At 40.7% G+C, this 41836-nt stretch carries 40 protein-coding genes, 1 other RNA gene and 1 pseudogene; 9 read left to right on the plus strand and 33 right to left on the minus strand.

Translation table 11 applies throughout. From position 1 onward, the window contains the following. Nucleotides 1-295: 295 nt before the first annotated feature. The 3 genes from hpf to NOL38_RS07885 form a co-directional block, all read right to left on the minus strand. The gene (hpf, locus tag NOL38_RS07875) at nucleotides 296-838 is read right to left on the minus strand and encodes a ribosome hibernation-promoting factor, HPF/YfiA family (protein WP_004194117.1); all 543 of its coding nucleotides are present in this window, start codon (nucleotides 836-838) and stop codon (nucleotides 296-298) included. 76 nt (nucleotides 839-914) lie between these two features. Next, entirely contained in the window at nucleotides 915-1580 is a 666-nt protein-coding gene (locus NOL38_RS07880; protein WP_277941875.1) for a ComFC family protein, read from the minus strand. Beyond that, on the minus strand, nucleotides 1573-2865 hold the full coding sequence (locus NOL38_RS07885) for an ATP-dependent helicase ComFA (protein WP_277941876.1): 1293 nt from the start codon (nucleotides 2863-2865) through the stop codon (nucleotides 1573-1575). Before NOL38_RS07885 ends, NOL38_RS07880 begins: the two co-directional genes overlap by 8 nt. A gap of 56 nt (nucleotides 2866-2921) precedes the next feature. Between NOL38_RS07885 and NOL38_RS07890 the strand changes: the two genes are divergently transcribed. Beyond that, a complete protein-coding gene (locus tag NOL38_RS07890; RefSeq protein ID WP_015646510.1) occupies nucleotides 2922-3554 on the plus strand; it encodes a YigZ family protein in 633 nt (210 codons plus the stop codon). Between the two features lie 89 nt (nucleotides 3555-3643). Then, nucleotides 3644-4570, plus strand: a complete 927-nt coding sequence (gene cysK / locus NOL38_RS07895; protein WP_002937015.1) for a cysteine synthase A — start codon at nucleotides 3644-3646, stop codon at nucleotides 4568-4570. Nucleotides 4571-4595: 25 nt separating this feature from the next. On the opposite strand, the gene NOL38_RS07900 is transcribed toward cysK, so the two are convergent. From NOL38_RS07900 to NOL38_RS07960, 14 genes and pseudogenes are all read right to left on the minus strand, one after another. Further along, complete coding sequence (locus tag NOL38_RS07900; protein WP_002937017.1) at nucleotides 4596-4967, minus strand: S1 RNA-binding domain-containing protein; 372 nt, start codon at nucleotides 4965-4967, stop codon at nucleotides 4596-4598. Between the two features lies 1 nt (nucleotide 4968). Continuing rightward, nucleotides 4969-6369 carry a bifunctional Cof-type HAD-IIB family hydrolase/peptidylprolyl isomerase gene (locus NOL38_RS07905; protein ID WP_172090496.1) on the minus strand — a complete coding sequence of 467 codons (1401 nt, stop codon included), beginning with the start codon at nucleotides 6367-6369 and terminating at the stop codon, nucleotides 4969-4971. A 49-nt stretch (nucleotides 6370-6418) separates the two neighbouring features. Continuing rightward, nucleotides 6419-7060 (minus strand): response regulator transcription factor, encoded by a 642-nt coding sequence (locus NOL38_RS07910; protein WP_024410659.1) that lies wholly within the window; start codon nucleotides 7058-7060, stop codon nucleotides 6419-6421. After that, nucleotides 7032-8048: an envelope stress sensor histidine kinase LiaS gene (locus NOL38_RS07915; protein WP_277941877.1), complete on the minus strand. Its 1017-nt coding sequence runs from the start codon at nucleotides 8046-8048 to the stop codon at nucleotides 7032-7034. Before NOL38_RS07915 ends, NOL38_RS07910 begins: the two co-directional genes overlap by 29 nt. Next, complete coding sequence (liaF, locus tag NOL38_RS07920; RefSeq protein ID WP_169050679.1) at nucleotides 8045-8749, minus strand: cell wall-active antibiotics response protein LiaF; 705 nt, start codon at nucleotides 8747-8749, stop codon at nucleotides 8045-8047. The genes NOL38_RS07915 and liaF overlap by 4 nt, the downstream gene beginning before the upstream one ends. 279 nt (nucleotides 8750-9028) lie before the next feature. Beyond that, the gene (locus NOL38_RS10530) at nucleotides 9029-9514 is read right to left on the minus strand and encodes a PASTA domain-containing protein (protein WP_425244235.1); all 486 of its coding nucleotides are present in this window, start codon (nucleotides 9512-9514) and stop codon (nucleotides 9029-9031) included. After that, a pseudogene (gene pknB, locus NOL38_RS07925) lies at nucleotides 9506-11035 on the minus strand (Stk1 family PASTA domain-containing Ser/Thr kinase); the annotation flags it as partial. The gene NOL38_RS10530 and the pseudogene pknB, both read right to left, overlap by 9 nt. Next, nucleotides 11035-11772: a Stp1/IreP family PP2C-type Ser/Thr phosphatase gene (locus tag NOL38_RS07930; protein WP_004194145.1), complete on the minus strand. Its 738-nt coding sequence runs from the start codon at nucleotides 11770-11772 to the stop codon at nucleotides 11035-11037. The gene NOL38_RS07930 and the pseudogene pknB, both read right to left, overlap by 1 nt. A gap of 37 nt (nucleotides 11773-11809) precedes the next feature. Beyond that, the gene (gene rsmB / locus NOL38_RS07935) at nucleotides 11810-13123 is read right to left on the minus strand and encodes a 16S rRNA (cytosine(967)-C(5))-methyltransferase RsmB (RefSeq protein WP_172090494.1); all 1314 of its coding nucleotides are present in this window, start codon (nucleotides 13121-13123) and stop codon (nucleotides 11810-11812) included. Next, nucleotides 13110-14048, minus strand: a complete 939-nt coding sequence (gene fmt, locus NOL38_RS07940; RefSeq protein ID WP_172090493.1) for a methionyl-tRNA formyltransferase — start codon at nucleotides 14046-14048, stop codon at nucleotides 13110-13112. The genes rsmB and fmt overlap by 14 nt, the downstream gene beginning before the upstream one ends. Before the next feature lie 140 nt (nucleotides 14049-14188). Beyond that, nucleotides 14189-16579: a primosomal protein N' gene (locus NOL38_RS07945; protein ID WP_277941879.1), complete on the minus strand. Its 2391-nt coding sequence runs from the start codon at nucleotides 16577-16579 to the stop codon at nucleotides 14189-14191. 191 nt (nucleotides 16580-16770) lie between these two features. Then, nucleotides 16771-17085 (minus strand): DNA-directed RNA polymerase subunit omega, encoded by a 315-nt coding sequence (gene rpoZ, locus NOL38_RS07950; protein ID WP_004195201.1) that lies wholly within the window; start codon nucleotides 17083-17085, stop codon nucleotides 16771-16773. A gap of 32 nt (nucleotides 17086-17117) precedes the next feature. Next, nucleotides 17118-17738, minus strand: a complete 621-nt coding sequence (gene gmk / locus NOL38_RS07955; protein WP_043025413.1) for a guanylate kinase — start codon at nucleotides 17736-17738, stop codon at nucleotides 17118-17120. A 147-nt stretch (nucleotides 17739-17885) separates the two neighbouring features. Beyond that, nucleotides 17886-19499 (minus strand): ribonuclease Y, encoded by a 1614-nt coding sequence (locus NOL38_RS07960; protein WP_011921986.1) that lies wholly within the window; start codon nucleotides 19497-19499, stop codon nucleotides 17886-17888. 129 nt (nucleotides 19500-19628) lie between these two features. On the opposite strand from NOL38_RS07960, the gene NOL38_RS07965 reads away from it, so the two are divergent. Further along, complete coding sequence (locus NOL38_RS07965; RefSeq protein ID WP_004194159.1) at nucleotides 19629-20111, plus strand: S-ribosylhomocysteine lyase; 483 nt, start codon at nucleotides 19629-19631, stop codon at nucleotides 20109-20111. A gap of 218 nt (nucleotides 20112-20329) precedes the next feature. Here NOL38_RS07965 and NOL38_RS07970 read toward each other — a convergent pair whose 3' ends face one another. From NOL38_RS07970 to NOL38_RS07990, 5 genes are all read right to left on the minus strand, one after another. Next, nucleotides 20330-21784: a cell division site-positioning protein MapZ family protein gene (locus tag NOL38_RS07970; protein WP_141599547.1), complete on the minus strand. Its 1455-nt coding sequence runs from the start codon at nucleotides 21782-21784 to the stop codon at nucleotides 20330-20332. A 9-nt stretch (nucleotides 21785-21793) separates the two neighbouring features. Beyond that, a complete protein-coding gene (locus NOL38_RS07975) occupies nucleotides 21794-22960 on the minus strand; it encodes a THUMP domain-containing class I SAM-dependent RNA methyltransferase (RefSeq protein WP_014637521.1) in 1167 nt (388 codons plus the stop codon). 53 nt (nucleotides 22961-23013) lie between these two features. Next, an RNA gene (gene rnpB / locus NOL38_RS07980) (RNase P RNA component class B) lies at nucleotides 23014-23378 on the minus strand. A 137-nt stretch (nucleotides 23379-23515) separates the two neighbouring features. Next, on the minus strand, nucleotides 23516-23851 hold the full coding sequence (gpsB, locus tag NOL38_RS07985) for a cell division regulator GpsB (protein WP_004194167.1): 336 nt from the start codon (nucleotides 23849-23851) through the stop codon (nucleotides 23516-23518). Nucleotides 23852-23921: 70 nt separating this feature from the next. Continuing rightward, a complete protein-coding gene (locus tag NOL38_RS07990) occupies nucleotides 23922-24461 on the minus strand; it encodes an SLOG family protein (RefSeq protein WP_004194171.1) in 540 nt (179 codons plus the stop codon). Nucleotides 24462-24526: 65 nt separating this feature from the next. On the opposite strand from NOL38_RS07990, the gene recU reads away from it, so the two are divergent. Genes recU through rsmG form a run of 3 tightly spaced genes read left to right on the plus strand, consistent with a single transcriptional unit; the run spans nucleotide 24527 to nucleotide 28086 of the window. Beyond that, on the plus strand, nucleotides 24527-25144 hold the full coding sequence (gene recU / locus NOL38_RS07995) for a Holliday junction resolvase RecU (protein ID WP_004194173.1): 618 nt from the start codon (nucleotides 24527-24529) through the stop codon (nucleotides 25142-25144). After that, entirely contained in the window at nucleotides 25125-27314 is a 2190-nt protein-coding gene (pbp1a, locus tag NOL38_RS08000) for a penicillin-binding protein PBP1A (protein ID WP_014637519.1), read from the plus strand. Before recU ends, pbp1a begins: the two co-directional genes overlap by 20 nt. Nucleotides 27315-27372: 58 nt before the next feature. After that, on the plus strand, nucleotides 27373-28086 hold the full coding sequence (gene rsmG / locus NOL38_RS08005; protein WP_014637518.1) for a 16S rRNA (guanine(527)-N(7))-methyltransferase RsmG: 714 nt from the start codon (nucleotides 27373-27375) through the stop codon (nucleotides 28084-28086). A gap of 190 nt (nucleotides 28087-28276) precedes the next feature. Here the strand turns inward: rsmG and NOL38_RS08010 are convergent, their stop codons facing one another. The 9 genes from NOL38_RS08010 to NOL38_RS08050 form a co-directional block, all read right to left on the minus strand. Further along, nucleotides 28277-28480: a cold-shock protein gene (locus NOL38_RS08010; protein WP_014637517.1), complete on the minus strand. Its 204-nt coding sequence runs from the start codon at nucleotides 28478-28480 to the stop codon at nucleotides 28277-28279. Between the two features lie 159 nt (nucleotides 28481-28639). After that, nucleotides 28640-29473, minus strand: coding sequence for an energy-coupling factor transporter transmembrane component T family protein (locus NOL38_RS08015; protein ID WP_024398636.1), 834 nt, complete (start codon nucleotides 29471-29473; stop codon nucleotides 28640-28642). Continuing rightward, nucleotides 29470-31143, minus strand: coding sequence for an ABC transporter ATP-binding protein (locus NOL38_RS08020; protein WP_277941880.1), 1674 nt, complete (start codon nucleotides 31141-31143; stop codon nucleotides 29470-29472). Before NOL38_RS08020 ends, NOL38_RS08015 begins: the two co-directional genes overlap by 4 nt. Before the next feature lie 111 nt (nucleotides 31144-31254). Next, a complete protein-coding gene (locus tag NOL38_RS08025; protein WP_277941881.1) occupies nucleotides 31255-31509 on the minus strand; it encodes a VOC family protein in 255 nt (84 codons plus the stop codon). A gap of 318 nt (nucleotides 31510-31827) precedes the next feature. Next, nucleotides 31828-32811, minus strand: coding sequence for an oxygen-dependent tRNA uridine(34) hydroxylase TrhO (gene trhO / locus NOL38_RS08030; RefSeq protein ID WP_023369456.1), 984 nt, complete (start codon nucleotides 32809-32811; stop codon nucleotides 31828-31830). Nucleotides 32812-33022: 211 nt separating this feature from the next. Continuing rightward, nucleotides 33023-33943, minus strand: a complete 921-nt coding sequence (locus tag NOL38_RS08035; RefSeq protein ID WP_277941882.1) for a hypothetical protein — start codon at nucleotides 33941-33943, stop codon at nucleotides 33023-33025. Between the two features lie 107 nt (nucleotides 33944-34050). After that, the gene (locus NOL38_RS08040) at nucleotides 34051-34599 is read right to left on the minus strand and encodes an ECF-type riboflavin transporter substrate-binding protein (protein ID WP_277941883.1); all 549 of its coding nucleotides are present in this window, start codon (nucleotides 34597-34599) and stop codon (nucleotides 34051-34053) included. 20 nt (nucleotides 34600-34619) lie between these two features. Next, nucleotides 34620-35468 carry an SAM hydrolase/SAM-dependent halogenase family protein gene (locus NOL38_RS08045; protein ID WP_277941884.1) on the minus strand — a complete coding sequence of 283 codons (849 nt, stop codon included), beginning with the start codon at nucleotides 35466-35468 and terminating at the stop codon, nucleotides 34620-34622. A gap of 418 nt (nucleotides 35469-35886) precedes the next feature. After that, a complete protein-coding gene (locus tag NOL38_RS08050) occupies nucleotides 35887-36603 on the minus strand; it encodes a YebC/PmpR family DNA-binding transcriptional regulator (RefSeq protein ID WP_004194195.1) in 717 nt (238 codons plus the stop codon). A gap of 160 nt (nucleotides 36604-36763) precedes the next feature. Here NOL38_RS08050 and NOL38_RS08055 point away from each other — a divergent pair, with 160 nt between their 5' ends. Together NOL38_RS08055 and NOL38_RS08060 are read left to right on the plus strand one after the other, a co-directional pair. After that, nucleotides 36764-37075, plus strand: coding sequence for a PadR family transcriptional regulator (locus tag NOL38_RS08055; protein WP_004194196.1), 312 nt, complete (start codon nucleotides 36764-36766; stop codon nucleotides 37073-37075). A gap of 10 nt (nucleotides 37076-37085) precedes the next feature. After that, nucleotides 37086-37712, plus strand: coding sequence for a DUF2812 domain-containing protein (locus NOL38_RS08060; RefSeq protein ID WP_044678533.1), 627 nt, complete (start codon nucleotides 37086-37088; stop codon nucleotides 37710-37712). Nucleotides 37713-37782: 70 nt separating this feature from the next. Here NOL38_RS08060 and NOL38_RS08065 read toward each other — a convergent pair whose 3' ends face one another. Beyond that, complete coding sequence (locus NOL38_RS08065) at nucleotides 37783-39951, minus strand: PTS transporter subunit IIBC (RefSeq protein ID WP_277941885.1); 2169 nt, start codon at nucleotides 39949-39951, stop codon at nucleotides 37783-37785. Between the two features lie 33 nt (nucleotides 39952-39984). Continuing rightward, the gene (locus NOL38_RS08070; RefSeq protein ID WP_277941886.1) at nucleotides 39985-40776 is read right to left on the minus strand and encodes an endonuclease/exonuclease/phosphatase family protein; all 792 of its coding nucleotides are present in this window, start codon (nucleotides 40774-40776) and stop codon (nucleotides 39985-39987) included. Nucleotides 40777-40975: 199 nt separating this feature from the next. On the opposite strand from NOL38_RS08070, the gene NOL38_RS08075 reads away from it, so the two are divergent. Next, nucleotides 40976-41683, plus strand: a complete 708-nt coding sequence (locus NOL38_RS08075; RefSeq protein WP_015646488.1) for a UTRA domain-containing protein — start codon at nucleotides 40976-40978, stop codon at nucleotides 41681-41683. Nucleotides 41684-41836 lie beyond the last annotated feature (153 nt).

Genomic DNA, 41836 nt, shown 5'->3' on the forward strand with positions numbered 1-41836 from the left:
TCATTATCGCGCTCTCGCGACAACTATCTTAGTTTATCATTTCTTGTGAACTTTGTCAACACTTTTTCGAAACTTTTTTTCGTTTCTCGGTTAACTAGTTCTTCAAGGAGACAACTCAATTATTCTATCATCTTCTGTTGGTCTTGTCAACACTTTTTCGAAACTTTTTTTCGTTCCTCTATTAACTAGCCCTTCAAGAGACAACTCAATTATTCTATCATCTACTTTGGCAATTGTCAACCGGGTTTTTGAAAATAATAAAACAGCTGCAAAAACTGCAACTGTTTTATTATCTTTATTGACGTACCTCTAGAAGACCCAAATCTCCATCTTCGCGTCTATACAATACATTTGTTGTACCGTCATTAGCATCTGTATAGATAAAGAAATCATGTCCGAGCAACTCCAATTGGAGGACTGCTTCTTCCATATCCATTGGTTTCAAGTCTACTTGCTTAGTACGAACCACTTTTACTTCCTCGCCTGTTTGCTCAACAAGTTCATCTGTAAAGACTTGACCAGTTGCCACTTTTTGACGATGTTTTCGTTCGATCTTGGTTTTGTTACGACGAATTTGGCGTTCAATCTTATCTACTACAAGATCGATAGAGCCATACATTTCTTGTGAAATATCTTCTGCGCGAAGTGTAACTGCTCCAACTGGAATTGTCACTTCTACTTTTGCGCGCTTGTCACGGTAAACTTTTAGATTTACTTTAGCATTCAACTCTTGTTCTTCATTGAAATATTTCTCAATCTTAGCCACTTTCTCTTCTACATAGGTGCGAAGTGCTTCTGTAACTTCAAGGTTTTCTCCACGAATACTGAATTTAATCATATTAGTACCTCTTTCTTGGCTTTCGCCTTTCTTCACTATTATTATACCACATTATAGGGATATTGCAACCGTTTTCTTATCGTGTTAGTGAAAATGTTTTGATTTCTTTCCTACCAATTTTCATGAAAAGTTCTACAGCAAGTTGGATTGTGGCTCCTGTTGTATATATATCGTCGAATAATAATATTTTTTCTGGCACTTCTTTTTCGTCTAATAGATAGAACATCTGTTTTGCTTCTAGTCTCTCTGCACGATTTTTTGATGATTGTTTTTGGCTTTCATACTTTCCAAGAAGGGACTGATAGGGAATATTTGTAGCACTCAAAAGTCCTTCCACTTGATTAAAACCGCGTTCTGATAGTCGTTTTTGACTAATTGGTATGGGAACAATTGTGTAGTCAGGAAATTGGCTTAACGCTATTCTAAGCTTTTTAGCAAAAATATTTCTTAAAACATAGTCTCCTTGAAATTTGTAGCGACTAAAATAATGTGCCATCGCTTGATTATATTGGTACAAAGCTGTGTGGACAACTGGTTTCCCTTGATTCTGCCAGTACTGACAATCCTTGCAACTTTCCGATTCTCCATTTTTATAACAATGTGGACAGTGTTGCTCTGCTATTTCCTCAAAAGTCGAAAAACATTCTTCACAGATGCCCGATTTTTCTTTACTAAAGGAGATGAGATCTGAAAATCTTGTTTTATTTTTCATAGCTTGACCGCACAATAGACAATTAGACATATCCAGCCTCCTTGTTCATCTGTTTAATTTTAGCGATTGCCTTTTCAATGGCTCCTGTACTTCCCTCATGATAAAACTGGAGTAAACCAGTCGGACGTTCCATACTCCTGCCGACCCGGCCTGCAATCTGAACAAGACTTGACGCTGTGTAGAGGTAATGATTGGCTTGAACAACAAAGACGTCTACACATGGGAAGGTCACCCCACGTTCAAGAATAGTAGTCGAGATTAGGACTGTGATTTCTCTCTTGCGAAACCCTTCAACTATTTCAAGGCGATTTTCTGTTTGACTGGATACAAAGCCAATTGTTTCTTCTGGGAATGTTTTTTTCATTATCTTGGTAAATTCTTGACCTTTGGAGATTTCTGGGACAAAAATGAGTAAGGGAAAGCCCGACTTTCTCTGTTCTTCAATCGCTTTTTTCAACTTTGGAACTAGTCTATTTTTCTTTAGGGTATCATCGAATTTACTAAACCAGACTTTTTGCGGGACAACAAGTGGGTTGCCATGAAAGCGCCTTGGCAAACTAAGACGGCTTAATTTGCCTGTTCTGACTTTTTTATCCAATTCATCTGTTGAAGTCGCTGTCAGAAAAACTTGAACACCGGCTTCCTTGACCGCATTATCTGCTGCTCGATAGAGCATGGGATTATCTGCATAGGGAAAGGCATCTACTTCATCAATCAAAACCAAATCAAAGGCCTGATAAAATTTTAATAACTGATGTGTGGTTGCTACAACTAATGGGGTTCGGAAATAGGGTTCAGACTCTCCATGTAGTAAACTAATTGGAACTGAAAAGTCATTTTGCAGACGTTTATAGAGTTCGATACAAACATCAATTCGAGGACTGGCTAGGCAAACCGCTCCGCCTTTATCAATCACTGAGGCAACGGTGTGGTAAATCATTTCTGTCTTACCTGCTCCTGTTACTGCATGAACCAATGTCGCACGATTATTTTCCACGTTTGCAACTAGTCCATCTGAAATTCTTTGTTGCCAATCAGTTAATTGACCTTTCCACTTTAAACACTTAGTGATTGGAAAATCTTTCTGAGGAAAATGATAGAGTTTTTCGTCTGACCGTACTCTGCCTAGAAGCAAGCAGGCTCGACAGTAATAAGCATCGTTTGGCAATTTGTTTTCTTCTTTAAAGGTTGTTCCACAGCGAAAGCAGTTATTCTTTTTTGTAATACTTGGCACTTTTTCTGCTATTTCTCTTTCTTTTGCTGTCAATTGGTATTTGGTAAATAATCTTCCATAATAATTTTCTAATTCTTTCATCACTTATTTATTCGGAATTTCTTGTCAGTTTTTAAAAAAATTAGTACAATTTGGTTATGAAAGAATTTAAAACAATTAGAGAAGATGGTATTGTTGAGGAAGAAATTAAAAAGTCACGATTTATCTGCTTTATGAAACGAGTGACCAGCGAGGAGGAAGCTCGCGACTTTATCAACAAAATCAAGAAAGAACATTACAAGGCTACTCATAACTGCTCTGCATTTGTCCTTGGAGAAAATATGGAAATCAAGCGTTCCTCTGATGATGGGGAGCCGTCTGGTACTGCTGGTGTGCCAATGCTGACGGTTTTAGAAAATCACGAACTGACCAATGTCGCAACGGTGGTTACCCGCTATTTTGGAGGTATCAAACTCGGGGCAGGCGGACTTATTCGTGCTTACGCTGGAGCCGTGGCTAATGCAGTCAAGGAAATCGGGGTTGTGGAAGTTAAGGAGCAGGAAGGGATTTCCATTAGCATGTCCTATGCCCAATACCAAGAGTTTGCCAATTGGCGAGCGGAGCAAGGTCTGGAAGAATTTGATACCCAGTTTACTACTGAAGTTTCAACCATGATTTTTGTAGATAAAGAATTCCTTGAACAAACCTTAGCAAGTCTCACTGACTTTTACCACGGAAAAGTATCCGCGGAAAAAGCTAACTCTCGAATCGTTGAGGTACCTGTCTATTAAAAAAAGCTATCGGCGAGATAGTTTTTTTATATTATCCTTTTTTGACTTTCTACTATATAATGTATAATAACATTATTTGGAGGTGCCATATGGCTATTTATCAAAACATTACTCAATTAGTTGGAAAAACACCTGTTATTAAACTCAATAATATCGTTCCAGAGGGGGCAGCGGAGGTCTATGTGAAATTAGAGGCCTTTAACCCAGGATCTTCTGTAAAAGACCGTATCGCCTTGGCTATGATTGAAGATGCTGAGAAGGCTGGTACAATCAAACCTGGAGATACTATTGTTGAGCCAACAAGTGGTAACACTGGTATCGGTCTTGCTTGGGTTGGAGCAGCAAAAGGTTATAAGGTGATTATCGTCATGCCTGAAACTATGAGTGTTGAGCGTCGTAAGATTATCCAAGCTTATGGAGCTGAGCTTGTCTTGACTCCTGGTAGCGAAGGGATGAAGGGGGCTATCGCCAAAGCAAAAGAGATTGCTGAAGAAAAAAATGGCTGGGTTCCTTTCCAGTTTGCTAATCCATCCAATCCAAAAGTTCACGAAGATACAACAGGACAGGAAATTTTGGAAGACTTTGGAACAACTGGTTTAGATGCCTTTGTATCTGGCGTTGGTACTGGTGGTACCGTTTCAGGTGTTTCGCATGTTTTGAAGACAGCAAATCCAGATATTGCTATCTATGCTGTCGAAGCTGATGAATCAGCTGTCTTATCTGGTGAAGCACCTGGTCCGCACAAGATCCAAGGTATTTCGGCAGGTTTTATTCCAGATACTTTGGACACTAGCGCCTATGATGGCATTATTCGTGTCAAATCCGACGATGCCTTAGCTACAGGTCGTGCTATCGGTGGAAAAGAAGGATTCTTAGTTGGTATTTCTTCAGGTGCAGCAATTCACGCTGCTATCGAAGTCGCTAAGGAGTTGGGAACTGGAAAAAAAGTGTTGGCAATCTTGCCTGATAATGGTGAGCGTTACTTGTCAACAGCTCTTTATGAGTTCAATGATTAAAAAGAAAGAAGGTTAGGAATGCATCCTATACCTTCTTTTCTTTGTGTTCTTTGAGATAGCCTTTAGCTTCCTCAATCCATTTCGGAAGTTGTTTTGCTAAAGGGGAAAAACCAATTTTATTCCGTTCATTTGTAAAACGATGATGACGCGGAATTTTTTGTTGTTCTTCTTCCAAGGTCCGGATTGATAAACTAGCCTTTTCAGTATATTCATCAAAGTCAACTACCTGTACCAAAACCTCTTGCCCCAATTTTAAATGATCATAAATATTATCAACAAAACCTGTTTTGATTTCCGAGATATGGATTAGGCCCGTCGTCCCATTCTCTAATTGTACAAAGGCTCCATACGGCTGAATGCCCGTTACCGTCCCCTTGAGTTTATCTCCGATTTTCATCTTAATCCTCTATTTCGATGGTCTCAATTACAACATCTTCATGTGGACGATCTGCTGAATCTGTTGCAACCGCTGCGATAGCATCCAAGACGACGAAGGATTCTTCATCAACTAGATGACCAAACACTGTGTGGCGTTGATCTAGATGTGGTGTCCCGCCATTTTTGACATAGGCTTCTGCAACTTCTTTAGGCCAACCGCCTCGTTCTAATTCTTTCGCATTGTATGGGAAGTTTTGGTTTTGAACGATAAAGAATTGGCTTCCATTTGTATTTGGTCCTGCATTAGCCATTGACAAGGCTCCTCTGAGATTAAAAGCTTCCATTGAAAATTCATCTTCAAACGCAGTACCATAAATAGATTCACCACCCATACCTGTTCCGGTTGGATCGCCACCTTGAATCATAAAGTCTTTGATAATACGATGGAAGATAATTCCGTCATAATAGCCATCTTTAGAAAGAGCTACGAAATTTGCTACAGTTTTGGGTGCAATTTCAGGGAAGAGTTTTACTGTTAACTTACCATGGTTAGTCTTGATATGCGCAACTGGTCCTGTAACATTTTCCAAATCTAATTGCGGGAAATATTTTTCTTTTTCTACCATACCTAATTTCTCCAAGGCATCAAAAATGCCATCTTCTTCTACTTTTTTTGTGATATAATCTGCATGCTTTTGCAGTTCTGGATGCGAATGCCCCATAGCGATACTAATTCCTGCATAATCGAATAACTCAATATCGTTGAGTCCATCTCCGAACACTAGGACATTTTCAGGTTTCAGGCCTAGTTTTTCAACAACCTTAGCAACACCAGTTGCTTTGGAAGAGCCTTTTAGCACAATGTCCGATGAAATAGCATCCCAACGAACACTACGCAATTCCGCTTGAAACTCTTCTGGAAGTTCTACTTCGTGACCATCTTTCTCGAAAGTTAACAATTGATAGATGTCATTTTCTTTATAAAAAGTTGGGTTTGTTTCCAAACCTTCATAAATCAAGTCAATTACTTGACTAATGCGGTCAGTTCGTGCAGAAAGTGTCCCTTTTTGACTACCAAGCATACCATATTCGATTCCAATTTCTTTAGCCCAATTTAATACAGATTCTACTAAATTTTGGGGCATTGGCTGATGGTACACTACCTGACCTTTGGCATCTTCTACGTAGGAGCCGTTAATCATAGCGAAAAAGTCTGGCTGTAAGGCTTTGATTTCTGGCACCAAACCATAAGGCGTTCGTCCTGACGCAATTCCTGTCAAAATTCCCTTTTCTTTCAGTGATTTGAAAACCTGCTGAATTGATTCAGGAATGTAGCCTGTATTCTTCACACGTAGCGTGTCGTCAATGTCAAAAAAGACTATTTTTATTTTTTTTGCCTTATATCTGAGTTTTGCATCCATATAATTCCACTATCCTTTGGTTGAAAATTAACTAATTTTCATTATACCACTATTGGTCTTCTTGCGCCACCAAACCATGCTGGAAAGCATAAACAACTGCTTGAGTACGATCGCTAACAGCTAGTTTGGATAAGATATTGGAAACATGGGTCTTAACAGTTTTTAGGGAAATGAAGGACTCATCTGCAATTCGTTGATTGTCATATCCCTTGGCTAACAGCGTCAAGATTTCGCGTTCACGAGCTGTCAAGTCATCATGTAAATCTGGGTGGCGTTTATGGTGCTCTACTTTTTTCTCTACTTCTGTCTCAATAGCATATTCTCCAAGAGCTACCTTGCGGATGGCTGCTAAGATTTCGTCAGCACTTGACGTTTTCAACATATAGCCACGAGCTCCTGCTTCCAGCACAGGATAGATTTTCTCATTATCTAGATAGGAAGTCAGGATGACAATCTGCGCTTGCGACCATTCCTTCAGCAAGGCCAGGGTTGCTTCTACGCCAGTCATCTTGGGCATAACCAAGTCCATCACTACAACATCGGGCTTAACCTCTAATGCTTTAGCCAAACCTTCCTCGCCATCACTAGCTTCTGCAACTACTTCAACATCTGGCTGTAAATTTAAGTAACTTTTCAATCCTAGACGGACCATCTCATGGTCGTCAACCAGCATCACTCGAATCGTATTCATCTTCTTTTCCTTTCAATAGTGGGATACGAATATCAATCGCCACTCCCTTATTTGGAGCAGTGCGAATTTTTATCGCTCCAGCCATGTCTTCAACCCGCTCACGTATGTTTTGAAGACCGTAACTTAATTCATCATCTGCACCTTGTTGGAAGCCGATCCCATCGTCTGTCATTTTCAACTGAAGTTCTGTTTCCTTCTGCAAGAGGTAAACATCCAAATGCTTGGCCTTGGCATGTCGCAAGGTATTACTGATAATTTCTTGCGCAATACGGAAGAGATGTTCTTCAATTAGTTTCGGTAACTCCTCTACTTCATGTTGGAAATGAACGATAATATTACTTTTGTCGCTAACTTCACGCAAAATCAGCTCAAATCCTTCAACCAAGGTTTTACTTTCAAGTTCACTTGGGCGTAGATGTAATAATAGGATGCGTAGGTCTCTTTGGGCAGACTCAATCATGTCTTTCACGAGCATCAGCTGTTCCTGCAAAGTTTCCTGCGGAAGAGTGGATAGATTGGACGATAATCCTGACAAAATCATGCTCGTTGCAAATAACTCTTGACTAACCGTATCATGCAAATCCCTGGCAATCCGTTTCCGTTCTCCCTCAACAATCTCTTCTTTCTTGACTAAATCTTGATGGTCAACCAGCTGCACCTGACGCGTGAGGTTTCTGACCTTATCAGACAACTGGAGCAAGAGCTGATCACTTTCGGTATCTGTTCGAATACTTTTATTCTTCAAGATAGCTTGTAACTTCGTCCGCATAACCTGAGTGGAGGCTAGGCTGACAGTTTGTACCATTACAGCTAGAAAAAGGGTTAAAACGATAACTAGTAGAATGAGAGTAAACACGAGCTGTTCCGTTGAAATCCAGAGCGTAACATCTAGCAATGAATAATTTAAAAGTGGGAGGGTGGAAGCAATCACCACAAAAACAATGAGACAGGCAAACCAGGCGAGGAGTAGGTAGGTACGTTTTCTCATACGCGAACCACCTCCACATCTCCCAGTATATTGTTGGTAACGACTTTTACACGTTTGTGTGATTCTTGATAATCGGGACTATTGATCGCTATACTTTCATTCCGCAAATCCCAATATGATTCACCCAGGAAACTTACTCGTCCATAGATACTAGTTGCTGAAAGTGCGACCTCAACATCAATTGGAACAATAATTTTTGTCCGTCCAAACGTTTTACGAATTACAACAATATTATCTCTGCCAACTAATACAGTCTTATCCAAATCAACTACATCATTGCCAAACAAACGTACAATGTTAATATCTTCAAAACCAAACCTATCTTGAGAGTGGTCGTGGTTGCCAAACCATCTATTTTTCTCTTTTTGAACCTGTAGAGAATAGTCACTAAAAATAATATGGGTATATTGGTTTCTCTTTTCATAACGTGAAAAGAAATTAATCAGCATGTACACGACTAGTAGCATAATCCCAATAATGAAGAAGGGATTTAAAACAAAGACCAAAAATAATAGAGATAAGGAGCTGACCAGTAAAACGCTATTAACTTTTCTTCCTAGGAAGTACCAAATGACGAGTAATAAGGCAGAGAAAAGTAGCAGGGTCCGACTGGCCTCATTGGCTACCACGTCAAAGGCTGCCATCGTAAAAATCATACTTTCTATTAGTAGAAAAAATTGAACTTTTCGCATCTTCTCCATCCTTTCTATACTATTGTAACAAAAAATAAGTAAAAGAACTCCATCCAAAGTAGGAAATATTAGTTCAAAGCAACGAGATGCAGGCTGTACTTGGGTACGGCAAAGTAAATTACCGAAGCAAGCAAAATAAACTAAACATGACTATAAACTATGCAAATCACTCCTAGCCCATCACTCTTGATGGACAGAAGGAAACAATTTTGGCATAGGAGACCGCTCACAAGCTACGCTCTCTAATCAAGAGAAAAAGGTTCGGCATCTGCCCAACCTTATTCATCTTTATTGTCCGCTATCTGTTGAAGTACTTGTGCTGGTGGAACTTCCTGTTGAGGAATCGCTACTGGTGGCGGTTGATGTGGCGGTTGATGCAACGGAGACATACAAGGTAACTGTTCCATCAATTGTTGCTCCAGCAGCAGGATATTGTCCAATGACGATGTCACTTGTCGTTGAATAATAGCTTCTATCTTCTTGTTTTTCAATACTTTCCACATTGACGCCTAGCGCTTGTAATTGACTACGCGCCTGTGAATAGGTGTAATTACCAGATATTAAATCAGGCATAATCAATTCTTTTCCTTTTGAAACAACTAGATTGATGATAGAACCTTTTGTCAACTCTGTATTGGCAACGGGATCTGTACTGATAACCTGACCCGCAGTAACAGATGAGCTATATTCCTGAGTAATAGTTCCAATACTGAAGCCTGCTGTCTGAAGAATTTGAGTAGCATTCTCCTGAGTTTTTCCAACAACGTTTGGCACAACTTGTGGCGCTACTCCTTTGGAAACGTAAAGGGTAATTTTCGCCCCTTTCTCAGCAGAACTATTTGCTCCTGGATCTGTTTTGATAACGAGTCCTTGAGCAACTTTTTCGCTATATTCTTCTTTTATTGTCACTTGGAAACCAAGAGCCTCCAATTCCTGTCGTGCAGTATCAGAATCCTTATCTGTCACATCTGGAATAGATACCATCGCAGCCGTTGCTACTACAATATCAATCTTACTTCCTTGACGTCTGGTCGTCTTTGCAGCCGGAGAGGTCCGTATTACCAAGCCTTCATCTACAGTCGCTGTCGCTTCTTCTGTGATGTTTCCAACTTCCAATCCTGCCACTTCAATCATTTCTGTAGCTTTTTCAACGGTTTGACCAGACACATCAGGGACGGTAACTGTTCGTGGAGTGTTGAAAAACATGAGTCCAGCCGCTATGACTGTTAACAAAATAGCCCCTATCAAGACTTTGTAGCGTGTACGCATACCTGGCCTTGGTTTTGAAACAGGCTTATTTCCCGACTTCGCCACTTCTTTCTTACCAGACCCCTTATCCGTCGCAGAAACTTGGGCAGAACTTTTTGTATGCGGTACTTTCGTTTCAACATTGGCCTGGGAGAGTTTTGGCAAGGTTTTTGTATCAACCTTATTTCCTTCTAGTTCAACCCTGGGTTCATTCCGACGATCCATGGATAGAGCCGAAGCTAAATCTGCGTACATTTCTGCAACCGACTTATAGCGCTCGTTTAATTTTTTAGCCGTTGCTTTTAGTACAACATTTTCTAAGGCCTGAGGTACGTTGGCATTCTCTTCTCTAACAGATGGGAGAGGTTTTTGGAAATGCTGAAGAGCGATTGTCACAGCACTGTCTCCATCATAGGGAATGCGACCCGTCAACATTTCAAAAAGGATGATCCCCATTGCATAAATGTCACTTTGAATGGTCGCTTTCGAACCACGCGCCTGCTCAGGTGAAAGATAGTGAACAGAACCCAACATGGAGTTGGTTTGTGTCAAACTCGTTTCAGCAAAGGCAACTGCAATACCAAAGTCTGTTACTTTAGCGACTCCATTGGAAGTCAAAAGGACGTTCTGAGGTTTCAAATCTCGATGGACAATTCCTCTCGTGTGCGCCATTCGCATAGCAAGGAGAATCTGTCCCATAATTCGCACCGCAACATCGTTGGAGAGTGGTGCATTTTCTTTTATATAACGTTTTAAATCGAGGCCATTGACATATTCCATAGCCAGATACTGTTGACCATCTTCTTCACCGATGTCCGAAATACGAACGATATTGGGATGGTCAAGTTCTGCCATGGCACGCGCTTCACGTTGAAAACGCTGGATAGCAATTTGATCTGTCTGATAGTTGGTCCGAAGAACTTTAACAGCAACCTCTTCTCCATCTAAAATCAAATCTCTTGCTAGGTAAACATCTGCCATACCGCCTCGACCAATTTGCCGAACGATTCGATACCGACCGGCAAAGATCTTACCGATTTGAATCATTACCTAGCCTCCTCCGTAATGTGAAGCAAACCTACTGTAATATTATCTAGACCGCCTGCATTATTGGCAAAACGTACAAGTGTTTCTACCTTGCTTTCAATTGAAACATCACTCAATACAATATCACGAATATCCTCGGTTGGTACCATATTGGTTAAGCCATCGCTGTTAATAAGGACATAATCTCCAACCTCAAGAGTTTTCAAAGCAATGTCTGGTTCAATTGGTTCGGCTTGTCCAATGGACTGCGTTACAATATTTTTTTGAGGATGACGCTGTGCTTCTTCTTCTGTGAGCTGACCAGCTCGAACAAGAGCACCTACCAGCGAATGGTCGTTGGTTAGACGTGTATATTCGCCATCTCTAATCAATCCAACTCGTGAATCTCCAACATGGGCATAGATCATTTGATTGTCGATGACAACAACTGCCTCAAGAGTTGTTCCCATCCCCTTGTATTCTTCTGTCTGTCCAAGTTCATGAATCTTTTGGTTTTCAGCATCAATGATTGCAACCATCCATTCACGGACATCATTCAAGGTCACTAATTGAGTATCAACCCAAGCAGCTCCCAAATCTGTTGCTGCCATTTCACTGGCAATATGGCCGGCACGGTGACCACCCATTCCATCAGCTAACACGACCAAATCAATCCCTGCGCGGTTTTTGTAGCGATTGATATAGTCTTGGTTGTTCGAACGTTTCTGTCCTACATCGGTAAGTAATGCAATTTCCATAATTTTTATCGTTGCTAAGCAACTTCCTCCTCTTATTCTAGGATTTTCGTCTAAGTTGACCGATGAAAAAGCCATCTGTCTTATACTGTTCAGGGGTTATCAACAAGCAACCATCCACCATAATATCTGTTTGAGGGTGTTCTAGTGTCACCTGTTCAAAATTGGGATGGTTTTGCAGAAATTCTTGAATAACCTCTTGGTTTTCCTTAGCAATAATCGTACATGTGCTATAGGTTATTATACCACCAATTTTCAAGCTTTGGCAAACACTGTCCAGTATCTGCAACTGGATAGTCTTTAGAGAATCAAAATCCATCGATGCCTTGTTATAACGAATATCTGGCTTACGGCGGATGAGTCCAATACCTGAACAAGGGGCGTCTACCAATATCTTATCAAAGGTATCAGGTCCAAATGTTTCATGAACACGACTGGCATCCAGACGTTTGGTCTCAATCTTATCTTCTAGGCCTAAACGACGTGCGTTTTCTTCAATCAGGTTTAGTTTATGCTTGTATAAATCAAGAGCAATAACTTTACCACTTGTTAAATAGCTGGCCATATGACAGGTTTTTCCACCCGGAGCCGCACAGGCATCCAAGATGATTTCATCTCCTTGAATATCCAAAGTCGGAGCTACCAATTGACTGGTTTCATCTTGAATAGTGATGAGTCCTTCCTTGAAATAATCTGTCTCCGCAAAGTGTCTATGAGATTTAACCAACCCAACTGGTGATAACTGCGAGTGTTGAGCGCCTAGCTCCTCTGCCAATCGCTCCACTTGTTGACCATCTGTCACGCGTACACTGGCCTTATTCCGATCATGTAAGCTTTGGAAAATCTTCTCTGCACGTTCATCGCCATATTCTGCAATCAGGGTTTGGACCAACCAAACTGGCACAGAATACTGAACGGATAGTCGTTTATTTTTTCGTTTGATGTCCGCTGGATTTGGCAAAGTCGATTGACTGATTTTTCGCAAAATGGCATTAACAAATTTGTCAGTTCCAGGCTTTCGCTTGGCAATATCAACTGCCTCATTGACAACTGCGTGGGTAGGCAATTTGTCCAAATATACCAACTGGTAGAGGCTCAACATGAGGAGATAGTAGACCCAAGTGTCCAACTTTTCTCTATCTTCGATAAAATGTGCCAAATACCACTCTAGGGTAATTTTACGAGAAACCGTCCCATAAACCAATTCGGTCGCCAAGCCCTTGTCCTTTGTTGATAAACGAGAAGATTCTAGGGCCTTATTGAGAGCGATGTTCGAGTAAGCCCCTTGATCAAAGACTTGTTCCAATACAGATAAGGCTAGACTTCTTGCTGTTTCATGTTTATTGATCACCAAATTGATCTCCTACTGCAATATCTCGACCTGCACCATTTAAAAAGTCTGCAATGGTCATTTTTGGCTTACCAGCTGGCTGGACAGTTTTCAGAGAAAGGGCTCCCTGACCTGTCGCAATGATCAATTCTTTCTTGCTTCGAGCAATAACCCGACCAACTGGTCCTTCACCTTCTGCTTCTACAGCTTCTTGAATTTTAAAACGTTCCCCTTGCCAATAGGTGTGGGCAACGGGCCACGGGTACATACCGCGAATGTGATTAAATAGTTGACGAGCTGTCTTATTCCAATCCAGTACCTCTTCTTCTCGCTGGATATTTGGTGAGAAGGTTACCTGTTCTGGATTTTGAGCGACTGGTTTCAAGTCACCAGCAATATAGGCTGGTAAGGTTTGTAATAATAAATCCCGACCAACAACAGCCAACTTTTCAAACAAGGTGCCGACGTTGTCGCTTTCTTCAATAGCAATGCTATCGCTGGAAATCATGTCACCGGCATCCATTTCCTTGACCATTTCCATGATGGTTACGCCGGCACGTTCATCACCGTTAATCAAAGCGTAATGAATAGGGGCACCGCCACGGTATTTAGGAAGAAGAGAAGCATGAACATTGACAGCAAAGTCAACTGAGTTCAATAATTTGGTTGGTAGGAATTGCCCAAAAGCTGCCGTCACAATCCCATCTACTCCTAAATTCATCAGCTCATCCATTTCTTGACTTCCAGATAGCTTCTCTGGTTGATAGACTGGTAAATTGTATTCCAAGGCTACTTCTTTCACAGGTGTCATTTGAATGACTTTTTTACGACCAACAGCTCGGTCTGGCTGGGTAACAACAGCCAGTATGTTATAATTTCCATCAGCTAAGAGCCCTCTTAAGACCGTCGCTGAAAACGCTGGCGTTCCCATAAAAATCAACTTTGTCATATTCGTATTCTCATCTCCTTTTCCTTTAATCATTGCTACTCATTCCATTATCCTTTAATTATACCATTTTTGCTTATTTTTTCCTTAATTCAAGGTTTATTTGAAGCATATAATCAAAAAATGCAAGGCTTATTCCAGCCTTACATCATATTCTGCGGTTCATTGTCAATAATCAGTCGCAAATCTTGATTTTCTCTCTCCTGTGTCCAATCCAAAATCTGGTTCAATACCTCTTCCAAACGGTCTTCGTATCGGTATTTCAAGATAATCTGGTAGTGGTAGAGATTATGGGTTCTGGCAATAGGCTTGGGCGTCGGTCCCAAGATTTGAATTGCATCTGTTAAGTGTTGGCGGAGAAAGGCTACTGTTTCATAGGCTTTTTTCACGACAAATTCTTCTGACTTGTGCGAAAAGGTTAGACCCACCGTAAAATAGTAAGGTGGATAACCAAGATTTTTCCGAATGCCCATCTCATAACGATAGAAACCTTCATAATCCTGCTCTTTAGCAAAAGTAATGGCATAATGATTGGGGTTATAGGTCTGAATCAGGACCTCCCCTTCCTTATCAGCTCGACCAGCCCGACCAGCTACCTGAGTTAGCAACTGGAAGGTCCGCTCAGAAGACCGAAAATCAGGCAAATTCAGAGCCGTATCCGCATTGAGCACCCCAACTAGGGTCACATTTGGAAAATCCAAGCCCTTGGCAATCATCTGAGTTCCCAGAAGAATATCCGCTTCGCCTCGACCAAACCGTTCGAGCAAGTCCTCATGAGCACCTTTTTTCTTGGTAGTATCCACATCCATACGCAAAATTCTAGCTTCTGGCAAGAGTTCCTGCAATTCATCGTAGGCCTTTTGCGTACCCGTCCCATAATAACGAATAGAACGACTTTGACAGTTTGGACAGGTCTGAGGAATGCCCTTTTGAAAACCACAATAATGGCAGTTCATCGTTTTTGTGTCCATATGGAGCGTAAGGGAAATATCACAGTTTGGACACTGGTCCACACTCCCACAATCACGACACATGACAAAAGAAGAATAACCACGCCTATTCAACATAAGAACGACCTGTTCCTTACGAGCCAATTTTTCTCTTATCTTTTCAATCAGAACAGGGGTAAAATTACTAGCCTCCTGCTGACCGATATAATCACGGAAATCCACAACTTCCACTTCTGGAATACGCGCCAATGGATTAGCCCTCTGGTTAAGAGTCAGTCTTCCATAGACTCCCCGACTAGCCCGAGCCCGTGTTTCAAGGCTAGGCGTAGCCGAACCCAAAACCAGAGTCGCTCGATTATAGTCTGCCCGCAACTTTGCTACATCACGCGCATGATAGCGCGGATTGCTATCCTGCTTGTAGGTCGCTTCATGCTCCTCATCAATGATGATAACACCCAAGTTTGTCAAAGGGGCAAAAATGGCCGAACGAGCCCCGACAACCACCTGGGCATTGCCTGCCTCAATCTTCCGCCACTCGTCATACTTCTCTCCATCCGACAATCCAGAGTGGAGAATAGCGACTTTCTGACCAAAGCGAGAGATGAAGCGATTGGTCATCTGAGGGGTCAAGGAAATTTCAGGTACCAGCATAATGGCCGTTTTCCTCATCTTCAGAACCCTATCAATAACCTGTAGATAAACCTCCGTCTTCCCAGAGCCTGTCACCCCTTGTAGTAGAAAGGTTTGGCTTTCCTGACCGATAGAGGCCACAATCTCCCGAACTGCAATCGCCTGCTCTGGATTCAAATCCAAGGCCTGCGTTTTTTCCACCTTATCAAAAACTCCCTGAGTCCGCGACACTTCCTCCTCCCAGACTTCTATATAGCCTTTTTCTTGGAAATAGCGGAGCGTACCAGCTGAATACTCTGCTTTTAGATTTGAAAGGAGCTGGTCTTCCGAGTGTTCCAGCAGAAATTCTCTTAATTGCTGCCGTTTTTTAGCCCGATTGCTGATGTCTGCTTCTCGTAATTTCTCCAGACAAACTCGGTACCATTTTTCTGTCTTGATTTGCTTTTTATCCTTGGCCACATAGTCTACCAAGATTTTCCCTGACTGGGCCAGACGCATGATTTTTCCTTGCTCTTTCACGTCTAAGTCAGAAAAACGAATCTGGTCCTTATCACCGAACAGACTGACCTGCTCTGCCATTTCCAAGCCATTCCCCGGTCTGAGTAATTTGTCATAGGTGGAATTGAGCAAACTAGGCAACATGGATTTTAAGAGAGTAATTTTATAGGAGAAGACCGACTTCCTCATCTGGTCCGCCAACCAAAATTGCTCTTGATTGAGAACAGGACTATAGTCCAAAACCTCGGCAAGCTCTTTCAAGTCTTGTAAATTATTTTCGTCATCTTCATCAATCAAGTCAACTACAATCCCTTGAATCAGCCGATTTCCCTTACCAAAGGGTACATGGACACGCACGCCAACCTTGAGCCCCTCTTCCAACTCAGCTGGAACTCGATAGGAATAAGCTTGATCTGTCTGCATCAAGGGGACGTCTACAATAATCTGTGCTAACATACCATCTCCATTTATTTTACCTTCTAATATCACGACAGATGCGAACAAGGTTCACTTTATGTATAACCTCCAACTATTAGTTGGAGCAAATATTAAAAGATAAACAAATGACCTGCCTCCTTTCTGTCAAAGCTTTCATTATTCCGAAAGTGAAAAGAAACCCGGATGGCAATCCCAACCGAGTCTTGTTTCTAAATCTTTTCGCCTTCTTCTTTTTCTTTAGCGATTTGTTCTTTGATTTTCTTCTCTTCTTCTTCTGCCAGACGTTTCGCTTCTTCCGCACGGCGACGAACTGCCTCACGTTTTGCTTCTGGATCTGGGTGGATAACCACATTGCCAGATTCAATTTCTTCCAAGGCACGAAGGGTTGACTTTACTGAAGTAAATTCTTGAGTTGGCTTTGCACCTGCTTCCAATTCATGGGCACGTTTTGCCTCAAGAATAACCAAGGAATATTTAGATGGTACCTTGTCCAACAAGGTATCGATAGATGGTTTCAACATCATAGTTCTATTCTCTACTTTCTATTAAGGTTCTATTACTTGTTCACATCACGAATCATTTCATCATAGCGGCCGATAACACGGTCTACACGGAAATGTTCTGCTTCGATAATTCGTTTGACACGTTCTGCCGCCAAAGGAACTTCATCATTGACAACCGCATAGTCATACTCACGCATAAGAGCAATCTCTTCTTTAGCACGTTCGATACGTTGCGCAATGACTTCCTCACTGTCTGTCCCACGACCAACCAAGCGATCTTGTAATTCTTCTAAATCTGGTGGTGTCAAGAAGATAAAAACACCGTCTGGAACTTTTTTCTTGACTTGAAGAGCTCCTTGTACTTCAATTTCCAAGAAGACATCTATCCCTTTATCAAGCGTTTGATTAACATAAGTCAAAGGAGTTCCATAGTAATTTCCAACGTACTCAGCATATTCCAACATCTGACCTTGACGAATCAAATCTTCAAATTCCTCACGACTACGGAAGAAATAGTCAACTCCATCAACTTCTCCCGGTCTCTGTGGACGTGTCGTCATGGATACAGAATATTCAAATTTATTATCAGAGCTTTCAAAAATTTCCTTTCGAACTGTTCCTTTTCCAACACCAGATGGGCCAGAAAAGACAATGAGTAAGCCTCGCTCTTTCATGATATCTCCTTTTAAATCTTTCATTCTAGTGTAACAAAATTTAGCATGAATTTCAACTGCTTTTAAATACGATTAGAATATTTTCTATTCCCAACCCAAAACGAACTTTGAGCCAGTAGAAAAAGAGCCCTTCGGACTCTTCTACATTTACTTAGCAACATCTGTTGCTCTTGTTTCACGGATAACTGTGATTTTGATATTTCCTGGATAATCCAGATTATTTTCAATTTTCTCACGAACATCATGGGCCAAGATGGTAATCTGATCATCAGTGACCTTGTTAGGATGAACGATAATCCGAATTTCACGACCAGCCTGAATAGCATAGGATTGTTTAATCCCTTCAAAACTGTTAGCGATTTCTTCCAAGTCTTGCAGACGTTTGATGTAGGCTTCCATAGATTCACGACGCGAACCTGGACGAGCAGCGCTCAGAGCATCTGCCGCAGCCACAATGACTGCAATAGTACTTGTCGCTTCTACATCGCCATGGTGACTAGCAATCGCATTAATAACAATTGGATTCTCTTTATATTTCTTAGCCAATTCTGTACCGATTTCAACGTGGCTTCCATCCACCTCACGGTCAATAGCTTTACCAACGTCATGTAGGAAACCAGCTCGCCGTGCCAAATTCACATTCTCGCCCAATTCAGCAGCAAGTACACCTGCTAATTTAGCAACTTCGATTGAGTGGCGAAGAACATTTTGTCCGTAAGAGGTACGGAAATGCAAACGTCCCATGATTTTAATCAAGTCTGGATGAAGGTTTGGTGCCCCAACTTCATAAGCAGCAGCTTCCCCATACTCACGAATACGATTATCCATCTCTACACGGTGTTTCTCAACCAACTCCTCAATACGAGCTGGATGAATACGACCATCTTGAAGCAAGGTCTCCATGGTCATACGGGCAATCTCACGGCGAATCGGATCAAAACCTGATAGAACAACCACTTCTGGTGTATCATCAATGATAACATCGATACCTGTGAGACTTTCAAAGGTACGAATATTTCGACCCTCACGTCCAATAATCCGTCCCTTCATCGCATCATCCGGTAAATGAACCGATGTAATCGTCTGCTCAGCCACATATTCACCTGATATGCGTTGCATCGCTTGGGCTAACAAGTCCTTTGCCATCTTGTCAGAACGTTCTTTTACTTCACGCTCTGCTTCCTTGATACGAGTCGCAATTTCATGCGTCAGTTTATCACGTGTATCGGTAAGGATGATTTCCTTCGCCTCTTCTTGACTGAGGGCCGCCACTCGTTCTAACTCCAAAGCTTTTTGTTCTTCGAGTTTTACAACTTCTTGTTCACGCTCATCAATGTGCTTAGCTTTATCGGTCAGACTTTGTTCCTTTTGTTCCAAAGTCTTTTCCTTGTTGGTCAAATTATCGTCTTTGCGGTCCAAACTGGTCGCCCGCTCTGTCAAGCGTGATTCGATTTGCTTCAACTCTTGACGTTCTGACTTAAATTCTTCTGCAATTTCTTCTCGGTACTTACGAGCTTCTTCCTTAGCTTCCAAGAGTAATTCTTTTTTCAAGGTCTGGCGATCGCGCTCAGCTGTTTTTAGAATAACCTCAGCTTGCTCTTCTGCTCGACCACGAACATTACTAGCTTCTTGTTCTGCGTTTAAAAGTGTCAATTCTGCAGTTTCTTTTGCAGATTTCATCTTCAAAGAAATGGCAAAGTAACCTAATACTAAACCAATGAGAGCAGAAACAAGTGTCACTACTACTGTAATGATATTCATATTTCTACCTCTTTTTTTATAATTCGATTTTCACAAAATCTGTATCTATTTTATCATATTTGAAACGATTTCACAATTCCAAATTGTCAAATATGGTATAATAAATTCATCACTTATTTGGAGGAAACCATGAAAAAAGAAGTCACTGTCGAAAGCTTCGAGCTAGACCACACTATTGTAAAAGCACCTTACATCCGCTTAATTTCTGAAGAAGTCGGACCCAAAGGAGACATTATTACAAACTTTGATATTCGCCTTATCCAACCCAACGAAAATGCAATGGATACAGCTGGTCTACATACCATCGAGCATCTATTAGCTAAACTAATTCGCCAGCGCATCGATGGGCTAATCGACTGCTCTCCTTTCGGGTGTCGGACAGGCTTCCACATGATTATGTGGGGAAAACAAGACTCTGAAAAGATTGCTCAAGTCATCAAGTCGAGTTTGGAAGAAATTGCAGAAGGCATCACTTGGGAGGATGTCCCAGGAACAACCATTGAATCATGTGGTAACTACAAAGACCATAGCCTTCATTCAGCTAAAGAATGGGCCAAACTAATCCTTTCTCAGGGAATCTCTACAGATGCCTTTGAAAGAAAACCAATCTAACAAAAAAACGGATACACCGCTCAGAACGTAGACAAAATCCTAAAATATAAAAAATTGAAGAAGTTTGCGAAAAATAGCAAGTCATTAAACTCTTGGAAACATTGATATTTCAGCGTTTCTGAGAGTTTTTTTATTTTCAATATAAAGAAAAAAGATTGAAGAAAATTGTCCAAAATGAACTTTTTCTTCAATCTGAAGCGGCTAAAACGCTTTTTTGTTTAATAATCCAAGGCATCAGAATGACCAACACCATTGCCGACAAAGTAGCCTGTCTTACAATTTATAGAGAACAAGTAGGTCCCATCTGGTTTAAACATATTGTAGTAGCCATTGCCATTGATAATATTAACTTTTTCCAAGATATATTGATTGCCTGTTATATACCCACGTTGTTGCGAGATAGTCACAATATTTTCAAGAATACCTGGATTGAAATTCCATGCTTCATTGTTTACATCATCAATCATTGCTTGATTATAAGGAACACGACTGCGGTCACGTTGCAAGACGACACCAGCTGGCACGGCAATTCCAAAGTCGGTTGTTGAGCCTGAAACCGTTGTTGAAGCGACTTCTGTTGTCGCTGGTACACCAGTAGATACAGTTTCATCAGCACCTTGGTTGCTTGTGACTGCAGTCTCACTTGCTACCGTAGCCGAAGCGACTTCCTGTTGTGAACGACCAAAATTCACGACCGATGCCAATAGACTGTCAACCGCACTAATCCCTGTCGTTGTCGCAGAAAGAGATTCTCCTGATTTAACCGTCGCCGTTGTATCAATTTCACCATTAACAACGACTTCTTTATCAAACTGACCATTGATGGCCTGAATGGCTGCAATGGCTTTTTCAAGATGATCATACTGTTCTTTAGCTTTGGTATAACTGTCCGAATTCTTATCCAATTTTTCCAACAGCACTTTCAGTTCTGCTAATTTACCAAACTCTGAATTTTTTAGCTTGGTCAAACTACTATCCGTAAAGAAACTATTATAGAGCTGTTCAAAAGCAGTCACATTCGTATCTGTCGAACTTGATGCTGTCGATGACGTCTGGCTTGTACTTGTTGAACTTGAAGAAGTCGCAGTATTCGATTTGTTAACAGAATTCATCCAAACCAGCGCCGTCGCCATTACACCAATCATTGAAAGCCCTACTGCTGACCAGAAGTAAAATTTCTTTTTCTGATCCCTATCTGCGCCCTCACTATGATCCAAGTCTTCGGCTTCATCTTCTTCCAATTCTAAACTAGAATCATCTGCCACTGAAGATACCCCCTCCATTGCTACGGTACTTGCAATCACTGTTTCTTCCAAGGTTTCCATCGGAGTTACCGAAAGTTCTTCTACAATAGGAGCAATCTCCTCACTAACTTCCGTAAGAGAAGACTCATTTGCTTCTACCTCTTCCGCACTTTCATGTCCTTGATTTTTTTCCTCATCAGCCACCTCAACTAAAGGAAGATGATTGATTTTGGTTTCAAATTTTTGAGATTCAATTTCTGTGCGGTGTTGCTTGATATAACGATCCAAGAGACCATCATCTTCTGTCACACCCGCTTCAATTTCCTTATGTTTTTTGACTGCTTCTTCGATTGTTAAATCTTTCGCCACTTCAAAATCTAAAACTTTCTCCTCATCCAAAGGAAGATGATGACTATTTTTTTCTCCCACGCTGTCCTCCTATCCTTGCACTTCTTGCACTTGACGTTTCACTCGTTGACCAAAAAATTGATAAAGATCCACTTTTAGGGTACCATTATACAGTTTGCGTTTCTTATCCGCTTGCTGTCCAAAACGGGTTTCAAACAACTCATCACTAGTTAGAATAAACTTAGACCATGTTTTGAGTGGTTCAAAAGTCTCCCCCATTTCTCGATACAGGGTAACAATGGCTTCATCATCCAACAAACGTTCTCCGTAAGGTGGATTAGAAATAATGACACCATTAATTTTATCTGTACGCAAGTCTTGCACACGCATTTGCTTGAAAACAATATCCTGCTCAACTCCTGCCGCAAATGCATTCTTCTTCGCAATTTCAATCATACGAGCATCAATATCTGATCCAGCAATATCTAATATCAAATCCGCTTTGATAGAAGCTTGCGCTTCTTTGCGTAATGCAGCCACCAATTGATCCTCAACCCACGGCCATTCCTCAAATGCAAAACTTCTCTTCAAACCTGGAGCTATATTTTTGGCCAACATAGCTGCCTCAATACAGAAAGTTCCCGATCCGCAAGTAGGGTCAATAAGCGGTTTATCTGGATACCAATTCGATAATTGCAAAATAGCAGCTGCCATATTTTCTTTGATTGGTGCGCCACCTTTTTCCACCCGATAACCACGTTTGAACAAACTAGAACCTGTCGTATCAATCATGACTGTCGCCACATCTTTCAAAATCGACACTTCAATTTTAAACTCTGCCCCCATCTCTTGCAAGGGAACCCCTTCGGGACGAGAGAAGTGTTTCTGCAGTTTCTTTACAACTGCTTTCTTAGAAATAGCCTGCACACTTGGTTCATTATGCAATTTCGATTTGACACATTTGGCCTTGGAAATAGGGAACTTACAGCCTAGAGGCAAGTAATTTTCCCAGTCCAAGTTAAAAACTCCTTGGAACAACTCTTCAAAAGTCTTTGCTGGAAATTGTCCAACAATGATTTTAATTCTATCCGCTGAACGCAACCAGATATTGGTTTCGATAATGGATTTTACATCTCCTTGGAATCGAACACGGCCATTTTCCACTTGACATTCATAGCCAAGATTACGAATTTCTCGACCCACAACCGCTTCCAGACCAGCTGCTGCCGTTGCAATCAATTCAAATTGTTTTTTCATTTTTTTCCTCTACAATAAAAGCTAGCAGAGCTAGCTACCTATTTTATGCAATTTTCTGTAAGCCATGTTTTGTTCCAGTGGTACTAGGTTCTACCACCTTCGATAATCATCTGTCTACTGTCTAAACAGTCAGGATTTCTGTTCATTTCCATCCATCCCATGCCCCGACCAAAGTTTGGGTTGCTAGCTTGAGGGGTTTACCGCGTTCCATTTTTTACGTTTCCATAAAAACTTCGTCACTGTGGCACTTTCAGATCTACTCTGGCATATCAAAAGACTTAGCCATTTTAACCGCCGTAACGCCCAAGGGCGTCCCTAGGCTTATTGATTCGCCTAGCACAAACACTACTGGCATCTCAGCCAGTGCTAGCATGGACTTTCCTCATGGTAGAAAACTACCACGCGATTATCCAAAAATTGCACCTTAATATCCTAGAACTTGTATCTACAAAGCAAGCCACTTTAAATCAAGGAATATCTTTGACAAAAATACAGTATGTATTTGTGCACAAGAAAATAACTGTGAATAAAGTGTCAGTTTAGGTGTACAATTTTCTATTCTTGATCCTGAACGATTTGTTTTCCAAATACTTCTTTCTCCAAACGATTCAGACGGCGGAGAATATCAAAGTTTGTCGCTGAAGATGGACGTTCTGTACGCAATACGTCGTTCGATTCTTCAGTAGGAAGAGTTGTTTTGGGAGAATTTGCTGCTTGCGCTTTCAATCGAGCAATTTCGCCTTTTAATTCCTTGATAATCGCTTCATAAGCATCATAGTCTTTCATAATATCATCAAGAAAATCGTTCACTTCATCTTGATCATAGCCACGAAAACCAATTTTAAAATCTTGCTCGAAAATATCTTTTGTCGTAAATTTAATACTTGCCATCTCTCTCTCCCTAATCTAAAACGTCACTACTCCTATTATATTAAAAAAAATAGGGAAAAATCAAGTCAAATCACTCAGAATTTGAAAAATTTTCAGCCTCCTCATTCAATTCCTCAAAGGTAAGCGTTTTTCTATTATATCCTTCTTTCTTTAAGACCATGTGATATAAATATTTCAAATTGGTTTCATTTTCAGAATCGTAAAATAAATAACAACCTGTCGTATTATCCAGTAGAAACTGGTTATAGTCTCTAAATTGCCCTGGGTTTTCATAGCGTGGATAAGCATACTTTACAAAATCAACCTGCTTAAACCGTGCTAACTTTGCTTGGTTAGCCTCATTCCACTGTTCGCCATGATTTTCAAATGGAAATATTGTTGCAATACTCAGTTGATACCCTTCGGCTCGTAAATCTTCTAAGACTTCTAAGGACCAGTATTCAAAACCCAATTGACCTGTCAGTATAAACCAACTAACACCCTCTTCTAAAAAACGAATAAAATTCCTACGAATTGCAGATTTAATAATGTGCAGTCGAGGATCTTTTTCTGAAAAAATTCCCAGGTCTGTATGTCTATAACCTGTTACCAAAAGGCTCTTAGTATCCATTTCTTGTACTCTTTTCGCTAATTATGGTATAATATGCTGATATTATTTTATCAAGAAGGAGTTCTATGGTCAATTATCCTCATAAGGTGTCAAAAAAAATCAATAGAACCAGTCCTATTTCATCCCAGCGAGTAAACTTTGCTAATCGCGGAATGTCTTTTGAGGCCGCTATCAACGATAGTAATCAATATTACCTTGCGCACGACATTGCTGTCATTCACAAGAAGCCAACTCCCGTGCAAATTGTAAAAGTTGATTACCCCAAACGGAGCCGTGCTAAGATTGTCGAAGCATACTTTCGACAGGCATCTACCACAGACTACTCTGGTGTTTTTAAAAGACATTATATTGATTTTGAAGCGAAAGAGACACGCCAAAAAGCATCCATGCCCATGAAAAATTTTCATGCGCATCAGATTGAACACATGAAACAGGTTGTAAAACAAGGTGGCATTTGTTTTGTCCTTCTTCACTTTTCAACATTAAAAGAAACCTATCTCTTGCCAGCTACTCATTTGATCGAATTTTATCAAGTAGACATGGGTAGTAAGTCGATGCCTCTAACCTTTATTCGACAATACGGCTTTGAGATTCAAATGGGGCGTTTCCCCAGCATCCCATATCTGGAAATCGTTGAAAAAAATCTATTAGGTGGTGAATCTTTTGAAAACTACAACAATTAAAAAAGCTCTTCTAATCACTGCAAATATTTTACTTGCGGGGGCTATCATTGCCTGCCTGGCCGGAGCTGCATTGGTTGTTTACTACATCCAAAGTGCTCCAGAATTGACAGAAGAATCTTTGACAGCAACTGTGTCAAGTAAAATTTACGATAAGAACGGAAATCTTATTGCAGATTTAGGAGCAGAAAAACGTTCGAGTGCCAAGACTGAAGAAATTCCAACAGACTTGGTAAATGCGATTGTCGCAATCGAAGACCAACGCTTCTTCAATCATAGAGGGGTTGACGTTATTCGTATTGCAGGTTCCCTGATTAATAACCTGAGTGGTGGACGTTTGCAGGGTGGCTCGACACTTGACCAACAGTTTATCAAGCTGACTTATTTCTCGACATCCGTAGAAGATCAAAATCTAAAACGGAAAATTCAAGAGGCTTGGCTGGCTACTCAATTGGAACGTCGTAATACCAAACAAGAGATTTTGACCTACTACATCAACAAGGTGTATATGTCAAATGGTAATTACGGTATGAAGACTGCTGCTCTTGCTTTTTATGGAAAAGAGTTAAAAGATTTGACTCTTCCTCAATTAGCTCTTTTAGCAGGAATGCCCCAAGCACCAAACCAATATGATCCTTATACCAATCCAGAAGATGCAAAAGTACGTCGCGATTTGGTATTGGCTGAGATGCTAGAAGAAAAGTACATTGATAATACCCAGTATGAACAAGCTGTTCTAACACCTGTAACAGATGGTTTGCAACCACTATCTAATGCAGCTGCTTATCCTGCTTATATGGACAACTATCTGAAACAAGTCGTTGAAGAAGTTGAAGAAAAAACAGGTTACAACTTGCTGACAACAGGGATGGATGTCTATACGAACGTCGATCCTGCCGCCCAGCAACAACTTTGGAATATCTACAATACAGATATGTATGTCAGCTATCCAGATGATTTATTACAGGTAGCTTCAACGGTTGTGGATGTTTCTAATGGTAAAGTCGTTGCGCAATTAGGTGGTCGTAAACAGGAGACAAACGTCTCGTTTGGTACCAACCAAGCCGTTGAAACCAACCGTGACTTCGGTTCTACAATGAAGCCAATCACAGACTATGCTCCTGCTTTTGAAAACGGCATCTATACATCTACAGCAGATTTAATCTTAGACGGTCCTTATAACTATCCTGGTACAACAACTCCTTTCAATAACTGGGATAAACAATACTATGGTAATATCTCTGTTAAGACTGCTATTCAGTATTCTCGAAATGTTACAGCCGTTAAAGCATTGGAAGCTACAGGCTTAGAAAATGCCTTGAAATTTTTGAATAGCGTTGGTATCGATTACCCTGATATTTATTACTCTAATGCTATTTCAAGTAATACATCCGACACTGGTAGCCAGTACGGGGCAAGTAGTGAAAAGATGGCTGCTGCCTACGCCGCTTTTGCCAATGGCGGCACATACTACGCTCCGCAGTATGTCAATAAAATTGTCTTTAGTGATGGAACAGTAACAGAATACGCTCCTCAAGGTACTCAAGTCATGTCTGCCGAAACAGCCTACATGATGACCGATATGATGAAGGCTGTTATGTCTTACGGTTATGGATTAGACGCTTCTGTTAGTGGAGTTCCTATGGCAGGTAAAACAGGTACATCAAACTATACCGATAGCGAAACGGATACTATTCTAGCTGCAATTCCAGAAGCAAATTATAGCTACATGGTCGTTCCTGATGAAAACTTTGTTGGATATTCTAGTCAGTATGCAATGGCTGTTTGGACCGGATATACCAATCGTATGACTCCTATCCTTGATAACAGCATGCGAATTGCAACAGATGTCTACCACAATATGATGCTCTTTATGCATTCGGACTATACAGCTACCGATTGGGAGATGCCAAGCGGACTCGTACGTTACGGTTCCAACTACTATCTCAGAGGTAGTCGCTCACTATCCAATGCTTACAACACGTACACTAGCTATAGTACAAGTTCTTCTAGTTCGACTGAAACTAGCGAAACGGCCGAAGCGACGACAACATCAAGCGAAACATCATCTGGAACTTCAACCGAGACTGCAACTTCTCCAACTGCAACTTCTTCAACTGAAACTGCAACAACAGGAAACAATCCTGCGACGGGACAGACAGATGGTCAATAAGAAAATTCCCAGACTCTTCTGGGTTTTTCTTTTACTTAAATTATGATAAGATAAGATTATGAAACCTGAAGTATTTTATAAAACCTTGGCAGACCAAGGTATTCAATTAACCGACCAACAAAAACACCAATTTCATCGCTATTTCCAACTATTAGTGGAATGGAATGAAAAAATCAATCTGACAGCTATTACCGAGGAAAGCGAAGTCTATCTGAAGCATTTCTACGATTCTATCGCTCCAATCCTGCAAGGCCATATTCAGAACGAACCTCTTCGGCTTTTAGATATTGGAGCTGGAGCTGGATTTCCTAGCCTACCTATGAAGATTATCTTTCCGCAACTAGATGTTACCATCATTGATTCTCTGAATAAACGAATTAACTTTTTACATTTGCTTACCGAAGAACTAGAGCTTGAAGGTGTTCATTTCTATCATGGTCGTGCAGAAAACTTTGCACAAGATAAGAACTTCCGTGCACAATTTGACCTTGTTACAGCACGCGCAGTTGCCCGCATGCAGATTCTTTCTGAATTGACTATTCCTTATTTGAAGCTCAACGGAAAATTAATCGCACTCAAGGCGTCCAGCGCAGAAGATGAATTGACCCAAGCAAAAAACGCACTCAATCTCCTCTTCGCAAAAGTCATCGAAAACCACGACTATACTCTTCCAAATGGCGACCCTCGAACATTGACCATCGTCGAAAAGAAAAAGGAAACTCCAAATAAGTTTCCACGCAAAGCTGGTATGCCAAATAAAAGACCCCTTTAAACATAAGAAAAGCGAGGCTGGGCAAAAAGCTCAACCTCGCTTCTCAGAGTTCGTGTCAACATCTCAGCGCAGTGGTTGATTGGCAGATTTGTTCGTGTTTTACACTCCAAATCTGACCTAATCAACTGTGCGGGGGCGGGAAGACGAACTCTTTTTTGACCAGTCGAGTTCTTTCCCGCTCCCTCTTTTATTATCCAATTTTTGTAATATTGGTTGCTTGAAGACCACGTTGGCCTTGCTCCACTTCAAATGTCACTTTCTGACCATCTTCCAACGACTTAAAACCATCTGATTGAATTTCAGAAAAGTGTGCAAATACATCTGGACCGTTTTCTTGAGCAATAAAACCAAATCCCTTTTCTGCATTAAACCATTTAACTGTACCTTGTACCATTTGTGTTACCTCTTTTTATTTATTTGTAAAACTTATCAAGAGGAAAAACAAAAGATGAAACTGATACTTAAACTCTAAATTTATTTACATTCCCTACTGTAACAGTATATTTCCTATATGTCAACGATAAAGGGTTGATAAGCCCAATAAACTCAATAATCATCGCCACGGATTATAGAATCGACCCTGATTAACAAAAAATAGATAGATTGTCACGACTACTAGAGCAAGAATAAATAGCAAGACAGCGTAGTCTATTCTTTGTAGAGGCTGTTGGGTATACCATGTTCTTTTTTTATTCTTTCCAAAACGCCGCAATTCCATAGCCGTTGAAATCGTATCAATCCTCTCCAAGGAGCTGAAAATCAGAGGAATGACAAGGGATAGATTCCCTTTTATACGATCCATCACTTTTCCTTTCCTGGACAATTCCAAACCACGCGCTTCTTGAGACATTCGAATCGTATAAAACTCTTCTTGAATATCTGGAATATAACGCATGGTCAAACTTACTGCGTAAGCAACTTTGTAGGATACCCCAATTTGATTCAAGCTGGAAGCAAACTGACTAGGATGAGTGGTCATGAGAAAGATAATCGCTAAAGGAACTGTACAAAAATACTTCAAGAGAAGATTCACCAGATAAAATGCTTGCTGACTCGTCAAGGAATAAACTCCCAGACCTGATAGCAAGGGAGTGTCTGCTCCGTAAAGTTCCACTCCATACCGTGGTGCAAACAAGTGAACCATCAGAGCATTCATTGCAGCAAAAATGATCGTCAGAATTAAAACAAGAGAGATTTCTTTATAACGAATCCCTGACATTTTGAACAAGGCTAGAGAAAATACTGCGATAAAAAGAATCAAGCGGGTATCGTAAGTAATCATAGCAAGAATGGAAACTATGAGAAAAAAGAGTAATTTACTGACAGCCGATAAACTATGAATCAAGCCAGTTCCTGGATGGTAACCAATTAGTTTTTGTTGACTCATCTTCCTCTCCTTTCTTCCTGCATATAAAACGTCGTTAATTCTAAGGGATTAACTCCCACCCTCTCCGCCAAGTGAAAAATTGATGTTTCTTTTAAATTGGCTCGCTCAATCACCGTATCATCAGATAAAATTTCTGCCGGACTGGCATCTTCAATAATCTGCCCATCCACCACAACAACAGCTCTATCTGAATAATCTAGCATGAGTTGCATGTCATGGGTAATCATGACAATGGTGTGCCCTTGGGCATTTAATTGATCCAAAAACTCCATCATTTCCCGATAATGCCGTTGGTCTTGTCCTGCTGTTGGCTCATCTAGCAAAACAATTTCTGGATTGAGAACCAAGATAGATGCTATCGTTACCCGTTTTTTCTGCCCATACGAAAGTGCCGAAATCGGCCAATTACGAAACGGATACAGGCCACATACTTTCAAGATATGGTGAACTCGGTGTTCAATTTCTTCTTCTGTCACCCCTCGCATGCGCAAACCAAGGGCAACCTCATCAAAGATCATCGTTTGGCTAATCATTTGGTTGGGATTCTGAAGAACATAACCAATCCGTTCTGCTCGCTCTTTGACAGAATCTTCTTTGATTGACTGCCCCTTCCAGAGAATCTCACCCTCACCCTGAATAAAACCACAAAGCACCTTGGCTAAAGTAGATTTCCCAGCACCATTTTTTCCAACAATAGCTAGACGTTCCCCCTTATGAATCGTCAGTTGAATGTCTGTAAGAACTTGTTTGTTAGGATAGGAAAAATGAAGATGCTTGACTTCTAACAAAGCCTCTTTCTCTCCATTTTCAAAGTGTAGAGTCGGCAGGGATGCTATATTCAAAGCCTCAATATCAATTTCCCAAACTGAAGAGAGGCGTTCTGCCTGCGCAATCGGATATCCTAAGGCGCGAAGAGTCGATAGATATAAGGGTTCACGGATGCCGTTTTCCTGTAACAATGAGGTACGTAATAAATCATCAGGTCCTCCATTGAACAAAATCCGACCGTCATTAATCAATACAACTCGGTCTACCTGACGATACAGTACGTCCTCTAAACGGTGTTCGATAATAATGGTCGTGGTCCCTTCTTGCTTGTGCAGACGGTCAATCAAATCAATCGTATCTTGGCCCGATTTGGGGTCTAAATTAGCAAGTGGCTCATCAAACAACAAAATAGGACTCTCATCAATAAGAACTCCGCCCAGACTGACACGTTGCTTTTGACCTCCAGATAAATCTTGTGGTCGATGTGCCAGCAAATCGGTCAAAGACAGTCTTTCTGCCCAATCTCCTACTTTTTGCTTCATCACCACCTGGCTTTCCATGTCGTTTTCCAAAGCAAAAGCTAGGTCCTCGGCAACTGATAAACCAATGAATTGACCATCTGTATCTTGAAGAACCGTTGATACGAGCAAGGACTTATCATAAATTGAATGATTAAAAGCTTCCTGACCATCCAGTAGTAAACTTCCGCTATGTTCTCCTTTGTAAATATTGGGAATAATACCATTAAGACATTGTCCAATCGTCGACTTTCCTGAACCAGATGGACCAATAATCAGAACTTTCTCTCCCTGATAAATCGTTAACTGAATATCTTTTAAAGTGGGTTCCTGTTGCGCTTGGTATTTAAATGTAAAATCTTTAAACTCAATGATTTTTTTCATAGGACTATTATAGCGTAAATTGACTCTGAAAAAAAGGAAGAATCATCAGTTTCTCCCTTTTCAAATAAGTTCATCCATAATTCTAGAGCAGATGAATTCTATCTTCTTGCCTCACAATCGCATTAAAATGATACCATCAAGGTCCGTAAAACTTGCTCCATAAAAGCCACGGGCATCTGTCGGGCATCCTGTAATTTGCCCGCCATTTGCTTCAACACGATCGATAAGTCTATCCACTTCTTTCCTACTCGCCACATTAAGCAAAATCAAGACTTCATTGCCACTCGCTACTACCTGAAATGGTACGCGTTGAGCAAAGCTATCTGCCTGCATCAAAATCAAGTTGCCACCCTCAGGCAAAGTCACAGACTTAACATCTCCAAACGTCGCAACTGCAAAACCGATTGCCTCATAAAACCGACCAGCTATTCAAGGTCTGCTACTGCTAATACTCAATGAAAATCAAAAGTGACCTAGGAAACGAAGCGAAGATAGAACTGAAGTTCATCAAAGCAAGTTGACAACGGATAATGTTGATTTTCGAAGGGGATAAGTTCATCCAAAATGACTTCATCTCCTTCTCTTTTCTAATTGATAGGCTTCGTATAGAATGGACTGAAAAAATATAAAGAATTCTGATTGAACAAAAAATTGCACTGATTTTTCAATGCAATTTTGGTATTACTAAGCATTTGCTGGAGTAAGAGTTTCCCCAATCGCTTCCAAGCGTTCTGCCCATTCTTGACGAGTCAAGCCGTTTTCAGAGATGTAACGGTTGCGCTCATGAGCACGGCATTCAGCTGAACAGCCACGAACATACTTGTGCTCATTCTCTTCTGATGTCAAAATACGACGGTTACAGAATGGATTGCCACAGTTGACATAGCGCTCACATGGTGTGCCATCGAACCAGTCCTTACCAACGACAACTGGGTTAACATGGTTAACATCGACCGCGATACGCTCATCAAAGACATACATCTTACCATCCCACAATTCACCACGAACTTCTGGGTCTTTACCATAGGTTGCGATACCACCGTGGAGCTGGCCGACATCCTTGTAGCCTTCACGAACCATCCAGCCTGAGAATTTTTCACAGCGAACACCACCAGTACAGTAAACAACTACGCGCTTGTCCATGAATTTCTCTTTGTTATCACGGACCCATTGTGGCAACTCACGGAAGTTGCGGATGTCTGGACGGATCGCACCACGGAAGTGACCAAGGTCGTACTCGTAGTCATTACGTGTATCCAAAACAACTGTATCTTCGTCCAAGAGAGCTTCTTTGAACTCTTTTGGTGATAGGTAGGCACCTGTTGTTACAAGTGGGTCAATATCGTTGTCAAAGTCGTTGTCTTCCAAACCAAGGTGAACAATCTCTTTTTTATAACGAACAAACATTTTCTTGAAAGCTTGCTCATTTTCTTCATCAATCTTAAACCACAAATCGCTGAACAATGGGTTTGCATGAACGTAGTCCATGTATTTTTGTGTTGTTTCATAGTCACCAGAAACAGTACCGTTGATTCCCTCATCAGCAATCAAAATACGTCCTTTTAATCCGATAGACTTACAGAAAGCTAGATGCTCAGCAGCATAGGCTTCAGCATTTTCAATTGGAACATACTTGTAATAGAGTAGAACGCGAATATCTTTTGACATAGTGTCTCCTTTTCAATCTTTGCAATAGATGATAAAACTCTGTCATTTCTAATAAATGATACCTTACGATTATATCGTTTAGCCCCTCAAAAGACAAAAATCTGAACTGAAAATTTAGAACCTGTATTCGCAGGTTCAGTGCTTATATGTAAAAAAATACGGTAACATGAATGACATGCTACCGCATTTATTGAAGGTTCGCTATAACTTCTTAGTCGTCTAATTCTGTTTTCAGTTGTCGGAGTTTTTCCAAGGTATCATGTCCGATAAGTTGGTCCACTTTTCGCTTATGGCGTCTAGCAATATTTTCCTTCCATTTATCTTCAATAGGATTATGTGGCTTCTCGGCTTTCCTTTGCTCTTTGATTTCTCTTGCCTCCTGCCACTCCACTCCTTTAATAACTTCTTCCCAATAGCTGGCAATGGCAGAGCAGAGATAGAGTTGGATCTTATTCAACCAGTGTCCAAAAAAAGTTTGTGGAGTACTTTCCTCCACTAGCCGATAGGTCCTTTGGATTTCAATAAGTTGACTTTGGTATTTTTCCCACTGGAGCATAGCTTTACTCGGCTTTTTTCGATAAAGTTGACGCTGTTTAATTAGAGCTATATACGGTGCAACAAAACGACTCATCCGTATCTTGATAAAATTTCTGGAGGAGCGAATGGCCACCAGCATGCCTGAGGCCAATAAGCGTTCAACCTCCCTTACCTGATTATCTGGAAAACGGTAATGGACTTGCCACCCCTCTTCTTCAACCACTAAGCGAATCTGTATCCTGCCATTTTGCCAACTCGCCTCCACCTCTTGCTTTTCATCCCATAACTTTTGAAAAAAGAGAAGAAGGTAGTAGCTTTGTTTACTAAGTTCATACCAACTGTTCGTGTGATAAAGGTAGGTCCGAATCGCTCCTTTCATATAAAATTCGCCATGGAAATCATAAAAAGTTGGCTGTTTATATGTAGATTGTGATGGGTGGTTACTAACTCGGAAAACCTTATAATAATAATTATTCCAAAGAATGCAGCCATAAATTGATTTCGTCGTTTTCGATTGATAAAGACTTAAAACTTCCTCGTCAGGATTGAGTATAGAATGAATAATCGGTCCCAACTTTTCTTCTGTCCAGACCATACTTCTCCCCTTGAACACATGTTTTTGTTTGTTTTATATTATTATATCATATATGTATTTTTTGGTATTGAAAAAACCCTAGAATTTTTTCTAGGGAAAATAAAAACTTAATCTTTAGACAAACTACCTGTCTTCGTTTGAGATTTTGCATAAACAGCCAAAAGGAGTGTCCCTGCAATAGCAACTGTAATACTGTTTGCAATACCTGCTACAAGTCCCTGTGCAAAGACCTTATTCGCCGCCTCACTGTAGATAAGAATATCTAAAACTGGGGCAATAACTCCCCAAGCAATGAGGTTAGCTACTGCTTGAAAAATATTGAAAGCAAAAATATCTTTTCCTTCAAAAATTCCTTCTTGAATACGCAGACGATTTCTAGCAAAACCTAACACCAAGCCAAAAACTGCTGAGGCTAGAACCCATGACCACCAAGGCGACCCACCTCGCAGTGCGTCTATAAAGGCATGACCAATAAACCCTACAAAGAAACCAACAATTGGTCCAAAAACAATTGACAAGAGCGACTGAACTGCATACTGCAATTGAATGTAGGTATTTGGTACAAAGGTTGGAATACTAATCAGCAAACCAATAACCACAAAGAGGGCTGCGCCGATACCAGTAGCAACGACTGTTTTGATTGAATTATTTTTCATAACTATCTCCTAAAATTTCTTTAATTACTAATACGTTTGATTTCAATATGCCAGTTTTGACCTACACCGACATTATAAGCCTTGGCAAATGAGCCCTGATTAATCGCAACACCTACACGATAGAGGGAATTGATATAAATCAATGGCTGTCCGATACGTACATCCGCAAAGGACTTGCCATAAGTTACTTGGTTTTGATACACAAGCATGTCGTTATTGTATATGGTCACTTCAAAGCGATCTTCAAACTGCGGTTGCAAGGTGTAAAATTCTTCCCTCGTAATCGAGGTCCAAAGCGAGCCGAATCGAACATCCAGAATATCAATTGCACCTTTTACATAGTCCGAACCAACTTCCGTTGGGACTGTTGGAATTTCCACAATCTTATCCACGCTTAATTCTGGACCAACTTCTTCAAAGCTAATGTGTCCAGAAGCCAATTTAGCTCCCGTATAGGCATAAACATCTCGACCATGGAAGGTGTACGAATGTTCTGTATTGGCACGGCGATTGGCCACCTCTGAAATTTCTCGAACCGCCTTTATCCCCACATATTTTTTGATGAAGGATAGCGTCCCATTATCTGGCGTTACAATGTAGTGATTTTGTTCGGTCAAAGCTACTACACTCTTACGTTTTGAACCAACTCCGGGATCGACAACCGAAACAAATGTTGTCCCCTCCGGCCAGTATTCGACCGTTTGAAAGAGGCGATAAGAACCCTCAAAAATATTGTACGGAGTAATATCATGAGTTAGATGGTGAACAACTAAATCTCTCGCTTCTTGGAGAGCAACACCAATCATCGCCGAAACTGCACCATCAACTAAACCAAAATCTGATTGTAAAACAAGTAAATTATTTGACATACATTCTCCTAATCTTATTACCGTTCTATGATAACAGAAAACCCGTGACCATTCAAATAGATATTTCCAAAGCATGGCTATAGTTTTTCCTTATACCTCATCTATCAAGTACTCTACTATCAGCCACCGAAAACTCCGCAAATTTTTCCATCGTACCTTCTTCGAACTTAAGCTAAAATATCCCCACTTCTCTAGTTCCAACCAACTATCGTCTTTGATCAATTTGATAAAAAGAAAACCAGCTGCCGTTGGTTCTCATCTCCTACCTTTTAATAAAAATGACTGTCCCCCGGACTTTTGAATATAAAGAAAACTGCCTACCGGCAGTTCCAATCTCCAACCTTCTAGGACGTCCCACGTACAATGAGAATCGTCTACCTTTTAATAAAAATGACTGTCCCCCGGACAGTCATTTTTATTAAAAGCCATCTACATTTGTGTAGATTTTTTGGACGTCTTCGTCGTCTTCGAGGGCATCGTAGAGTTTTTCAAATGTTGCGAGGTCATCGCCTTCAAGGGATACTTCTGATTGTGGGATCATTTCAAGTTCAGTGACGTTGAACTCTTGGATTCCTGATTCTTTAAGTGCCACGATTGCCTTGTGCAAATCAGTTGGGGCTGTATAGACAGTGATTGTGCCGTCTTCTGCTTCTACGTCATCGACTTCGACATCTGCTTCAAGGAGCAATTCGAAGATCGCATCTGCATCATCACCAGCAAAGACAACCACACCTTTTTTATCAAACATGAATGATACAGAACCAGATGCACCCATGTTACCGCCGTTTTTACCAAAAGCAGAGCGCACGTTAGCTGCGGTACGGTTTACGTTTGATGTCAAGGTATCAACGATAATCATAGAACCATTTGGTCCAAAGCCTTCGTAACGACCTTCCACGAAGGTTTCGTCTGTGTTTCCTTTTGCCTTATCAATGGCTTTATCAATGATATGTTTTGGAACCTGCGCTTGCTTAGCACGGTCAATAACAAATTTCAGCGCTGAGTTTGTTTCTGGATCTGGGTCACCTTTTTTCGCTGCTACATAGATTTCAACACCAAATTTGGCGTAAACTTTTGAGTTAGCACCGTCTTTTGCGGTTTTCTTGGCTACAATATTGGCCCATTTACGTCCCATGGGGAACCTCCTACATTTTATAAAATCGCTTTATTATACCATAAATGGCAAGGATTGAGAAGATTTTTAAAATCTTCTTCACTATACAGTTGACATGTATAGTTTCTCGATATATAATATATAGTACAACTATACATTTGAACTATATAGGAGAAGCCAAATGAAAAGGAACAAGCATCTCCCCTTAACGGAGACAACCTACTATATTCTATTAGCCCTCTTGGAACCTGCCCATGGCTACCATATCATGCAAAAAGTAGAGGATATGAGTGATGGTGATGTGAAAATCGCTGCAGGAACCATGTATGGAGCGATTGAGAATCTTTTGAAACTAAAATGGATTTGTTCCGTTCCAAGTTCCGATAAAAGAAGAAAAGTCTATCAAGTAACAGCAACGGGCCAAGAGATTATTAAACTGGAAACACAGCGTATTCAAAAACTACATCATATTGCCAAAGAATTAGGTTTTTAAGGAGGAAGCCATGATAAGACACAAATTATTCACCAGTTTACAAGAGGAAGAACATTGGATTAATTCGATTCAATCCGAAGGTTATCAGCTTATCAAAGTAACTCCGTGGACAGCAGCCTATCATTTTGAAAAATGTAGTCGAACCCCTCATCCCGTACGCCTTGATTTTCATGAACATATTGCAAAAGGAGAATATTCAAATTACCTCTCTCTATTTGAAGACTGTGGTTGGCAACCTATACAAGGTAGTCGTAGATGTGGCATCCATTATTTTCAACAAACAATCGAAGCTTCAAGCACAGAAATTTTTTCTGATACCGAATCGAAAAAAGCATTCTATTCACGCTACCAAAATTATGCCTACTCCTATTTCGGATTATTTCTGACTTTATTTTTTATCCATTACCAAGTTGGACTCCAAAATGGATACACACTTTGGAATCCTAAATCCTGGTACCTAACTCCAGGACTATGGGAACGAACTGGTACCAGTTTTTGGTTTGGTTTTCTCTTTGAAACCCCATTCGCATTGTTTAGAAGTGGCATTATTCCCTTATTTTTCCTTGCTTGGTCTATTTATTTCCTCCATATCGCTGAAAAAGGTAAAAAAGAAGCGAAGAAATTAGAAAAATACTGATGGCATACTATCCAAAAGAAAAAGATTGAAAAGAGTTGACTGCAATCATCTTTTCAATCTTTTTTACTTTTTACAACTCAACTGTCGCAACTTGACTATCTTTACTTACTTGCCCAAGATTTCCAAGGCTGACAGATTTGATTTCAGCAGTGTTTGTGAAGGCAACAACGATGGTTGTTTCACGTCCTGCTGAGCGAATGGCATCCAGATCTGCGACAAGGAGCAAGTCTCCTGCTTCAACGCGTTGGCCATCTGTTACCTTAGCTGAGAATGGGGCACCGTTTAGTGCAACCGTATCTAGACCGACGTGCACCAAGACTTCTACACCCTTGTCAGACAAAATACCGACAGCGTGTTTGGTTGGGAAGACACTGGTTACGATACCTGAAACTGGTGCGTAAACATTGCCGGAGCTAGGCTCAACTGCATAACCGTCACCCATCATTTTTTGTGAGAAGACCGGATCTTTCACTTCTGTGATGGCAATGGCTTGCCCTTCAGCAACAGAGTAAACTGTCTCCGTCACACCTTTGAACTGAGTCTCAGGAGCAACTTCTTCTGTCGCAACAATTTCCGTACGAGGGATGGCTACGCCAGATTCTAGCAAGTCTTGAATGTCTGATTTGAGAACATCTGCTTTTGGTCCGTAGACTGCTTGAACACCTGAGTCTTTGATAATCAAGCCCATAGCACCAGCCTGTTTCCAAGCATTTTCATCTCCAACCTGTGCCACATCTTTAACACTAACGCGAAGACGAGTCATACAAGCATCCACATCTGCGATATTATCACGACCACCAAGCAAGTTGATGATTTGAACCACTTGTGAATTGGCATCCGCAGTATCTACGTTTGAGTTTGAAACCACATCCGTTGTTTCTGTATCATAGTTACCATTGCGTCCAGCTGTTGCTAGGTTGAATTTCTTAATCATAAAGTTGGCAATGAAGTACATACCAACCGCAAAGAGGGCTGTTACCCAGATAAAGTTAATAACATCCATACCGATACCAGCTTTGATCGCCATCGGTGTACGTGTAAGGAATTCGATATTACCAAATGAGTGCATACGCAAGTTGACAACGTCAGCCATGGCAAAAGCCGCACCTTGTACAAAAGCATAAACGACATAGAGTGGCATTGCTGCAAACATGAACATAAACTCAATTGGTTCTGTTACACCTGTCAAGAATACGGCAAGTGCTGAAGAAATAAACATACCTTTGTACTTATGTTTTTTATCTTCATCCACATTGCGGTACATAGCGTAAGTCAATCCCATCAAAATCCCTGATGAACCAATCATTTGACCAACTTTGAAACGGGCTGGAGTAATGTTTGCAAGAAGGTCATTGTACTGAGCCATATCACCAGCGTCTTTGAGGTTGATCAAGTCTGTAATCCAAGCCAACCAGAGTGGATCTTGTCCAAATACTTGTGTACCTGCTTGTGCACCTGTCAAGATGTCATAGGTACCACCAAGTGACGTATAGTTCATTGGAATGGTCAACATGTGGTGCAAACCAAATGGAAGAAGCAAACGTTCCAAGGTACCATAAACAAAAGGTGCAAGAATTGGTGCTGTATCCTGTGAGCTTGCAATCCATTTACCAAAGCTGTTGATTCCTGTTTGAACAACTGGCCAAAAGATAGCTAATCCTAGCGCTACAAGAACTGAGCGATAGATAACCACAAATGGTACGAAGCGTTTACCGTTAAAGAAGGTCAAAACATCAGGTAATTTGCGGTAATTGTAGTATTTGTTATAGGTTGTTGCCCCTACAAAACCAGCTATGATACCAACGAAGACACCCATGTTCAAAGCAGGTTGTCCCAAGATATTGACGAAGTAGCCTGAAACTGGAATCTCTGTTCCAAAAACAGTGGTTACGGTTGCCGCTGCATCTGCAAGCATGTCAGTCGTCACACCAAAGAAGTGACCAGTAACCAAGTTAATCAAGATAAAAGCAAGACCTGCCGAGAAAGCACCGCCAGCTTTTTCCTTAGCCCAGCTACCACCGATAGCCAAGGCAAAGAGCAAGTGAAGGTTTCCGATAATCCCCCAACCGATTTGGGCGATAATATTCCCGATACGAATCAAGAGTTCTGATTCTGGGCTGATTAACGGAATAGAGTTTCCGATAGAAACCATAAGACCTGCTGCAGGCATAACTGCAATCACGACCATTAAACACTTACCGAATTTTTGCCAAAATTCGAAACTAAGAAATTTTTTCATTTTTTCTCCTTTATTTTTTGGCTCTGTGCCATTTTATACATTAATTTCAACTTCCACACCAAAATGGTCTGAAATAATCGGACGATTCTCTCCATTGAAAATCACTAAGCTGGATAAAACTTCCTTTTTCTGATTTAAGAAAATGTAATCCAATCGTTTTTCCTGACTGTGACCAGCCCAGCCATCAATAGCCTTTTCAACCGTAATCCCCTGGTCTTTTTCCATCGCTAGATTGTATGAATCATAAAGTCCAAGCTCTGTAATCGCTTCGTAGGCCTCTCGATCTGAGAAGGCATCGGTATTAAAATCTCCCATGAGAATCTTAAAACGTCTATTGCCAGTCCGTTCCACAATCGTACGAATGTTATCAAGCTGGTCTTCCTCTTCACTCCCCGGAAGATTGATGTGACAAGAATACAGGTCGATCAACTGGTCTTGATAGAAGACCGTCAAGCCCATAATTTTTCGTGATAGGATGGAATCAACAGATTTATTCTGACTACAATAAAATGGATCCACTTCATAAACTGGCAACTTGGTAAGAAAGGCAATCCCTTCTTCGTACTTATCGTAGCCGATATGTGAGTTGCTCCAATAATATGAATAGTCAAATTGTCCCAAGTCTCTTAATTTTTCTAATAAAATCAAGCCATAATTATCCGCCTTCAAGTCTTTCGTTACCAAATCAGCAGTTATGAGCTGATTGACTTCTTGAAGAGCGATGACATCATAAGCCTTTTCAGCTATTGTTTGGGCTAAAACATCTAGTTTTTCATCCTGCCTTTCTTCTAACCAGGCATGGACATTAATTGTTAGTAATTTCATTGCTCCCCCTCTCTCTGAAAATGCGTAACCGTTTTCTTTTTATATAAATAGTATAACGTAAACGTTTGCATTAGTCAATAACTTTTCCGTAATATTTTAAACTTTTACGTAAAAGTTGTGTATTCTACTAAACAAAATAGATGTATTGCCCCTTTCTGGCTCTTTTATGATACACTAATGGGTAGAAAGACAGGAAACTATGAGTAAGTATAAAAAAGTTTATCAAGATATTAAGAAAAAAATCGAAGAGCAGGTTTGGTCAACTGGACAGGCCCTACCGACAGAAAATGAATTAATGGAAGTGTATTCCTACTCCAAGGACACCATTCGCAAAGCACTATCTCTTCTTGAAATGGATGGTTATATTCAAAAGAAACAGGGGAAATCTTCTATTGTTATCGAACATGGTCTAATGAAGGACCAGTATCTTTCTGAAATTAAAACAGCGGGCGAATTGAACAAAAGATCACAGCACCAAATCCAGACCCAGCTTACTTCGCTTTATATTATTCAAGGTCAAGAAGATTTAATGTCAACTTTCGAAGTTGATGATAAGGTAGATTTCTATCGAGTGAGTCGGGTACGGACAATTGACGGTGAGCGGTTGGAATATGACATTTCCTATTTCGACCGTAGGGTCGTCCCTTATCTCAGCAAAGAAATTGCCGAAAGCTCTATTTACCGCTACTTAGAAGAAGAACTCCATTTAACAATTTCTCATTCCAGACGTGAAATCTCCTTCCGTTTTGCAAACGAAGAAGAGAGACAATTAATGGACTTAGGGGACTATGACATGGTCGTCGTGGTCACTAGTATCACCTATCTTTCAAATGGTCAAGCTTTCCAGTATGGAACAATTAGTTACCGTCCAGACAAAGTTAGCTTTGTATCAATGGCGAAACGGTAAAAGGAAACTTTCGTTTTTTTCGATCAAGTGTATAAAACTTCTAGAATTTTAGGCTCTATAATTTCTGTAGTGGGTAAATCCACCATGGAAATTATGGAGCCTTTTTGAGTATAGAAAAAAGTCCCATATGACCTATAATGAAAAGTGTTCAAC

Source organism: Streptococcus suis (genome assembly GCF_029616525.1).
In the GTDB taxonomy this organism is placed as follows: Bacteria; Bacillota; Bacilli; order Lactobacillales; family Streptococcaceae; genus Streptococcus; species Streptococcus suis_AF.

Excerpts from the sequence above, each read along its gene's own strand:
- hpf (WP_004194117.1), bottom strand. The coding sequence starts at position 838 with ATGATTAAATTCAGTATTCGTGGAGAAAACCTTGAAGTTACAGAAGCA.
- NOL38_RS07880 (WP_277941875.1), bottom strand. The coding sequence starts at position 1,580 with ATGTCTAATTGTCTATTGTGCGGTCAAGCTATGAAAAATAAAACAAGA.
- NOL38_RS07885 (WP_277941876.1), bottom strand. The coding sequence starts at position 2,865 with ATGAAAGAATTAGAAAATTATTATGGAAGATTATTTACCAAATACCAA.
- NOL38_RS07890 (WP_015646510.1), top strand. The coding sequence starts at position 2,922 with ATGAAAGAATTTAAAACAATTAGAGAAGATGGTATTGTTGAGGAAGAA.
- cysK (WP_002937015.1), top strand. The coding sequence starts at position 3,644 with ATGGCTATTTATCAAAACATTACTCAATTAGTTGGAAAAACACCTGTT.
- NOL38_RS07900 (WP_002937017.1), bottom strand. The coding sequence starts at position 4,967 with ATGAAAATCGGAGATAAACTCAAGGGGACGGTAACGGGCATTCAGCCG.
- NOL38_RS07905 (WP_172090496.1), bottom strand. The coding sequence starts at position 6,369 with ATGGATGCAAAACTCAGATATAAGGCAAAAAAAATAAAAATAGTCTTT.
- NOL38_RS07910 (WP_024410659.1), bottom strand. The coding sequence starts at position 7,060 with ATGAATACGATTCGAGTGATGCTGGTTGACGACCATGAGATGGTCCGT.
- NOL38_RS07915 (WP_277941877.1), bottom strand. The coding sequence starts at position 8,048 with ATGAGAAAACGTACCTACCTACTCCTCGCCTGGTTTGCCTGTCTCATT.
- liaF (WP_169050679.1), bottom strand. The coding sequence starts at position 8,749 with ATGGAGAAGATGCGAAAAGTTCAATTTTTTCTACTAATAGAAAGTATG.
- NOL38_RS07930 (WP_004194145.1), bottom strand. The coding sequence starts at position 11,772 with ATGGAAATTGCATTACTTACCGATGTAGGACAGAAACGTTCGAACAAC.
- fmt (WP_172090493.1), bottom strand. The coding sequence starts at position 14,048 with ATGACAAAGTTGATTTTTATGGGAACGCCAGCGTTTTCAGCGACGGTC.
- NOL38_RS07945 (WP_277941879.1), bottom strand. The coding sequence starts at position 16,579 with ATGTTAGCACAGATTATTGTAGACGTCCCCTTGATGCAGACAGATCAA.
- rpoZ (WP_004195201.1), bottom strand. The coding sequence starts at position 17,085 with ATGATGTTGAAACCATCTATCGATACCTTGTTGGACAAGGTACCATCT.
- gmk (WP_043025413.1), bottom strand. The coding sequence starts at position 17,738 with ATGAAAGAGCGAGGCTTACTCATTGTCTTTTCTGGCCCATCTGGTGTT.
- NOL38_RS07960 (WP_011921986.1), bottom strand. The coding sequence starts at position 19,499 with ATGAATATCATTACAGTAGTAGTGACACTTGTTTCTGCTCTCATTGGT.
- NOL38_RS07965 (WP_004194159.1), top strand. The coding sequence starts at position 19,629 with ATGAAAAAAGAAGTCACTGTCGAAAGCTTCGAGCTAGACCACACTATT.
- NOL38_RS07975 (WP_014637521.1), bottom strand. The coding sequence starts at position 22,960 with ATGAAAAAACAATTTGAATTGATTGCAACGGCAGCAGCTGGTCTGGAA.
- gpsB (WP_004194167.1), bottom strand. The coding sequence starts at position 23,851 with ATGGCAAGTATTAAATTTACGACAAAAGATATTTTCGAGCAAGATTTT.
- NOL38_RS07990 (WP_004194171.1), bottom strand. The coding sequence starts at position 24,461 with ATGGATACTAAGAGCCTTTTGGTAACAGGTTATAGACATACAGACCTG.
- recU (WP_004194173.1), top strand. The coding sequence starts at position 24,527 with ATGGTCAATTATCCTCATAAGGTGTCAAAAAAAATCAATAGAACCAGT.
- rsmG (WP_014637518.1), top strand. The coding sequence starts at position 27,373 with ATGAAACCTGAAGTATTTTATAAAACCTTGGCAGACCAAGGTATTCAA.
- NOL38_RS08010 (WP_014637517.1), bottom strand. The coding sequence starts at position 28,480 with ATGGTACAAGGTACAGTTAAATGGTTTAATGCAGAAAAGGGATTTGGT.
- NOL38_RS08015 (WP_024398636.1), bottom strand. The coding sequence starts at position 29,473 with ATGAGTCAACAAAAACTAATTGGTTACCATCCAGGAACTGGCTTGATT.
- NOL38_RS08020 (WP_277941880.1), bottom strand. The coding sequence starts at position 31,143 with ATGAAAAAAATCATTGAGTTTAAAGATTTTACATTTAAATACCAAGCG.
- trhO (WP_023369456.1), bottom strand. The coding sequence starts at position 32,811 with ATGTCAAAAGATATTCGCGTTCTACTCTATTACAAGTATGTTCCAATT.
- NOL38_RS08035 (WP_277941882.1), bottom strand. The coding sequence starts at position 33,943 with ATGGTCTGGACAGAAGAAAAGTTGGGACCGATTATTCATTCTATACTC.
- NOL38_RS08040 (WP_277941883.1), bottom strand. The coding sequence starts at position 34,599 with ATGAAAAATAATTCAATCAAAACAGTCGTTGCTACTGGTATCGGCGCA.
- NOL38_RS08045 (WP_277941884.1), bottom strand. The coding sequence starts at position 35,468 with ATGTCAAATAATTTACTTGTTTTACAATCAGATTTTGGTTTAGTTGAT.
- NOL38_RS08050 (WP_004194195.1), bottom strand. The coding sequence starts at position 36,603 with ATGGGACGTAAATGGGCCAATATTGTAGCCAAGAAAACCGCAAAAGAC.
- NOL38_RS08055 (WP_004194196.1), top strand. The coding sequence starts at position 36,764 with ATGAAAAGGAACAAGCATCTCCCCTTAACGGAGACAACCTACTATATT.
- NOL38_RS08060 (WP_044678533.1), top strand. The coding sequence starts at position 37,086 with ATGATAAGACACAAATTATTCACCAGTTTACAAGAGGAAGAACATTGG.
- NOL38_RS08065 (WP_277941885.1), bottom strand. The coding sequence starts at position 39,951 with ATGAAAAAATTTCTTAGTTTCGAATTTTGGCAAAAATTCGGTAAGTGT.
- NOL38_RS08070 (WP_277941886.1), bottom strand. The coding sequence starts at position 40,776 with ATGAAATTACTAACAATTAATGTCCATGCCTGGTTAGAAGAAAGGCAG.
- NOL38_RS08075 (WP_015646488.1), top strand. The coding sequence starts at position 40,976 with ATGAGTAAGTATAAAAAAGTTTATCAAGATATTAAGAAAAAAATCGAA.